This window comes from Streptomyces sp. CB01881 (genome assembly GCF_002953255.1).
GTDB lineage: Bacteria > Actinomycetota > Actinomycetes > Streptomycetales > Streptomycetaceae > Kitasatospora.
On sequence record NZ_CP026498.1, the window covers coordinates 8,708,325 to 8,763,258 of the forward strand.

54 protein-coding genes and 1 pseudogene (1 of these 55 running past the window's edge) are annotated in these 54,934 nt (G+C 73.4%); 44 read left to right on the plus strand and 11 right to left on the minus strand.

Annotated elements, in window-relative coordinates:
- On the plus strand, positions 1 to 1,100 hold the 3' portion of the coding sequence (locus C2142_RS28080) for a DivIVA domain-containing protein (RefSeq protein WP_148645521.1). Its footprint begins 238 nt before the window's first position; only the last 1,100 of its 1,338 coding nucleotides appear in the window; its start codon lies off the left edge, out of view; it ends in the stop codon at positions 1,098 to 1,100.
- A 136-nt stretch (positions 1,101 to 1,236) separates the two neighbouring features.
- Here the strand turns inward: C2142_RS28080 and ileS are convergent, their stop codons facing one another.
- Complete coding sequence (ileS, locus tag C2142_RS28085) at positions 1,237 to 4,365, minus strand: isoleucine--tRNA ligase (RefSeq protein WP_148645522.1); 3,129 nt, start codon at positions 4,363 to 4,365, stop codon at positions 1,237 to 1,239.
- A 700-nt stretch (positions 4,366 to 5,065) separates the two neighbouring features.
- On the opposite strand from ileS, the gene C2142_RS28090 reads away from it, so the two are divergent.
- From C2142_RS28090 to C2142_RS28115, 6 genes are all read left to right on the plus strand, one after another.
- Positions 5,066 to 5,575, plus strand: coding sequence for a TraR/DksA family transcriptional regulator (locus C2142_RS28090; RefSeq protein ID WP_241002821.1), 510 nt, complete (start codon positions 5,066 to 5,068; stop codon positions 5,573 to 5,575).
- Between the two features lie 208 nt (positions 5,576 to 5,783).
- Complete coding sequence (gene lspA, locus C2142_RS28095; RefSeq protein ID WP_241002822.1) at positions 5,784 to 6,359, plus strand: signal peptidase II; 576 nt, start codon at positions 5,784 to 5,786, stop codon at positions 6,357 to 6,359.
- A gap of 72 nt (positions 6,360 to 6,431) precedes the next feature.
- Positions 6,432 to 7,370, plus strand: coding sequence for an RluA family pseudouridine synthase (locus C2142_RS28100; RefSeq protein WP_148645524.1), 939 nt, complete (start codon positions 6,432 to 6,434; stop codon positions 7,368 to 7,370).
- Between the two features lie 27 nt (positions 7,371 to 7,397).
- On the plus strand, positions 7,398 to 7,859 hold the full coding sequence (locus C2142_RS28105) for a GNAT family N-acetyltransferase (RefSeq protein WP_148645525.1): 462 nt from the start codon (positions 7,398 to 7,400) through the stop codon (positions 7,857 to 7,859).
- 106 nt (positions 7,860 to 7,965) lie between these two features.
- Positions 7,966 to 10,821, plus strand: a complete 2,856-nt coding sequence (locus C2142_RS28110; RefSeq protein ID WP_148645526.1) for an alpha/beta fold hydrolase — start codon at positions 7,966 to 7,968, stop codon at positions 10,819 to 10,821.
- Positions 10,818 to 11,675: an ABC transporter permease gene (locus tag C2142_RS28115; RefSeq protein ID WP_148645527.1), complete on the plus strand. Its 858-nt coding sequence runs from the start codon at positions 10,818 to 10,820 to the stop codon at positions 11,673 to 11,675. The genes C2142_RS28110 and C2142_RS28115 overlap by 4 nt, the downstream gene beginning before the upstream one ends.
- Before the next feature lie 39 nt (positions 11,676 to 11,714).
- Here C2142_RS28115 and C2142_RS28120 read toward each other — a convergent pair whose 3' ends face one another.
- Entirely contained in the window at positions 11,715 to 13,349 is a 1,635-nt protein-coding gene (locus C2142_RS28120; RefSeq protein WP_148645973.1) for an alkaline phosphatase D family protein, read from the minus strand.
- 190 nt (positions 13,350 to 13,539) lie between these two features.
- On the opposite strand from C2142_RS28120, the gene C2142_RS28125 reads away from it, so the two are divergent.
- The 3 genes from C2142_RS28125 to C2142_RS28135 all read left to right on the plus strand — a co-directional run bounded on the left by C2142_RS28125 (position 13,540) and on the right by C2142_RS28135 (position 16,281).
- Positions 13,540 to 14,130 carry a dienelactone hydrolase family protein gene (locus C2142_RS28125; RefSeq protein WP_241002823.1) on the plus strand — a complete coding sequence of 197 codons (591 nt, stop codon included), beginning with the start codon at positions 13,540 to 13,542 and terminating at the stop codon, positions 14,128 to 14,130.
- A 193-nt stretch (positions 14,131 to 14,323) separates the two neighbouring features.
- Entirely contained in the window at positions 14,324 to 14,941 is a 618-nt protein-coding gene (locus C2142_RS28130; RefSeq protein WP_148645528.1) for a DUF6193 family natural product biosynthesis protein, read from the plus strand.
- 125 nt (positions 14,942 to 15,066) lie between these two features.
- The gene (locus C2142_RS28135; RefSeq protein ID WP_148645529.1) at positions 15,067 to 16,281 is read left to right on the plus strand and encodes a hypothetical protein; all 1,215 of its coding nucleotides are present in this window, start codon (positions 15,067 to 15,069) and stop codon (positions 16,279 to 16,281) included.
- 37 nt (positions 16,282 to 16,318) lie between these two features.
- Here the strand turns inward: C2142_RS28135 and C2142_RS28140 are convergent, their stop codons facing one another.
- Complete coding sequence (locus tag C2142_RS28140) at positions 16,319 to 17,647, minus strand: DUF2252 domain-containing protein (RefSeq protein WP_148645530.1); 1,329 nt, start codon at positions 17,645 to 17,647, stop codon at positions 16,319 to 16,321.
- A 201-nt stretch (positions 17,648 to 17,848) separates the two neighbouring features.
- On the opposite strand from C2142_RS28140, the gene dnaE reads away from it, so the two are divergent.
- Entirely contained in the window at positions 17,849 to 21,406 is a 3,558-nt protein-coding gene (gene dnaE / locus C2142_RS28145; protein ID WP_148645531.1) for a DNA polymerase III subunit alpha, read from the plus strand.
- 29 nt (positions 21,407 to 21,435) lie between these two features.
- Here the strand turns inward: dnaE and C2142_RS28150 are convergent, their stop codons facing one another.
- Positions 21,436 to 22,323, minus strand: coding sequence for a LysR family transcriptional regulator (locus tag C2142_RS28150; protein WP_148645532.1), 888 nt, complete (start codon positions 22,321 to 22,323; stop codon positions 21,436 to 21,438).
- 72 nt (positions 22,324 to 22,395) lie between these two features.
- On the opposite strand from C2142_RS28150, the gene C2142_RS28155 reads away from it, so the two are divergent.
- The 6 genes from C2142_RS28155 to C2142_RS28180 all read left to right on the plus strand — a co-directional run bounded on the left by C2142_RS28155 (position 22,396) and on the right by C2142_RS28180 (position 28,765).
- On the plus strand, positions 22,396 to 23,295 hold the full coding sequence (locus C2142_RS28155; protein ID WP_148645533.1) for a dihydrodipicolinate synthase family protein: 900 nt from the start codon (positions 22,396 to 22,398) through the stop codon (positions 23,293 to 23,295).
- Between the two features lie 109 nt (positions 23,296 to 23,404).
- Positions 23,405 to 24,451 carry an aspartate-semialdehyde dehydrogenase gene (locus C2142_RS28160; protein ID WP_148645534.1) on the plus strand — a complete coding sequence of 349 codons (1,047 nt, stop codon included), beginning with the start codon at positions 23,405 to 23,407 and terminating at the stop codon, positions 24,449 to 24,451.
- A gap of 266 nt (positions 24,452 to 24,717) precedes the next feature.
- On the plus strand, positions 24,718 to 25,941 hold the full coding sequence (locus C2142_RS28165; protein ID WP_148645535.1) for an NYN domain-containing protein: 1,224 nt from the start codon (positions 24,718 to 24,720) through the stop codon (positions 25,939 to 25,941).
- A 149-nt stretch (positions 25,942 to 26,090) separates the two neighbouring features.
- A complete protein-coding gene (locus C2142_RS28170) occupies positions 26,091 to 27,089 on the plus strand; it encodes an ABC transporter ATP-binding protein (RefSeq protein ID WP_148645536.1) in 999 nt (332 codons plus the stop codon).
- Positions 27,090 to 27,091: 2 nt separating this feature from the next.
- Positions 27,092 to 27,898, plus strand: a complete 807-nt coding sequence (locus tag C2142_RS28175; RefSeq protein ID WP_241003282.1) for an ABC transporter permease — start codon at positions 27,092 to 27,094, stop codon at positions 27,896 to 27,898.
- A gap of 72 nt (positions 27,899 to 27,970) precedes the next feature.
- Entirely contained in the window at positions 27,971 to 28,765 is a 795-nt protein-coding gene (locus C2142_RS28180; RefSeq protein ID WP_148645538.1) for a hypothetical protein, read from the plus strand.
- A 26-nt stretch (positions 28,766 to 28,791) separates the two neighbouring features.
- Here C2142_RS28180 and C2142_RS28185 read toward each other — a convergent pair whose 3' ends face one another.
- From C2142_RS28185 to C2142_RS28200, 4 genes are all read right to left on the minus strand, one after another.
- Positions 28,792 to 29,070 (minus strand): hypothetical protein, encoded by a 279-nt coding sequence (locus C2142_RS28185; RefSeq protein WP_148645539.1) that lies wholly within the window; start codon positions 29,068 to 29,070, stop codon positions 28,792 to 28,794.
- A gap of 590 nt (positions 29,071 to 29,660) precedes the next feature.
- A complete protein-coding gene (gene ybaK / locus C2142_RS28190; protein ID WP_148645540.1) occupies positions 29,661 to 30,155 on the minus strand; it encodes a Cys-tRNA(Pro) deacylase in 495 nt (164 codons plus the stop codon).
- A gap of 40 nt (positions 30,156 to 30,195) precedes the next feature.
- Positions 30,196 to 30,924: an LON peptidase substrate-binding domain-containing protein gene (locus C2142_RS28195; protein WP_148645541.1), complete on the minus strand. Its 729-nt coding sequence runs from the start codon at positions 30,922 to 30,924 to the stop codon at positions 30,196 to 30,198.
- 110 nt (positions 30,925 to 31,034) lie between these two features.
- Positions 31,035 to 32,615, minus strand: coding sequence for an oxidoreductase (locus C2142_RS28200; RefSeq protein WP_148645542.1), 1,581 nt, complete (start codon positions 32,613 to 32,615; stop codon positions 31,035 to 31,037).
- 92 nt (positions 32,616 to 32,707) lie between these two features.
- On the opposite strand from C2142_RS28200, the gene hisD reads away from it, so the two are divergent.
- From hisD to hisF, 8 genes are all read left to right on the plus strand, one after another.
- On the plus strand, positions 32,708 to 34,015 hold the full coding sequence (hisD, locus tag C2142_RS28205; protein WP_148645543.1) for a histidinol dehydrogenase: 1,308 nt from the start codon (positions 32,708 to 32,710) through the stop codon (positions 34,013 to 34,015).
- On the plus strand, positions 34,012 to 35,112 hold the full coding sequence (locus tag C2142_RS28210; RefSeq protein WP_148645544.1) for a histidinol-phosphate transaminase: 1,101 nt from the start codon (positions 34,012 to 34,014) through the stop codon (positions 35,110 to 35,112). Before hisD ends, C2142_RS28210 begins: the two co-directional genes overlap by 4 nt.
- A 6-nt stretch (positions 35,113 to 35,118) precedes the next feature.
- Positions 35,119 to 35,712 (plus strand): imidazoleglycerol-phosphate dehydratase HisB, encoded by a 594-nt coding sequence (gene hisB, locus C2142_RS28215; RefSeq protein WP_148645545.1) that lies wholly within the window; start codon positions 35,119 to 35,121, stop codon positions 35,710 to 35,712.
- Positions 35,709 to 35,861: a hypothetical protein gene (locus C2142_RS28220; protein WP_174315760.1), complete on the plus strand. Its 153-nt coding sequence runs from the start codon at positions 35,709 to 35,711 to the stop codon at positions 35,859 to 35,861. Before hisB ends, C2142_RS28220 begins: the two co-directional genes overlap by 4 nt.
- 125 nt (positions 35,862 to 35,986) lie before the next feature.
- Positions 35,987 to 36,622: an imidazole glycerol phosphate synthase subunit HisH gene (gene hisH, locus C2142_RS28225; RefSeq protein ID WP_148645546.1), complete on the plus strand. Its 636-nt coding sequence runs from the start codon at positions 35,987 to 35,989 to the stop codon at positions 36,620 to 36,622.
- Positions 36,623 to 36,660: 38 nt separating this feature from the next.
- On the plus strand, positions 36,661 to 37,386 hold the full coding sequence (gene priA / locus C2142_RS28230) for a bifunctional 1-(5-phosphoribosyl)-5-((5-phosphoribosylamino)methylideneamino)imidazole-4-carboxamide isomerase/phosphoribosylanthranilate isomerase PriA (RefSeq protein ID WP_148645547.1): 726 nt from the start codon (positions 36,661 to 36,663) through the stop codon (positions 37,384 to 37,386).
- Positions 37,383 to 37,814: a Rid family hydrolase gene (locus C2142_RS28235; protein WP_148645548.1), complete on the plus strand. Its 432-nt coding sequence runs from the start codon at positions 37,383 to 37,385 to the stop codon at positions 37,812 to 37,814. Before priA ends, C2142_RS28235 begins: the two co-directional genes overlap by 4 nt.
- Positions 37,811 to 38,581 (plus strand): imidazole glycerol phosphate synthase subunit HisF, encoded by a 771-nt coding sequence (gene hisF / locus C2142_RS28240; RefSeq protein ID WP_148645549.1) that lies wholly within the window; start codon positions 37,811 to 37,813, stop codon positions 38,579 to 38,581. The genes C2142_RS28235 and hisF overlap by 4 nt, the downstream gene beginning before the upstream one ends.
- A 57-nt stretch (positions 38,582 to 38,638) precedes the next feature.
- Here hisF and C2142_RS28245 read toward each other — a convergent pair whose 3' ends face one another.
- Positions 38,639 to 39,424, minus strand: a complete 786-nt coding sequence (locus C2142_RS28245) for a VOC family protein (protein WP_148645550.1) — start codon at positions 39,422 to 39,424, stop codon at positions 38,639 to 38,641.
- Between the two features lie 224 nt (positions 39,425 to 39,648).
- Between C2142_RS28245 and C2142_RS40465 the strand changes: the two are divergent.
- Together C2142_RS40465 and C2142_RS28250 are read left to right on the plus strand one after the other, a co-directional pair.
- Positions 39,649 to 39,978: pseudogene (locus C2142_RS40465) on the plus strand (tetratricopeptide repeat protein); the annotation flags it as partial.
- A gap of 30 nt (positions 39,979 to 40,008) precedes the next feature.
- The gene (locus C2142_RS28250) at positions 40,009 to 40,509 is read left to right on the plus strand and encodes an NUDIX domain-containing protein (RefSeq protein ID WP_148645551.1); all 501 of its coding nucleotides are present in this window, start codon (positions 40,009 to 40,011) and stop codon (positions 40,507 to 40,509) included.
- Between the two features lie 233 nt (positions 40,510 to 40,742).
- Here the strand turns inward: C2142_RS28250 and C2142_RS28255 are convergent, their stop codons facing one another.
- Complete coding sequence (locus C2142_RS28255) at positions 40,743 to 41,387, minus strand: TIGR03085 family metal-binding protein (protein WP_148645552.1); 645 nt, start codon at positions 41,385 to 41,387, stop codon at positions 40,743 to 40,745.
- 47 nt (positions 41,388 to 41,434) lie between these two features.
- On the minus strand, positions 41,435 to 42,040 hold the full coding sequence (locus C2142_RS28260; protein ID WP_153882825.1) for a hypothetical protein: 606 nt from the start codon (positions 42,038 to 42,040) through the stop codon (positions 41,435 to 41,437).
- A gap of 137 nt (positions 42,041 to 42,177) precedes the next feature.
- Between C2142_RS28260 and C2142_RS28265 the strand changes: the two genes are divergently transcribed.
- The 17 genes from C2142_RS28265 to C2142_RS40470 form a co-directional block, all read left to right on the plus strand.
- Positions 42,178 to 42,651: a hypothetical protein gene (locus C2142_RS28265; RefSeq protein ID WP_148645555.1), complete on the plus strand. Its 474-nt coding sequence runs from the start codon at positions 42,178 to 42,180 to the stop codon at positions 42,649 to 42,651.
- Positions 42,652 to 42,790: 139 nt separating this feature from the next.
- Positions 42,791 to 43,168 carry a phosphoribosyl-AMP cyclohydrolase gene (gene hisI, locus C2142_RS28270; protein WP_148645556.1) on the plus strand — a complete coding sequence of 126 codons (378 nt, stop codon included), beginning with the start codon at positions 42,791 to 42,793 and terminating at the stop codon, positions 43,166 to 43,168.
- Positions 43,169 to 43,199: 31 nt separating this feature from the next.
- Positions 43,200 to 44,720, plus strand: coding sequence for an anthranilate synthase component I (locus tag C2142_RS28275; protein ID WP_148645557.1), 1,521 nt, complete (start codon positions 43,200 to 43,202; stop codon positions 44,718 to 44,720).
- A gap of 19 nt (positions 44,721 to 44,739) precedes the next feature.
- Positions 44,740 to 45,348, plus strand: a complete 609-nt coding sequence (locus C2142_RS28280; RefSeq protein WP_148645558.1) for a Uma2 family endonuclease — start codon at positions 44,740 to 44,742, stop codon at positions 45,346 to 45,348.
- Positions 45,345 to 45,956 carry a TIGR02234 family membrane protein gene (locus C2142_RS28285; RefSeq protein ID WP_148645559.1) on the plus strand — a complete coding sequence of 204 codons (612 nt, stop codon included), beginning with the start codon at positions 45,345 to 45,347 and terminating at the stop codon, positions 45,954 to 45,956. The genes C2142_RS28280 and C2142_RS28285 overlap by 4 nt, the downstream gene beginning before the upstream one ends.
- Before the next feature lie 180 nt (positions 45,957 to 46,136).
- A complete protein-coding gene (locus tag C2142_RS28290; protein ID WP_148645560.1) occupies positions 46,137 to 46,379 on the plus strand; it encodes an HGxxPAAW family protein in 243 nt (80 codons plus the stop codon).
- A 122-nt stretch (positions 46,380 to 46,501) separates the two neighbouring features.
- Positions 46,502 to 46,942 carry a DUF2752 domain-containing protein gene (locus C2142_RS28295; protein WP_148645561.1) on the plus strand — a complete coding sequence of 147 codons (441 nt, stop codon included), beginning with the start codon at positions 46,502 to 46,504 and terminating at the stop codon, positions 46,940 to 46,942.
- Between the two features lie 191 nt (positions 46,943 to 47,133).
- The gene (gene trpC, locus C2142_RS28300; protein ID WP_148645562.1) at positions 47,134 to 47,940 is read left to right on the plus strand and encodes an indole-3-glycerol phosphate synthase TrpC; all 807 of its coding nucleotides are present in this window, start codon (positions 47,134 to 47,136) and stop codon (positions 47,938 to 47,940) included.
- A gap of 10 nt (positions 47,941 to 47,950) precedes the next feature.
- The gene (locus C2142_RS28305) at positions 47,951 to 48,100 is read left to right on the plus strand and encodes a hypothetical protein (protein ID WP_174315761.1); all 150 of its coding nucleotides are present in this window, start codon (positions 47,951 to 47,953) and stop codon (positions 48,098 to 48,100) included.
- Between the two features lie 49 nt (positions 48,101 to 48,149).
- A complete protein-coding gene (trpB, locus tag C2142_RS28310; RefSeq protein ID WP_148645563.1) occupies positions 48,150 to 49,412 on the plus strand; it encodes a tryptophan synthase subunit beta in 1,263 nt (420 codons plus the stop codon).
- 2 nt (positions 49,413 to 49,414) lie between these two features.
- Positions 49,415 to 50,224 carry a tryptophan synthase subunit alpha gene (trpA, locus tag C2142_RS28315; protein WP_148645564.1) on the plus strand — a complete coding sequence of 270 codons (810 nt, stop codon included), beginning with the start codon at positions 49,415 to 49,417 and terminating at the stop codon, positions 50,222 to 50,224.
- A 187-nt stretch (positions 50,225 to 50,411) separates the two neighbouring features.
- Positions 50,412 to 50,672, plus strand: coding sequence for a hypothetical protein (locus tag C2142_RS28320; RefSeq protein WP_148645565.1), 261 nt, complete (start codon positions 50,412 to 50,414; stop codon positions 50,670 to 50,672).
- Between the two features lie 125 nt (positions 50,673 to 50,797).
- The gene (locus C2142_RS28325; protein WP_148645566.1) at positions 50,798 to 51,283 is read left to right on the plus strand and encodes a MauE/DoxX family redox-associated membrane protein; all 486 of its coding nucleotides are present in this window, start codon (positions 50,798 to 50,800) and stop codon (positions 51,281 to 51,283) included.
- Positions 51,284 to 51,339: 56 nt separating this feature from the next.
- Positions 51,340 to 52,203 (plus strand): thioredoxin domain-containing protein, encoded by an 864-nt coding sequence (locus C2142_RS28330; RefSeq protein ID WP_148645567.1) that lies wholly within the window; start codon positions 51,340 to 51,342, stop codon positions 52,201 to 52,203.
- Positions 52,204 to 52,343: 140 nt separating this feature from the next.
- Positions 52,344 to 53,333 carry a prolipoprotein diacylglyceryl transferase gene (gene lgt, locus C2142_RS28335; RefSeq protein ID WP_148645568.1) on the plus strand — a complete coding sequence of 330 codons (990 nt, stop codon included), beginning with the start codon at positions 52,344 to 52,346 and terminating at the stop codon, positions 53,331 to 53,333.
- A 145-nt stretch (positions 53,334 to 53,478) separates the two neighbouring features.
- Positions 53,479 to 54,216 (plus strand): VIT1/CCC1 transporter family protein, encoded by a 738-nt coding sequence (locus C2142_RS28340; RefSeq protein ID WP_241002824.1) that lies wholly within the window; start codon positions 53,479 to 53,481, stop codon positions 54,214 to 54,216.
- A gap of 475 nt (positions 54,217 to 54,691) precedes the next feature.
- Positions 54,692 to 54,934, plus strand: a 243-nt coding sequence (locus tag C2142_RS40470; protein WP_241003283.1) for a hypothetical protein, incomplete at its 3' end; no start/stop codon positions are given.

A 54,934-nucleotide genomic window follows, 5' to 3' on the forward strand; every position in this document is an offset into this window, starting at 1 on the left:
TGCCGGCCGCCATATCCGGCCCGCCGGTCCCCGGGCAGCAGCAGGGCCCCGGCCCGCAGCAGATGGGCGGCCCCGGCGGCCCGCAGCAGATGGGCGGCCCGCAGCAGCAGATGGGCAACCAGCCCCTCGGCCTGCCGTCCGGCGCCCCGCAGCTCCCGGCCGGCCCCGGTGGTCCGCAGCAGATGGGCGGCCCGCAGCAGCAGATGAACCAGACCATGGGCGGCCAGCAGCAGCTGGTCCAGCCGATGGGCGGCCAGATGCTCCAGCCCATGGGCGGCCCCGGTGGTCCGCAGCAGATGGGCAACCCGATGGGCCAGGGCATGGGCCAGCAGCAGATGCAGCAGATGGGCGGCCCCATGGGCGGCCCGCAGCAGCAGATGGGCGGCCCGCTCGGCGGCCCGATGCAGCAGCAGCAGGGGCCCGGTGGCGACAGCGCCGCCCGCGTCCTGGCGCTCGCCCAGCAGACCGCCGACCAGGCGATCTCCGAGGCCCGTTCCGAGGCCAACAAGATCGTCGGCGAGGCGCGCAGCCGGGCCGAGGGCCTGGAGCGGGACGCCCGGGCCAAGGCCGACGCCCTGGAGCGGGACGCGCAGGAGAAGCACCGCGTCGCGATGGGCTCGCTGGAGTCCGCGCGCGCCACGCTGGAGCGCAAGGTCGAGGACCTGCGGGCGTTCGAGCGTGAGTACCGCACGCGTCTGAAGTCGTACCTGGAGACCCAGCTGCGCCAGCTGGAGTCGCAGGCGGACGACTCGCTCGCCCCGCCGCGCATCCCGGCCACCGCGTCGCTGCCGCCGGCCGCGTCGTCGATGGCTCCGGCCGGTGCGTCCGCGATGGGCAGCGGTGCGCCGAGCTTCGGCGGCAACCAGCCGTCCTTCGGTGGCAACCAGCCGTCGTTCGGCGGGCAGAGCTCCTTCGGCGGCAACTCCGGTGCGCCGAGCTTCGGCGGGCAGGCGTCGGGCGGCAACTCCGGTGCCCCGCAGATGCAGCCGGCCGGGATGACGCAGCCGATGGCCGCCGTCCGTCCGCAGCCTCCGCAGCCGATGCAGCAGGCGCCGGCGCCGATGCGCGGGTTCCTGATCGACGAGGACGGCGACAACTGAGGTTGTAGCCGGGCATTTCGAGGGCGCCCCCTCTGTGACCTCCGGGTCACGGTGGGGGCGCCCTCGTTCGTGCGTGCGGCGCAACGGCGAAGCCGCCGCCACCCCGGGCGGGGTGGCGGCGGCTTCGGTCGTCCGGTCAGGCCTTGCGGAGCTGGAAGGCGAGGCCGAGGCCCTCGTCGGTGAAGGTCTCGGACTCCCAGTCGGCGGCACCGGCGGCGAAGTCGGTGGCCAGGACCTCCTCGGCGACCAGGGGGCCGTGCTCGGCGATGGCCTCCGCGGTCTCCTCGCCGCTGGCGCGCCAGCGCAGGACGATCCGGTCGGCGACGTCCAGGCCGGAGTTCTTCCGGGCCTCCTGGATCTGGCGGATCGCGTCGCGGGCGATGCCCAGGCGCTTGAGCTCCGGGGTGATCGCCAGGTCGAGGGCGACGGTGGCACCGGACTCGTTGGCGACGGCCCAGCCCTCGCGCGGGGTCTCGGTGATGATCACCTCGTCGGGCGAGAGGGGGATCCGCTCGCCGTCCAGCTCCACCGAGGCGGAGCCGGTGGCCCGCAGGTCGGCGGCGAGGCGGGCGGCGTCTGCGGCGGCGACCGCCTTGGCGACGTCCTGCACGCCCTTGCCGAAGCGCTTGCCCAGCGCGCGGAAGTTGGCCTTGGCGGTGGTGTCGACCAGCGAGCCCCCGACCTCCGCCAGCGACTCCAGGGCGGAGACGTTGAGCTCCTCGGCGATCTGCGCGCGCAGGTCGGCCGGCAGCTCCTCCCAGCCCTGGGCCGCGACCAGCGCTCGGGAGAGCGGCTGACGGGTCTTCACGCCGGACTCGGCGCGGGTGGCCCGGCCCAGCTCGACCAGGCGGCGGACCAGCGCCATGTGGCGGGAGAGGTCCGCGTCGATCAGCGCCTCCTCCGCCTCCGGCCAGGTGGCCAGGTGGACCGAGGCCGGGGCGTCCGGGGCGACCGGGACGACCAGGTCCTGCCAGACCTGCTCGGTGATGAACGGGGTGAGCGGGGCCATCAGGCGGGTGACCGTCTCCAGCGCCTCGTGCAGCGTGGCGAGCGCGGCGGCGTCGCCCTGCCAGAAGCGGCGGCGGCCGCGGCGGACGTACCAGTTGGAGAGGTCGTCGACGAAGCCGGAGAGCAGCTTGCCGGCGCGCTGGGTGTCGTACGCCTCGAAGGCCGCGTCGACCTCGCGGACCAGGGTGTTCAGCTCGGAGAGCACCCAGCGGTCCAGCTGCGGGCGGTCGGCCGGGGCCGGGTCGTTCGCCGAGGGGGCCCAGTCGGAGGTGCGGGCGTACAGGGCCTGGAAGGCGACGGTGTTCCAGTAGGTGAGGAGGGTCTTGCGGACCACCTCCTGGATGGTGCCGTGGCCGACCCGGCGGGCCGACCAGGGCGAGCCGCCGGCCGCCATGAACCAGCGGACCGCGTCGGCGCCGTGCTGGTCCATGAGCGGGATCGGCTGCAGGATGTTGCCCAGGTGCTTGGACATCTTGCGGCCGTCCTCGGCCAGGATGTGGCCCAGGCAGACGACGTTCTCGTAGCTGTTCTTGTCGAACACCAGCGTGCCGACGGCCATCAGCGTGTAGAACCAGCCGCGGGTCTGGTCGATCGCCTCGGAGATGAACTGCGCCGGGTAGCGCTTCTCGAACAGCTCCTTGTTCTGGTACGGGTAGCCGTACTGGGCGAACGGCATCGAGCCCGAGTCGTACCAGGCGTCGATCACCTCGGGCACCCGGGTGGAGGTGCCGCCGCAGTCGCGGCAGGCGAAGGTGACGTCGTCGATGTACGGGCGGTGCGGGTCGAGGCCGCTCTGGTCGGTGCCGGTCAGCTCGGAGAGCTCGGCCAACGAGCCGACGCAGGTGAGGTGGCCCTCCTCGCAGCGCCAGATCGGCAGCGGCGTGCCCCAGTAGCGGTTGCGGCTCAGCGCCCAGTCGATGTTGTTGTTCAGCCAGTCGCCGAAGCGGCCGTGCTTGACCGTCTCCGGGAACCAGTTGGTGGCCTCGTTCTCGCGGATCAGCGCGTCCTTGACGGCGGTGGTCCGGATGTACCAGGACGGCTGCGCGTAGTAGAGGAGCGCGGTGTGGCAGCGCCAGCAGTGCGGGTAGCTGTGCTCGTACGGGAGGTGGCGGAAGAGCAGGCCGCGCTCCTTGAGGTCCGCGACCAGGGCCTCGTCGGCCTTCTTGAAGAACTGGCCGCCGACCAGTGGGACCTCGGGGGCGAAGGTGCCGTCGGCCAGCACCGGGTTGACCACCGGCAGGCCGTACTTGCGGCAGGTCGCGAGGTCGTCGGCGCCGAAGGCGGGCGACTGGTGGACGATGCCGGTGCCGTCCTCGGTGGTGACGTAGTCGGCGTTGAGGACGTAGTGCGCGTTCTCGATCTCGACCAGGTCGAACGGGCGGCGGTAGGCCCAGCGCTCCATCTCGGCGCCGGTGAAGGACTGGCCGGTGGCCTCCCAGCCCTCGCCGAGGGCCTTGGCCAGCAGCGGCTCGGCGACGACCAGCCGCTCGTCGCCGTCGGTGGCGACCACGTAGGTCACCTCGGGGTGGACGGCGGCGGCGGTGTTGGAGACCAGGGTCCACGGGGTGGTCGTCCAGACCAGCAGCGCGGCCTGGCCGGCCAGCGGGCCGCTGGTCAGCGGGAACCGGACGAAGACCGAGGGGTCGACCACGGTCTCGTAGCCCTGGGCCAGCTCGTGGTCGGAGAGGCCGGTGCCGCAGCGCGGGCACCAGGGGGCGACGCGGTGGTCCTGGACCAGCAGGCCCTTGTCGAAGATCTGCTTGAGCGACCACCACACGGACTGGACGTAGGACGGGTCCATCGTCCGGTAGGCCTCGTCGAGGTCGACCCAGTACCCCATGCGGGTGGTGAGCTCGGTGAAGGCGTCGGTGTGGCGGGTCACCGACTCGCGGCACTTGGCGTTGAACTCGGCGATGCCGTACGCCTCGATGTCCTGCTTGCCGGAGAAGCCGAGCTCCTTCTCGACGGCCAGCTCCACCGGGAGGCCGTGACAGTCCCAGCCGGCCTTGCGGGCGACGTGGTAGCCCTTCATCGTCCGGTAGCGGGGGAAGACGTCCTTGAAGACGCGGGCCTCGATGTGGTGGGCGCCGGGCATGCCGTTGGCGGTCGGCGGGCCCTCGTAGAAGACCCACTCGGGGCGGCCCTCGGACTGTTCGAGGCTGCGCTGGAAGACCTTGTTGTCCTGCCAGAACGACAGGATCCGGTGCTCCAGGGCGGGCAGGTCGACCTGCGCGGGAACGGGGTTGTAGGGGGTCATCGCGGGCGTCTACCTCCGGCGGATGCGTGGACTGGATCCGACGGAGGGACGAGACGGCGAGCCGCCCCGCGGTACCACCCTCCTTGGCCGCGATGCTGCCTGCGGCCCTCTTGTTTGGGCTTGCTGCCGGGTCTAGTGGGCCGCTGCGTGCTGCCTGGGCCGTTCTTCCGGCGGCTCCGGGGTGATCTTCCCGCCGTGCACGCCCCCGGGCTCACACCGTCCCCGGGTCGCTGGTGGCTGCGTACGTCGGTACTCGTCCCATCTGCGCCTTGCAGACCCAGTGTATCGGCCGCCGCAAGTCGGTTCTTCCCGTCGCGGGGCCCGCGTTCCGCCGGTGCCCCGCCCCTGGCCCGCCCGTGCCCCGTCGGCGTGCCGACCGTCCTGCGACCGGCACCGGAGCGGCTCGTCCGGGGTGGTCGGCGAGGTGGTTAGGAGGGGGTGATCTGGGCACAACTCTGGTCAGCGCGCGGGGCGGGGCGGCTGTGGCGGCTGCCTGGGTGGGATCATGGTGAGGCGTCGGTATGTCATGTTGTGACCGGTTTTGATGGGGATTATCGTTCCGGCACTGGAGGCCGCCGGGAACCGGCGGCTCAATTCGTTCGTAAATGGGGTCGAAGCCATGGCTGAGAAGGCAACCGGCGCGGGTACCGCCACCAAGCGGGCACGCAAGGCCGTGGCAGGCGAACCAGGGGAGGGGACCGTGACCACTACCGCACGGCACAAGACCAGCAACGACACCACGCTCGTGGCCCCCGGCCGCACCCGCACCCCGGCCGCCACCGCGGCCCGCGGCGGCGGCGCGGAATCGGTGGACCCGGCCGAGCTCCCGGTCCGCCCGGGAGAGGACCCGTGGACCTCCGAGGAGGTCCACGAGCTGCACGCCGAGCTGATCAGCGAACTGGAGCGGCTGCAGAACGAGATCGACGCCGCCGAGGCCGCCATCACCGGTCTGATGCGTGACTCCAACGACGGAGCCGGCGACGACCAGGTGGACGCCGGTACGAAGAACATCTCGCGGGAGAGCGAGCTGGCCCTCGCCAACAACGCCCGGGACAGCCTCGCCCAGACCGAGCACGCCCTGGTCAGGCTGGAGGGCGTCGGCTTCGGCATCTGCGAGTCCTGCGGCCAGGCGGTCGGCAAGGCCCGCCTCCAGGCCTTCCCCCGCGCGACGCTCTGCGTCCAGTGCAAGGCCAAGCAGGAACGCCGCTGACCGGGACGACGCGGGGGGTCGGGCTTGCCGTACGCTCGACCCCGTAACGTCGCCCGACCGGCCCGTCCCGGCGACCAGCGGCCCACTCTCCCCCCGCCTTCGACCGGGGGGACCCCCATCGGCAGCGGAGCGGATCATCAGTACGCAAGGTTCCCCCCAGACGCGGGACGAAGCCGTCCCCACCCCCGCCGGAGTCGTGGAGGAGGCCGTGGCCGAGCCCGGTGAGGTGACCGCCACCCCGGCGGAGCAGGAGACGCCCAGGGGCCGGCGCCGGATCGGCGTCCTGATGACCGTCGCGCTCGTCGCCTTCCTGATCGACCTGGGCACCAAGCTGCTGGTCGTCGCCAGGCTGGAGAACCACGCGGCGATCAAGGTGGTCGGCGACGTGGTGACCTTCCAGGTGATCCGCAACTCCGGGGCCGCCTTCGGCATGGGGCAGGCGCTGACCATCGTCTTCACGGTGATCGCCGCGTCCGTCATCGTGGTGATCTGGCGGATCGCCCGCCGGCTGTACAGCCTCCCGTGGGCGATCGCGCTCGGGCTGCTGCTCGGCGGCGCCCTGGGCAACCTCACCGACCGGCTGTTCCGCGCGCCGAGCGCCTTCCGCGGTCACGTGGTGGACTTCATCTCCGTCCAGCACTTCGCGGTCTTCAACCTCGCCGACTCGGCGATCGTCTGCGGCGGCATCCTCGTCGTCCTGCTCTCCTTCCGTGGTAGCAACCCGGACGGCACCGTCCACCAGCAGGCGGAGAAGGGCGGGAAGGCCGGCGGCCAGGGCGAGTAGGCCCGGCCGGGGGGAGCGCGGGCCGGGCGGCAGGGGCGAGGGGCGGCGTCCGCGTCCGGCATACTCGTACGGGTGAGTACCGCAGCGCAGATCCGCAGCCTCCCCGTTCCCGACGGCCTGGAGGGCGAGCGCCTCGACGCCGCCCTCGCCCGGATGTTCGGCTTCTCCCGGACGAAGGCCGCCGAACTGGCCGCCGACGGCAAGGTGGCGCTCGACGGCGCCGTGGCCGGCAAGTCGGACCGGGTGACCGCCGGCTCCTGGCTGGAGGTCGAGATCCCCGCCCCCGCCGCGCCCGTGCAGATCGTCGCCGAGCACGTCGAGGGCATGCGCATCGTCCACGACGACGAGGACATCGTGCTCGTCGACAAGCCGGTCGGCGTCGCCGCGCACCCCAGCCCCGGCTGGACCGGCCCCACCGTGATCGGCGGCCTGGCCGCGGCCGGCTACCGCATCTCCACCTCGGGCGCCGCCGAGCGCCAGGGCATCGTGCACCGGCTCGACGTCGGCACCTCCGGCCTGATGGTGGTGGCGAAGTCGGAGCGCGCGTACACCGACCTCAAGCGGCAGTTCCACGACCGGGTGACCGAGAAGAAGTACCACACCCTCGTGCAGGGCCACCCGGACCCGATGAGCGGCACCGTCGACGCGCCGATCGGGCGCCACCCCAGCTCGGACTGGAAGTGGGCGGTCACCCGCGACGGCAAGGCGTCCGTCACCCACTACGACCTGATCGAGGCCTACCGGGCCGCCTCGCTGCTGGACATCAAGCTGGAGACCGGCCGCACCCACCAGATCCGGGTCCACATGTCCGCGCTGCGCCACCCCTGCGTGGGCGACCTCACCTACGGCGCCGACCCGACGCTGGCCAAGCGGCTCGGCCTGACCCGGCAGTGGCTGCACGCGGTCTCGCTGGGCTTCGAGCACCCGTCGGACGGCGAGTGGGTGCAGTTCGCCAGCGAGTACCCGGCGGACCTGCGCAAGGCGCTCGACATCATCGCTTCCGAGAGCTGAGAGAACCGGGGACGGGGGAGGACTGGGATGGGCACGGTCATCAGGGTGGCCGGCGGCGAGGCGGACCTCGCGCTGGTGCACGGCGTCCGGCGCGAGGTGTTCATCGTCGAGCAGGGGATCGCCGAGGAGGAGGAGTGGGACGACCTCGACCCGACCTCGGAGCACCTGTTGGCGGTCGGACCGGCAGGTGAGCCGCTCGGCACCGCCCGGCTGATCCACGGCGAGCAGGCGCTGAAGCTGACCGGCGGGATCGAGGGGCGGGTGCTGCTCGGGCGGCTCGCGGTCGTGAAGGCGGCGCGCGGGACGGGGCTGGGCGCCGACCTGGTGCGGGCGGTCGAGGCGGCCGGCCGGGACCGCGGGGCGCGCGAGGTCGAGCTCCACGCGCAGGTGCAGGCACTCGGCTTCTACGAGCGGCTCGGGTACGCGGCGGAGGGGCCGGTCTACGACGACGCGGGGATCCCGCACCGGACGATGACGCGGGTGCTCTGACCGACGGCGGGGGCGGGTCCGCCGCTCCCGCCGTCGCCCGCGGGCCGCGGGTGTTCCGGGCGGCTTTATCGGACGCCTACCGGCCCGGCGGATACGATCACCGACCATGGAGCTCGGTGGGGCGTGGCGCCGGTGGCGCGGTCGCGGGACGGCGGCCGGACGGAGACTACTGGCCGGAGCGGTCGCCCTGGTGGCGGTGGCCGGGGTCGGTACGGCGGTGGCCGTCGCGGACGGCGGGCAGCAGGCGGTCCGGCAGGAGGACCGTTTCCTCGGCATGCCGGAGACCCCCGGCAGCGACCGGCAGGTCCAGCTGGACACCTCCTTCTTCACCACCGGGACGAGCCCGCGCCCGGCCGTCCTGCTCGGCCACGGCTTCGGCGGATCCAAGGAGGGCGAGCGCGACCGCGCCCGGGAGCTGGCCCGGCAGGGCTACGCGGTGCTGACCTGGTCGGCGCGCGGCTTCGGGCACTCCGGCGGCAGGATCGGCCTCAACGCGCCCGACCGCGAGGTGCAGGACGTCAAGCACCTGGTCGACTGGCTGGCCCAGCGGCCCGAGGTGCAGCTGGACGGGCCCGGCGACCCGCGGGTGGGCATCACCGGCGCCTCCTACGGCGGCGCGGTGGCACTGCTCGGCTCCGCGTACGACGGCCGGATCGACGCGGTGGCCAGCCAGATCACCTGGTGGAACCTGGCCGACGCGCTGTTCCCGCAGGGGGTGCAGGGCTCGGGCGCGGTGGACGGGGTGTTCAAGAAGCTCTGGGCCGGGATCTTCTTCACCACCGGGTCGGCAGCCCCTGGCCCGGCGGGCGGCCTTGGTCCGTCCGGCGGCGCGCCGCGCGCGACGGCGGGGGCCACCGCCGGGCCGGTGGACGGGACGGTCGGCTGCGGGCGGTTCCTGGACGAGCTCTGCCGGATGTACGACCGGGTCGCGACCGCCGGGCACGCCGATCCGGAGGCCGTCGCGCTGCTGGAGCGCTCCAGCCCGTCCTCGGTCGCGGACCGGCTCAAGGCGCCCACCCTGGTCGTCCAGGGCCAGCAGGACTCGCTGTTCCCGCTCGACCAGGGCGACGCGATCGCCCGCGCGGTCGCGGCCAACGGCGCTCCGGTGGCGGTCGACTGGTTCGCCGGCGGGCACGACGGCGGCACCGACACCAGCGCCCGGGTCGACGACCGGGTGGGCGCCTGGTTCGACCGCTACCTGAAGAACCCCGGCCCGAAGAACCCCGGCCCGGAGCGCTCGGGGAACGGCACCGGCCCGGCGTTCCGGGTCACCCGCACCGGCGGCGTCGACTCCACCGGCTTCCAGGCCGTGCTGCGCGGCGCCTCCGCCGATGCCTACCCAAGCCTCGGCGGCACCGGCTCGCACACCGTCGAGCTGAACGGCGGCACGGCCGGCGCCGAACAGACCTTCGCCAACCCGCCCGGCGGCGCCCCGCCGAACATCTCCGCCCTGCCCGGCATCGGCGCGCTCAGCCAGGCCGCCGCCCTGGGCGCCGGGCTCTCGCTGGACTTCCCCGGGCAGTACGCCACCTTCGACAGCGCGCCGCTGGACGGCCCGCTGCACCTGACCGGACAGCCCACCGTGCCGGTCCGGGTGCAGGCCGACAAGCCGGACGCGGTGCTCTTCGCCAAGCTCTACGACGTCGCCCCGGACGGCAAGCAGAGCCTGCCGCAGCAGCTCGCCGCCCCGCTCCGGGTGACCGGCGCCGACGCGGCCGGCGGCAGGACCGTCACGGTGGCGCTGCCCGTCGTCGACCACACCTTCTCCGCCGGGCACCGCCTGCGGCTGGTCCTCGCCTCGACCGACCTGGCGTACGCCTCGCCCGCCGAGCCCGCCACCTACCGCGCGGCCGTCGCCGGGGCGCTCACCGTGCCGACCGTCGACGGGCTGGTCACCGAGGCGGCGCCGCTGCCCGCCCGGACCTGGGTCCTGCCGCTGGTCGCCGTCGCGGTCGCGGCCGCACTGCTCCTGCTGCCGCGGCTGCGCCGACGCGGCCGGGTGGCCCGCGGACCGGCGTACGACCCGGCGCTGGCCGGGGTGCCGTTGCAGATCACCGGCCTGAGCAAGCGCTACAAGGGATCCGCCGACCGGTACGCCGTCCGGGAGCTGGGCTTCCGGGTGGAACAGGGCCAGGTGCTCGGCCTGCTCGGGCCCAACGGCGCGGGCAAGACCACCACGCTGCGGATGCTGATGGGCCTGATCCGGCCCGACGAGGGCGAGATCCGGATCTTCGGCCACCTGGTGCGCCCGGGCACGCCGGTGCTCTCCCGGGTCGGCGCCTTCGTCGAGGGGGCCGGGTTCCTGCCGCACCTCAGCGGCCGGGCCAACCTGCGGCTCTACTGGCAGGCCACCGGCCGCCCGGAGGCCGACGCCCACCTGGAGGAGGCGCTGGCCATCGCCGGGCTCGGCGAGGCGCTGGACCGGGCGGTGCGCACCTACTCGCAGGGCATGCGGCAGCGCCTCGCGATCGCCCAGGCCATGCTCGGGCTGCCGGACCTGCTGATCCTGGACGAGCCGACCAACGGGCTGGACCCGCCGCAGATCCGCGAGATGCGCGAGGTGATGATCCGGTACGCCGCCGCCGGGCGGACCGTCATCGTCTCCAGCCACCTGCTCTCGGAGGTGGAGCAGAGCTGCACCGACCTGGTGGTGATGGACCGCGGCCGGCTGGTCACCGCCGGCGCCGTCGCCGAGATCGTCGGCGCGGGCGAGCTGCTGCTGGTCGGCACCCCGGCCTCGTACGGGCCCCAGGAGCTGGCGGCGGCCGCCGACAAGGCGGCGGCGCTGGACGGGGTCGGCTCGGTCGAGCCGGTCGAGGGCGGGCTGCTGGTGAGGCTGGACGGCATGACGGCCAGCCGGCTGCTGGCCGAGCTGGTGCGCCTCGGCGTGCCGGTGGAACGGGCCGGTCCGCACCGCCGCCTGGAGGACGCGTTCCTGTCACTGATCGGAGGCCCGGCATGAGTGCCGTCGTTTCACCGGACCACGCCGCCGGCTACCGGGCGGGCCGGACGCTGCCGCTGCGGGTCGAGGCGATGCGCCAGCTGCGGCGCCGCCGGACCATGGTGATCGGCGGGGTGCTGGCGGCGCTGCCGTTCGTCATCCTGGCCGCGTTCCAGATCGGTGGCACGCCCGGCCGGACCGACCGGACCACCTTCATCGAGCTGGCCACCGCCTCGGGGCCCAACTTCGCGACCACCATGCTCTTCATGGGCACCGGCTTCCTGCTGGTGATCCCGGTCGCGCTGTTCTGCGGGGACACGGTGGCCTCGGAGGCGAGCTGGTCCTCGCTGCGCTACCTGCTGGCGGCGCCGGTGCCCCGGGCCCGGCTGCTGGCCCGCAAGTTCGCGGTGGGGCTGGCGTTCTCGGCCGCCGCCGTGGTGCTGCTGCCGGCGATCGGGCTGCTGGTGGGCACCGCCGCGTACGGCTGGGGGGACCTGAAGCTGCCGGCAGGGGTGAGCCTGTCGGCGGGGGAGGCGCTGCCGCGGCTGGCGATCGCGGTGGCGTACGTCCTCCTGAGCGAGGTGGTGATCGCGGCGCTGGCGTTCTGGCTCTCGACCGCCACCGACGCGCCGCTCGGCGCGGTCGGCGGGGCGGTGTTCGCCTCGATCGTCACCGGGGTGCTGGACGCCGTCACCGCACTCGGCGGCCTGCGCGAGTGGCTGCCCGCGCACTGGCAGTACGCCTGGGCGGACGCCCTGCAGCCGCAGCTGGAGTGGGGCGGCATGGTGCAGGGCGTCTCGCTGTCGCTCTCGTACGCGGTGGTGCTGCTGGCGCTGGCGTTCCGCGGGTTCGCCCGCAAGGACGTGGTGTCCTGAGGGGCGCGCCGCGCGGGCGCACCCCTCAGGACCGGCGGCTCACTTGACGGGGGAGTAGACCCGCTCGATCTGCTGGGTGCCGGACTTGGTGCGGTAGGAGCGCGTCCACGAGGCGGTGGCGTCCTTGCGGGTCCGGTCCGAGAGCACGTAGTAGTCCATCTGCGTCTGGCCCGGGGTGATGTCCAGGACGCCGTAGCCGTGCGAGTCCAGGTCGACCCACTTGATGTGGCGGTTGCCCGCCTTGATCGCGGCGGCGGCGGCCAGCGAGACGGTCTGCGGGGCCACCTTGAGGACGTCGTCGATGTTGTCCGAGGTGACCGAGGTGACCACGAACTCGGTGGCGGAACTACCGGAGAGCGGGTAGGTGGCGGCCTCGTTCGGGACGTCCGCGGCCCAGGCGGAGTGGATGTCGCCGGTGAGGAAGACGGTGTTGGTGATGCCGTTGGCCTTGAGGTGGCCGAGCAGCTCGCGGCGGTCGTGGGTGTAGCCGTCCCACTGGTCGGTGCTGACGGCCAGGCCCTCGCCGGGCAGGCCGAGCAGCTTGGCCAGCGGCCGCAGGATGTAGTCGGGCAGCGAGAAGAACGCGACCGGCGAGATCATCACCTCGTTGCCGATCAGCCGCCAGGTGGTGTCGGAGGTGCTGAGCCCGGCCTTCAGCCAGTCCATCTGGGCCCGGCCGGTGATGGTGCGGTCGGCCGAGTCGACGCCGCCGTTGCCGACCTTGACCTGCTGGGAGCGGAACGAGCGCTGGTCCATCAGGTACAGGTCGGCCAACTTGCCGTAGCGCAGGCGGCGGTAGGTGGTGCCGGCGATGGACGGGCGGACCGGCATCCACTCGAAGTAGGCCTGCTTGGCGGCGGCCACGCGGTCGGCCCAGTCGCCCTCGGTTCCCGGGGTGTGGTTCTCGGCGCCGCCGGACCAGGCGTCGTTGGCGAACTCGTGGTCGTCCCAGATCGCGATCGTCGGGACCTGCGCGTGCAGCGCCTGGAGGTCCTCGTCGGTCTTGCAACGGCCGTGCCGGGTACGGTAGTCGGCCAGGTTGATGATCTCGTGCGTCGGGGCGTGCGGGCGGACCACGGTGCCGCGGGCGCAGTACTCGCCGGTCTTGTACTCGTAGATGTAGTCGCCGAGGAAGAGGAAGGCGTCGAGGTCGCCGCGGGCCGCGAGGTGGCGGTAGGCGGAGAAGTAGCCGGCCTCCCAGTTGGCGCAGGAGGCCACGCCGAAGCGGAGGTGGTCGAGGGCGGCGTCGGCGGCCGGGGTGGTGTGGGTGCGGCCGACGGGGGAGACGGTGGCGCCGGCGGTGAAGCGGTACCAGAAGGTGGTGTCCGCGGTCAGGCCGCGGACGTCGGCCTTGACGGTGTGGTCGGAGGCGGCGGTGGCGGTCACCGTGCCGCTGGCCGCGATGCGGGTGAAGGCCTTGTCAGTGGCCAGCTCCCAGCGGACCTCGGTGTCGGGGCCGGTGGCGGAGCCGGGGACGGCCTCGGGGGTCGGGGTGACCCGGGTCCAGAGCAGGACGCCGTCGGGGAGCGGGTCGCCGGAGGCGACGCCGTGGAGGAACTGCGGGGCGGTCGCGGCCTCGGCCGCGGTGCCGAGGGCCAGCGGCACGGCGGCGGCACCGGCCACGATGGCGGTGGCCTTCAGCACCTGGCGGCGGCGCGGGCGGGCGGCGGTCATGTCATCGACAAGGTCAGTCACGGCCGACAGGCTACCGGTCGGTAATGGTCCGTTCCATATGCTGAACTGACTGTTTGTCGCCGATTCACCGCGACGTGACGTCCTGCCACCGGCTCGGCCGCACGCGGCCACCCGGCGGCCATGCGCGATGATGGTGAACGATCCGCCCTCTGTCGCAAGGAAGTTCCCCGTGGCCCAGATCCTGCTTCTGCACTCCGTGTACGGCCTGCGCCCCGCCGTCCACGCCGCCGCCGACCGGCTGCGCGCCGCCGGGCACACCGTGCACACCCCCGACCTGTTCGAGGGCCGCACCTTCGACGACGTCGAGGAGGGCATGGCGTACAAGGAGGAGCTCGGCAGCGACGAACTGCTGCGCCGGGCCGTGGGTGCGGCCGCCCCGCTGCTCGGCTCGGGCGACGCGCTCGTCTACGCGGGCCTCTCGCTCGGCGGCTCGCTCGCGCAGAACCTCGCCCTGGCCGACGAGAAGGCGCTCGGCCTGCTGCTCTTGCACGGCACCTCCGACATCCGCGAGGACGCGGCCACCTCCATCCCCGTCCAGCTGCACATCGCCGAGCCGGACCCGTTCGAGCCCGAGGACTGGCTGAACGCCTGGTACCTGGGGATGCGGCGGGCCGGCGCCGACGTCGAGATCCACCGCTACCGGGGCGCCGGGCACGTCTACACCGACCCGGGGCTGCCCGACTACGACGCCGAGGCGGCGGAGCAGACCTGGGCGGTGGCGCTGGACTTCCTGGCCGAGCTGGACGAGCAGGAGGGCTGACGGCCGCGGCGGCCGGACACCCGGGGACGCCGCCGGCCGGCGGCCCGCGCGGATCTTCGGGTTCCGGGCCGGTTGCCGCGGGGGTTGGGCAGGACGGGGGCATGGTGAACTCTTCGGTGGGCTTGGTGAGGACAAGGACGAGGACGAGGTGCCGCCGGCGGCGCTGCTGAGGCGCACGGCGGAGGAGCTCGGGGTGGGGCTGCCCGAGCCGGCGGGGGCGTGGGAGCGGATCGTCGAGTTCAAGGACGGCGAGACCGGCCGGCGGGTGGTCGTGAACCCGCCACGGTCGGGCCACCCCTACCAGGTGCGTTTCGACGGCCACGGCGCCCCGCTGGCCGGCGGGCTGACCGGGGACGTGGCCGAGGTGGTCGGCGCGACGGCGGCGTGGATGGGTGGTGCGGGCCTGGAGGCGACCGCGGCGGCCGCGCCGTTCGTGCGCTTCCGGGAGTGGGCCCTCGCCCAGGAGCGGGCGCCGCTCGACCCGGTCGAGCTGATGTGGATGATCAAGCTGGACCGCGTCCATCTGCCGCCCTACGACCGGCACCCCCGCCCCCACGCCTTGTTGGCGGCCGCGTACGCCCAGCCGGTGCTCCGGCGGCTGATGCCGGTCAACAGCCACTTCAACCTCTGGTTCTCCACCACCGTCGAGACGCCGTGGAGGGCGAAGGTCGGGGGCACTGTCGACCCGAACCACGAGGGCCGGTACGCCGTGTGGAACGACGGGGGGCCCGTCGCGTGCTTCGACACCGCGGAGGAGGCCGTCGCCCTCGTGGTGGCACGCCTGCCGGAGGGCGCCGGCCCCGCGCGCTGACCGGCGGCGGCGCTCACGCAGGCCGGCTCGGTGCGGTACCGGACGCCGCCCCCGGATGCCGCCCCCGAACCTGGCCCCCAGCCCCCGGCGCCCGCGCGCGCCCGGGGCTGGGGGACGATGGAGGCGTGGCAGAGCGGAGATACGAGCACGCGCCGGCGCACACACTGCCCGGGCTGTTGCAGCGGGGGCGCGGGCTCGGGGCGCGGATGGCGGCGGAGGACCCGGCGGCGGCCGCCGGGCTGGTGTACGGGTGCCTGCGGTGGGACTGGCGGTGGGACCGGCAGACGGACGACCGGCACCTGTACCTGGCCAGGCTGCTGCGGGACCTGGAGCTGCCGCTGGGGCCCGTGATCGAGGTGCTGGCCGGCGGCGAGGACGCCTGCGAGCGGGCCGCCCGGGTGCTGGAGCTGCTGGCCCTCGACGGCTCGGTGGAGGCCCGGGAGGCTCTGCGGGCCTACGTCCGGGAGGGTGAGCACTGGGTGGACGTGCTGGAGTCCGTGGCCGGGGCATGGCCGGTGGAGTGGTGGGACGACCTCGCGGGCCCGGCGCGGGAGCGGTCGAAGGGGCACACCGAGGACCTGCGGGGTGAACCGTGGGACCACTGGGGGCTGGCCGTGCCGCGGCCCGGGCGCGCGGTCGGCGGGCGGGACCCGATGCCGGAGGTGGCGAGCGCGCGACTGCTGGAGCTGCTCGCCGATCCGGCCGAGCCGCAGAGCCGTAAGGTGACCGCGCTCTGCGCACTGGCCGCCCGGGCGCCGGAGCCGGGCCTCGTCCCACTGGTGCCGTCGCTGGGGACGGCGGACGGTGGGCTCGCACTGCCGCGGCTGCCCGCCGTGGTCCGCGGGCTCGGGGCGCCGGCCGTGCCCGCCGCCCGGGAGTGGGCGGGCACCGGGGAGCCGTGGCTGGTCGCGCTCGGGTGCCGGGTGCTGGCCGAGCACGGGGAGGCCGAGGACATTCCCGTGCTGGTGGCCGACCTGGAGCGGGACTGGGTGGCGCGCAGCTGGGGCGGGCCGATGTACACGGCGCGCGGGCTGGCCCGGTTCGGGCCCGGGGCGGCGGACGCGGTGTCGCTGCTGCGGCGGTTCTGGCTGTGGACGCCGCACTCCTACGAGCGGGCGGCCTACCTGGAGGCGTTGGCGCAGATCGGCCCGGCGGGGCTGGAGTCGGTCCACGTGGAGTGCCTCTGGGACTGCGAGGAGGACGCCCGGCTGCTCGGGGTGGCGCACGCTCCGGACCGGCCCGAGGTGCGGGAGCGGCTGGCCTGCCTGCGGGACGACCCGATGGAGGAGGCCGGGGTCAGGGACGCCGCCGGGGAGCGGCTGGCGACCCTGACCCCCTGAGCCCGTCAGGCCGGTGAGCCCGTCGGGCCGGTGAGCCCTACAGGCCGGGGATCCGGCCGTTGCGGTAGAGGTCCACGAACAGCTGGTGGTCGGCGCGGGCCCGGGCCCCGTACGCGTGCGCGAAGTCGACCAGCATCCCGGTGAACCCGGCCTCGTCGCGCGCGATCGCCTCGTGGATGGCGTGCTCGGTGGAGAACGGCACCAGGGTGTGGCCGCTGGAGGACTCGTCGGCCGCCGCGTGCATGGTGGCGGTGGCCCGGCCGAGGTACTCGGTGACGGCGAGCAGGTCGGACAGCTCGTTGAGGTCCGTCCAGTCGAGGTCGGTGGCGTACGGGGAGACCTCGGCGACCAGCTGGCCGCGGCCGTGCAGGGTGGTGTACCCGAGCCACGGGTCGCTGTGCGCCTGGAGGGCGCGCTGGGAGATGACCGTGCGGTGGCCCTCGTGCTCGAAGTAGCCGGCGATCGCCGGGTCCGTGACGTGGCGCGACACGGCAGGGATCTGGCCCTGCTTCATGTAGATGATCACGTCGTTCTCAAGGGCGTCGGTGTGGCCCTCCAGCAGCAGGTTGTACGAGGGCAGACCCGCCGAGCCGATGCCGATGCCCTGGCGGCCGACCACGTCCTTGACCTTGAGCGACTCCGGGCGGGTCCGGGAGGCCGGCGGCAGGGTGGCCAGGTAGGCGTCGAAGGCGGCCAGCACCTCGGCCTTGGTGGGCTCGTCGAGCTCGATCGCGCCGCCGCCGAGGCGGAAGCGGCGGTCGTAGCCCTCGACGACGGTGTCGCCGTCGAGGAGCGCGACCCGGGTCTGGAGGCGGGCCTCGCGCAGGGTCTCCAGGACCGGGCCGGTGGCGGTGTCCAGGGTGTACGGGTCGGCGTCGCCGGAGGTGACGTGGGCGGCGATGCGGGACCGGTACGCGTCGGCGAAGGCGGTGACCAGCTGGGTGATCGTCCCGTCGGAGAGCGCCTTGGCGTAGCCGATCAGGGCGAGCGAGGCGGCCAGGCGCTGGACGTCCCAGGTGAAGGCGCCGACGTAGGCCTCGTCGAAGTCGTTGACGTTGAAGACCAGGCGGCCCTCGGAGTTCAGGTAGGTGCCGAAGTTCTCCGCGTGCAGGTCGCCGTGGATCCAGACCCGGCTGGTGCGCTCGTCCAGGAACGGCGTCCCGTAGGCGTCGAAGGGGGAGGAGGTGAGGTCCGCGTAGTAGAGCCCGGCGGTGCCCCGGTAGAAGGCGAAGGCGGAGGCGGCCATCTTCCGGAACTTGACCCGGAAGGCCGCCGGGTCCTTGGCGAGCAGGTCGCCGAAGGCCGTGTCGAAGACGCCGAGTATGGTCTCGGCGCGGTCGGTGGCGGTGGGCTGCGGGTGCGGCATGAAGGGCGTCCTCTTAGAGCGGGTGAAAGGCCTGGCTCGAAGCGATCCGGGCTTGGGCGAAGGCTAGAGTAGGACCGTGAACGTGTGAGAGCTGGTCCGGGCCCCTGGTGAAGCGGCTCGGGCCTCATATGTTTCCAGGACCCTTCGTGACCTGCGCGTTCGCCGGCCAGCCAGACAGCACGAGCCTCCGGAGGCCCCGCCTTGAGCGACCAGCCGTACGCGCACCTGCACGTCCACACCGAGTACTCGATGCTGGACGGGGCCGCCCGGCTGAAGCAGCTGTTCAAGGAGGTCGAACGGCTGGGCCAGACCCATGTCGCGATGACCGACCACGGCAACATGTACGGCGCCGCCGAGTTCCACAAGCAGGCCACCGCCGCGGGCATCACCCCGGTGATCGGCATCGAGGCGTACGTCGCGCCGGAGTCCCGCTCCAACACCAAGCGCATCCTCTGGGGACAGCCGCACCAGAAGAAGGACGACGTCTCCGCGTCCGGCGCCTACACCCACAAGACCATCTGGGCCCGGAACAAGGAGGGCCTGCACAACCTCTTCAAGCTGACCTCGCGCTCCTACGCCGAGGGCTGGCTGGTGAAGTGGCCCCGGATGGACAAGGAGATCATCTCCGAGCACGCGGCCGGCCTGATGGCCACCACCGGCTGTCCCTCCGGCGAGGTGCAGACCCGGCTCCGGCTCGGCCAGTTCGACGAGGCGCTGAGGTCCGCCGCCGACTACCAGGAGATCTTCGGCAAGGAGAACTACTTCCTGGAGCTGATGGACCACGGCCTCGACATCGAGAAGCGGGTCCGCGACGGGCTGATCGAGATCGGCCGGAAGCTGGACATCCCGCCGGTGGTCACCAACGACTCGCACTACACCACCGAGTCCGACGCCGGCGCCCACGACCTGCTGCTCTGCGTGCAGACCGGCAAGAACCTCTCCGACCCGGACCGCTTCCGCTTCGACGGCACCGGCTACTACATCAAGTCGGCCGCCGAGATGTACGCGCTGGACTCCTCGGACGCCTGGCAGGAGGGCTGCCGCAACAGCCAGCTGCTGGTGGCGCAGCGGGTCGACACCACCGGCATGTTCGAGTTCAGGAACCTGATGCCGCGCTTCCCGATCCCGGAGGGCTACGAGTCCGAGGCGGACTTCTTCAAGGCCCAGGTGTGGAAGGGCATGGACTGGCGCTTCCCGAACGGGTACGACGACGAGCACAGGAAGCTCGCCGAGTACGAGATGGACACCATCATCCAGATGGGGTTCCCGGCGTACTTCCTCGTGGTCGCCGACTTCATCATGTGGGCGAAGAGCCAGGGCATCGCGGTGGGCCCCGGCCGTGGTTCGGCGGCCGGCTCGCTGGTCGCGTACGCGATGGGCATCACCGACCTCGACCCGATCCCGCACGGCCTGATCTTCGAGCGCTTCCTCAACCCCGAGCGCATCTCCATGCCCGACGTCGACATCGACTTCGACGAGCGCCGGCGCGGTGACGTGATCCGGTACGTGACGGAGAAGTGGGGCTCCGACAAGGTCGCCATGATCGTCACGTACGGCACCATCAAGGCGAAGGCCGCCATCAAGGACTCCTCCCGCGTCCTCGGCTACCCGTACGCGATGGGCGACCGGATCACCAAGGCGATGCCGCCGGACGTCATGGGCAAGGGCATCCCGCTCTCCGGCATCACCGACTCCTCGCACCCGCGCTACGGCGAGGCCGGCGAGATCCGCGGGCTCTACGAGAACGACCCGGACGTCCGCAAGGTGATCGACACCGCCCGCGGCATCGAGGGCCTGATCCGCCAGCCCGGCGTGCACGCGGCCGGCGTCATCATGTCCGCCGAACCGCTGACCGACCACATCCCGGTGTGGACCCGGCACACCGACGGCGTCACCATCACGCAGTTCGACTACCCCACCTGCGAGGGCCTCGGCCTTCTCAAGATGGACTTCCTCGGTCTGCGCAACCTGACGATCATGGACGACGCCGTCAAGGCGATCGAGCGGAACAAGGGCGTCAAGATCAACCTGCTTGATCTGCCCCTCGACGACAAGCCCACCTACGAACTGCTCGCCCGCGGCGACACGCTCGGTGTCTTCCAGCTCGACGGCGGGCCGATGCGCTCGCTGCTGCGCCTGATGAAGCCCGACAACTTCGAGGACATCTCCGCCGTCCTCGCGCTGTACCGGCCGGGCCCGATGGGCGTCAACTCGCACACCAACTACGCGCTGCGCAAGAACGGCCAGCAGGAGATCACCCCGATCCACCCGGAGCTGGAGAAGCCCCTGGAGGAGATCCTCAAGCCGACCTACGGCCTGATCGTCTACCAGGAGCAGGTGCAGAAGGCCGCGCAGATCCTGGCCGGCTACTCGCTCGGCCAGGCCGACCTGCTGCGCCGGGCCATGGGCAAGAAGAAGAAGGAGATCCTGGAGGCCGAGTTCGTCCCGTTCCAGAGGGGCTGCCGGGAGCACGGCTACTCGGACGCGGCGATCCAGGCGGTGTGGGACGTGCTCGTCCCCTTCTCCGGCTACGCGTTCAACAAGGCGCACACCGCCGGGTACGGGCTGGTCTCGTACTGGACGGCCTACCTCAAGGCCAACTACCCGGCCGAGTACATGTCCGGTCTGCTCACCTCCGTGAAGGACGACAAGGACAAGTCGGCGGTCTACCTCAACGAGTGCCGCAAGATGGGCATCCAGGTGCTGCCGCCGGACGTCAACGAGTCGGACTCCGACTTCACCCCGCACGGTGACGAGCTGGTGCGGTTCGGCCTCACCGCCATCCGCAACGTCGGCGGGCCGGTGGTGGAGTCGATGATCCGCACCCGGAAGGCCAAGGGGAAGTTCGGCTCCTTCCCGGACTTCCTGGAGAAGGTGGAGTCGGTGGTCTGCAACAAGCGGACCGTCGAATCCCTCATCAAGGCGGGCGCGTTCGACTCGCTCGGGCACACCCGCAAGGGCCTCACCGCGCAGTTCGAGCCGATGATCGACAACGTCGTCGGGGTCAAGCGCAAGCAGGCCGAGGGCCAGTTCGACCTGTTCAGCTCCGCTGAGATTCGGCAGAGCGGGGGCGACGCGGTCAGCGACGAGCCGAGCTTCGGGCTTGACGTCGTCTTCTCCGAGGAGGAGTGGGACAAGTCCTTCCTGCTCACCCAGGAACGGGAGATGCTCGGCCTCTACGTCTCCTCGCACCCGCTGCACGGCATCGAGCACCTCCTCGCCGACAAGGCGGACTGCGCGGTGGCCGACCTCGCGGAGCGGCCGGACGGCTCGATCGTCACCATCGGCGGCATCATCTCGGGCCTCCAGCGGAAGATGACCAAGCAGGGCAACGCCTGGGCGATCGCCACCGTCGAGGACCTGGCCGGTTCGATCGACTGCATGTTCTTCCCGGCCAGCTACCAGCTCGTCTCCTCCCAACTCGTCGAGGACTCGGTGGTGTTCGTCCGCGGCAAGCTGGACAAGCGGGAGGACGTGCCGCGGCTGATGGGCATGGAGCTGGCCATCCCGGACCTGACCAACGTCGCCGCCCAGCTGCCGATCACCCTCACCATCGCCGAGAGCCGGCTCAACCCGGCAGTGGTGACCCGGCTCGGCGAGGTGCTGGCCCACCACAAGGGGACCACCGAGGTGCACGTCCACCTCCGGCGCGGTGACAGCACCACGGTGCTGCGGCTGGACCGGCACCGGGTGAAGTCCGACCCGGCGCTGTTCGGGGACCTCAAGCAGCTGCTCGGGCCGAGCTGCCTGGCGGGCTGAGACCGCCTGCGGCGGAGGGTCGTCGACGGCTACGACTCACCGCCGAGGCCCGGCGGCACCGCGGTGTGGAGGGCCGAGACGAAGGCCGAGATCGCCGGGTGGGAGCCCGCGCCCGCGCGGAAGGCGGCCCGGGTGCGGCGGTACATCGGCAGGCGGGTGAGGACGACGCCGGACGGCGGCTGCGCGGTGCCCAGATGGGGGACCAGCGCCACGCCCTGGCCGGCCGCGACCAGGGCGAGCACGGTGGCGAAGTCGTCGATCTGGTGCCGGATGCGCGGTGCGAACCCGGCGCTCTCACAGGCCCGGACGGCCATGCTGTGGCAGAGCGTGCCCGGCGGCGCCATGATCCACGGCGCCGAGCGCTGCCCGGCGATCGTGCCCGGGCCGAGCGCCGCCAGGTACATCGGCTCGGTGAAGACCGGGCGGGTCACCGCCAGGCCGGGCTCCGGGTCGGCCGGCACCAGGTCGTACTCGTGCACCAGCGCCACGTCCAGCTCGCCCGCGCGCAGCGCCGCGGCGACCGCGGCCGGGTCCACCTCCGTCACCATCGGCTCCAGGCCGGGGTGCCAGCCGGCCAGTTCGGCGAGGAGGGCGGGGAGGATCGCCCGGGCCGCCGAGGGGTAGGTGCCGATCCGCAGCGGCCCGGCCAACCCCTGCCGCGCATGGGCGAGTTCGGCGTCCGCCTGCTCCAGGCGCTCCAGCACGGCCTCGGCGTGCCGGACCAGGCCCAGCCCGGCCGGCGTCAGCGCGACCCGCCGGCCGGTGCGCTCCAGCAGCGGGACGCCGGCCTCCTTCTCCAGGACGGACAGCTGCTGGGAGACCGCCGAAGGGCTGAACGAGAGCGCCTCGGCGACGGCGGCGATGGTGCCGAGGTGGGCGAGTTCGCGCAGCAGGCGCAGGCGTCGGACGTCGAGCATCGGCCCAGCTTACGAGAAGCCTCGGAAATGTGAACTGGACCTGCGGGATCGGCGGCCCGCAGGATCGGAGCCATGGAACACACCACTCTCAAGGGCATCTACGTCCCGCTGGTCACCCCCTTCGCCGCCGACGGCTCGGTGGCGCTGGACGCGCTGGAGAAGCTGGCCGCCTCACTGCTGGACGACGGCGCGGCCGGACTGGTGGCGCTCGGCACCACCGGCGAGCCGGCCACGCTGAGCGCGGACGAGCGGCGTGCGGTGACCGAGGTCTGCGCGGCCGTCTGCGCCGAGCGCGGCGGGCGGCTGGTCGTCGGCGCGGGCGGGCCGGGCACCCGGGCGGCCGCCGAGGAGCTCGCCGGGCTGCGCGAGCGGGTACCGGGGGTGGCGGCCGCACTGGTCACCGTGCCCTCCTTCGTGCGGCCGGGCGAGGCCGGCACGGTCGCGCACTTCCGGGCGCTGGCCGAGGCGAGCCCGGTGCCGCTGATCGTCTACCACATCCCGTACCGCACCGGGCAGCCGCTCTCCGCCGCCGCGATGCTGGAACTGGCCGCCGTCCCCGGCGTGGCGGGCGTCAAGTACGCGACCGGCGGGCTGGACCAGGACGCGGTGGAGCTGCTCGCCGCCCGGCCCGAGGGCTTCGCCGTCCTGACCGGCGAGGACGTCTTCCTCGCACCGATGCTGGCGCTGGGCGCCGCCGGCGGCATCCTGGCCTCCGCCCACCTGGCCACCGCGCGGTTCGTGGAGCTGGCCGACGCCTGGGAGGCCGGGGACGCCGTGCGGGCCCGCGCGCTGGGCCACCGGCTCGCCGCCCTGGCGGCCGCCGCCTTCGCCGCGCCGAACCCCGCCGTGGTCAAGGGCGTGCTGCACGCCCAGGGCCGGATCCCCACCCCGGACGTCCGGCTGCCGCTGCTGCCGGCCGGCCCGGCGGAGGTGGCCGCGGCGCTGGAACTGGCGAGTGGTCTCGACCGGTAGACGAGGCACGGCCTCTCACACCCTGGAATGCCAGGCCGCCCCTCCCGCGTGACAAGGCATGATGGGCAGAGTGCGGCTGTGACCAGCAACATCAAGAGGAGTAGTCGGAATGAAGATCGGCATTGTGGGGGCCACCGGCCAGGTCGGCGGCGTGGTCCGCGAGATCCTGGCGGAGCGCGCAGACCTCCCCGGTGGAGTGGGCCCGGTCGAGCAGCTGCGGCTGTTCGCCTCGGCCCGTTCGGCCGGGCGCACGCTGCCCTGGCAGGGCACCGAGATCACCGTCGAGGACGCCGCCACGGCCGACTACACCGGCCTGGACATCGTGATCTTCTCGGCCGGCGGCGCCACCTCCAAGGCCCTCGCCCCGAAGGCCGCCGCGGCCGGCGCCGTGGTGATCGACAACTCCTCCGCCTGGCGCCGCGACCCCGAGGTCCCGCTGGTCGTCTCCGAGGTCAACCCGCAGGCGATCGCCGACCGTCCCAAGGGCATCATCGCCAACCCGAACTGCACCACCATGGCCGCCATGCCGGTGCTGCGCCCGCTGCACGACGAGGCCGGCCTCGCCGCGCTGGTCGTCTCCACCTACCAGGCCGTCTCCGGCAGCGGCGTCGCCGGCGTGGCCGAGCTCCAGGACCAGGCCGCCAAGGTCGTGGACGGCGCCTCCGCGCTCGCCCACGACGGCTCCGCGGTGGAGTTCCCCGAGCCCAAGGTCTACAAGCGCCCGATCGCCTTCAACGTGCTGCCGCTGGCCGGCTCCATCGTCGAGGACGGCTCCAACGAGACCGACGAGGAGCAGAAGCTCCGCCACGAGAGCCGCAAGATCCTCGGCATCCCCGGGCTGAAGGTGGCCGGCACCTGCGTGCGCGTCCCGGTCTTCTCCGGCCACTCGCTCCAGATCAACGCCCGCTTCGAGCGCCCGATCAGCCCCGAGCGCGCGGTCGAGCTGCTCGCCGGCGCCCCCGGCGTCGAGCTGAGCGACATCCCCACCCCGCTCCAGGCCGCCGGCCGGGACCCGAGCTACGTCGGCCGCATCCGGGCGGACGAGACGGTCGAGCACGGCCTGTCGCTGTTCGTCTCCAACGACAACCTGCGCAAGGGCGCCGCGCTCAACGCCGTCCAGCTGGCCGAGCTGGTCGCCGCGGAGCTCAAGGGCTGACACCCCGGCCGCACCCGGCGGGACCCCGTCCGCGGACGGGGTCCCGCCGTGCGTTCGCGGGGCGCCGCGCCCCGGCCGCCCGTTGCCGGACCGCGACATCCGCCGAGGTTCGGCGCGCGAACCAGGGGTAAAGGTGACCCAACGATCGGGCGGCCACGGGCTCCCCCTCACCCCACGCGGGCCCGAACGCCGGGCGGACCGCGCCCATCCGGTACCGCCGGCCGTGGCGGCGCCTGACCCCGAGGGCGAGCGAAAAGAGGTGCGCGATGGACCGCTGCGTCGTCCTGGTGGACGCCGGATACCTGCTGGGCGCCGCCGCCAGCCTGCTCGCCGGGGACCCGTCCCGCTCCAAGGTCACCGTCGACCACACCGCGCTGATCACCGCCCTGCGTGAGCGCGCCGAGGCCGAGACCGGCCTGCCGCTGCTGCGGATCTACTGGTTCGACGCGGCGCCCGACCGCCGCCCGATGCCCGAGCACCGCCGCCTGCGGGTCCTGCCGCGGGTGACCGTCCGGCTCGGCGCCCTCACCCGGGCCGAGGGCCGCTGGGTGCAGAAGGGCGTGGACGCCGCGATGCACGCCGAGCTCTCCGAACTCGCCCGCAACCGGGCCTGCGCCGACGTCGTGCTGATCACCGGCGACGGCGACCTGCTGCCCGGCATGATGTCCGCCAAGGAGCACGGCGTGGTCGTCCACCTCTGGGCGCTCCAGGCCGCCGACGGCGACTTCAACCAGTCCGAGGACCTGGTCGGCGAGGCCGACGAGCGCCGGGTCCTGGACCGGGAGTGGATCGAGGGCTCGTTCAGCCTGCGCGAGACCTCCGTGGTCTTCCCCGCCCCCGGGCCGCGCCACGAGATCGCCAAGATCCTCGCCGCCCCGCCCGCGGCCCCGCACAGCGTCGTCCCGGTGGCCGGCCCGGTGACCGCCGCCGGTCCGCTGCCCGCCGACGGGCCGGGGACCAACGGGCGCCCGGCGGCGGCCGCCACCGCGCTCAAGGTCGTCCCCACCCCCAAGGACATCGCCGGGCGGGCCACCGCCCCGCAGTCCGCCGTCGCCCACCACCCGACCGGCCCGGTGCTGCGCTGGTCCTCCGACCGGGGCTGGGTCGAGCGGCCGACCGCCGAGCAGGCCGTCACCGCCGGCGACAGCCTGCCCACCCTGGCCCAGCTCACCACCGCCGAACAGCGCTGGGCCGACCGGGAGGAGGACATCACCACCATCGGCGGCGACGCCCACGAGGTCGGCCAGGTCTTCGCCCGCCGCTGGACCGAGCGGCTCGGCGACGTCGAACGGCTCACCGCGCTCTGGCCCGACTACCCGCGCATCCCGCACCGGGTCGACGGCGAACTGCTCCGTTACGCCGCCCGGTTCGGCCTGCTCGCGCACAAGGACGACCAGATCGACGAGCACGACCGGTACGCGATCCGGGCCGGCTTCTGGAAGGAGCTGGCCGGCCGGGTCCCCGGCGGAGACCTGGTGGTGGAGGACTAGGGTCCGACGGACCTGGTGGTGGAGGACCGGGGCCCGACGGGCCTGGTGGTGGAGGACCGGGCCCTGGCGGACGACGCGGGCCGTACCGGTTGCGGGGGATCGGGCCCCCTTGTCCGGTTCGCGGGCTCCACGGCGTAAAGTCTTCGCTCGTGGACGAGACGGCCGGGCGGGCGCCCCAGGAGACCTCGCCGTGCTGTGCCGTACGCGACCTGGTCAAGACGTACCGCTCCGGGCGCGGCGGCCCCATCGCCCCGATCCGGGCGAACGACGGCATCACGCTGACCGTCCGGCAGGGCGAGATCTTCGGGCTGCTCGGACCCAACGGGGCCGGCAAGTCCACCCTGGTCCGCCAGCTCACCGGACTGCTGCGGCCCGACTCCGGCTCCGTCGAGATCCTCGGCCACGACGTCGTCCGCCACCCCGAGCGGGCCGCCCGGCTGCTCGGCTACCTCGGCCAGGAGTCGACCGCGCTGGACGAGCTGACCGTCGCGCTCGCCGCCGAGACCACCGGCCGGCTGCGCGGCCTCGGCCGGGCGCAGGCCCGGGCCGCCGCCGACGAGGTGCTCACCGAGCTGGCCCTGGAGCCGCTCGCCCACCGGCCGCTCGCCAAGCTCTCCGGCGGCCAGCGCCGGCTCGCCTGCTTCGCCGCCACCCTGGTCGGGGACCGGCCGCTGCTCGTCCTGGACGAGCCGACCACCGGCATGGACCCGGTCGCCCGGCGCGCCGTCTGGACCGCCGTCGAGCGGCGCCGGGCCGAGCGGCGGGCCACCGTCCTGCTGGTCACCCACAACGTGATCGAGGCGGAGACCGTGCTGGACCGCGTCGCGGTGATCGACGAGGGCCGGGTGATCGCCTGCGACACGCCCGGCGGGCTCAAGGCGCTGGTCGACGGCGACGTCCGGCTCGACCTGGTCTGGCGGGACGAGGCGCCGCTGGCGGTGCCCGCCGTCGCGGCCCTGGCCGAACGGGCCGAGCGCACAGGCCGCCGCTGGACCGTGCGCACCACCCCCGAGCAGGCCCGCGAACTGGTCGCCGCCGTCACCACCGGCCCGGCCTTCGCCGCCCTGGACGACTTCACCCTGGCCACCCCGAGCCTTGAGGACGCCTACCTCAAGCTGGGTGGCCGCCATGGAGGACTGGCCAAGTGACGCTGCTCTCCGCGCCGCCGCAGACCGTTCCGGCCGAGGACGCCGGGCCCGCCCCGCTGGCCCCGGCCGCCCGGCTGCTGCCCGCGCTGGCCGCCGTCTACCGGGCGCAGCTGGCCCGCGCCAAGGTGGCCCGCATCCCGCTGCTGTTCGTGGCCACCTTCCAGTCGCTCGGCATCCTGGTGATGATGCGCGGCGTCGTGGACGCCGGGCAGACCCCGGCCGCGCGCTCGGTGGTGGCCGGCTCCAGCGTGCTGGTGGTCGCCTTCGTCGCGCTCAACCTGCTCGCCCAGTACTTCGGCCGGCTGCGGGCCACCGGCGGCCTCGACCACTACGCCACGCTGCCCGTCCCCGCCGCCTCCGTGGTGCTCGGTGCGGCCGCCGCGTACGCCTCGTTCACGCTGCCCGGCGCGCTGGTGACGGCCGCCGTGGGGGCCGTGATGTTCGGGCTGCCACTGGGGCAGCTCTGGGTGCTGCTCGCCGTGGTGCCGCTGGCCGGTGCGGCGCTCTCCGGGATCGGCGCGGCCTTCGGGCTGCTCGCGCCCAAGCAGGAGATCGCCACCATGCTGGGGCAGCTCGGCATGTCCGCGGCGCTGCTGCTGGGCGTGCTCCCGGTGGACCACCTGCCGCAGCCGGTGCTTTGGCTGCGTGACCTGCTGCCCTCCACGTACGGCGTCGAGGCCTTCGCCCGGAGCTTCGCGGCCGACCCGGACTGGGCGGCGGTGGCGGGCGACCTCGCGGTCTGCGCCGGGGTGGGCGTGGCGTCGCTGGCCGTCGCCACCTGGGCGTACCGGCGGGCCACCACCCGGTAGGGCGCCGCGGGGCGGGCGTCCGCGGTGCGGGTGGCGGGTCCGTTCGGGCGGCCGTCGTGAAACGATGGGCCCGTGACCGTACCGAACACACCTCCGGATCCTCTGCGCGCGGCCGCGGGCGCCGACGCGGACACCACCGGCCGGGGCCCGGCCGCCGCCCCGGACCCGTACGCGCCGCCGCCGGCGCCGGACTCCGCGGGCGTCCCGCCCCTGCCGGGCGGCGTGCTCGCCGGGCCGCCGCGCCGGCCCGCGCTGGAGCGGCTGCGGCCGGAGCTGAAGGTCGGTGCGATCACGCTGCTGGTCTGCCTGGTGCTGGGCGTGGTGATGGCCGGGCTCTGGGCCTGGCTGGCGCCCAAGGTGCCGCTGGTGGTCGACGGCAACAAGATCCTCTACGCCGACCCGGAGGGCGAGCAGCGGGCCGGCGCCGACAGCGTCTTCGTGCTGATCGGGCTGGGCATGGGTGTCCTGACCGCGCTCGGGGCCTTCCTGCTCACCCGCCGCCGCGGTGGCGGCATCGCGGTCGCGGTCGGCCTCGCCGTCGGCGGCCTGCTGGCCTCGCTGGGCGCGTGGTCGCTGGGCCGCCGGCTCGGCCCCGGCAGCGACCTGGTCGCGGAGGCCCGGCGGGTCGGCAACGGCGGGCACTTCAACGCCGACATCGACCTCGGGGCGTACGGGGCGCTGCTGGCCTGGCCGATGGCGGCGATGGTGCTGCTGCTGGCGCTCTCGGCGGCGTTCGGAAAGCGCGAGGAGGACCCGCCGCCGTACTGGGCCGGGCCCTACGGCGCGCCGCAGCCGCTGGACGAGGCGCAGCCGCAGGACGAGGCGGCCCCGCGCCACGACGAGGCGGCCCCGCGCCAGGAGGGCTGAGGTCCCGGCGGCCGGGCGGCGGGCCCTCAGCCCGGCGCCGTCGCCTGGGCGGCGACCAGTTCGCGGTAGGGCGGGCAGCGGCCGGCCAGGAGACGGCCCAGGCCGTCGAGACATCGTTCCAGTTCCCCGTCGCCGACGGGGTGGAGGGTGCAGAACTTCCCGCTGGAGCCGCGCGGCGCGTACTTGGAGTTCTGGACCTGGAGAATCGGCAGACCGCGCAGGAACTTGAAGGTGAGGCGGGCGTCCAGGCAGAAGCCGTGGACGAGTTCCAGCACCTCCTCGGCGTCCTTGACCCGGGCCGACACGTGGATCTTCCAGCCCTGCTCCGGGAGCCGGACGCCGCTCGGGCGGACGGCGGACCGGATCTCCAGGTCGCCGCGCTCCCAGCCCTCGGGCAGCGGCCGGGTGACGGCCGCGAACTCGGTGACCGGGTGGTGTGGGGGGGAGAGGTCCCCGGCCGGCCCGGTGGAGGACCGGGGCCGATGCAGCGATCCGAAGTATTGAGGTCCGACGAGCTTACCGACGATGGCGCGAAATCCAACGGATCGACGGAGTTCAGGCGGGGGTCGCGCGGTGGGGGCGGTTGTCCGGGAAATGTGCGCTCCGCGCGAGTAGGGAGCGAAATGGAGGAACGTTTCCTCTCCTGGTGCCGGTGTTTCACTTGGACGATTCCTGGATTCCGCACCGCCGGGCAGCGGAATCCGCCCCGCCGTTCGGGAATTTCTCATGCGGGAGTATGGCGGGGCGGGGCGGAAGTGTCACCCGTGTCGAACAGGGAAAGTGCGGTCGCGCAGGATTCGACATGAACGCAAAGACGGACGCCGACGCCGACGCGGGCCGGGCCGGCGGTCGCACGTGCCGCACAGGCACGCACCCGGGCGCGGGCTCGCGCCGGTCAGCGGCCGATGGGGGCGGTGCGGGCGCCGGTCAGCGCGACCAGGTCGGCGGGGGCGAGTTCGACCTCCAGGCCGCGGCGGCCGGCCGAGACGTACACCGTGGCGTGGGCGAGGGCGCTGTCGTCCACCACGGTGCGCAGCGGGCGCCGCTGGCCGAGCGGGGAGATGCCCCCGAGGACGTAGCCGCTGCTGCGCTCGGCCGCGGCGGGGTCGGCCATCGCGGCCCGCTTGCCGCCGACCGCCGCGGCGAGCGCCTTGAGGTCGAGCTGGCCGGCCACCGGGACGACGCCCACGGTGAGGACGCCGTCGACGTCGGCGACCAGGGTCTTGAACACCCGGTCGGCGGGGACGCCGAGCGCCTCGGCGGCCTCGCCGCCGTAGGACGCGGCGGCCGGGTCGTGCTCGTAGGCGTGCACGGTGAACGCGACGGCGGCGCTCTCCAGGGCGACCGTGGCGGGCGTGCCCTGGCCGCCCTTCTTCGCTTTCCTGGCCATGGTGGAGGTCTCCGGGACGGGGCTTCGGCGCGCGGCCGGGTCAGTTCGGGCTGAAGGACTGGCGGGTGAGGTCCACGGCCGGGAGCGAGGGCAGCCAGCTGAGCACGGCCGTCTCGCGGCGCAGCAGCTCCAGCTCGGTGCGCAGCCGCTGCGCGGTGTCGGGGCAGGCGAGCAGCTGCTGCTTCACCGGGGTCTCGAACACCGAGGCCGCGGCCACCAGGTAGGAGAGCACCTGCGGGTCGTCCGGCAGCTCCTGGCGGCCGACCGTGGTGGCCTCCCGGGCGCCGGCCAGCCGCTTCTGGTAGGCGCGGAAGGCCCGTTCGACGCCGGAGGCGAGCACGCCCGCGCCCTCGCCGGGCTCCTCGTCGATCGGCTCGATCTCACCGGTCAGGTACGGGCCCGCGGTGTCCACCGAGCGGAGCCGGAACCGGGTGGTACCGGTGACCAGCAGCTCGTACCGGCCGTCGGGCTGCTCCTGGGCGGAGGCGACGTCGGCCACGCAGCCGACGTGGTGCAGGGCCTCCAGCGGGTCGCCGGTGGCGGTGCCGAGGCCGTCGAGCGGGCCGGCCGGGCCGTCGTCGGCGCGGACCGGCGAGACCTCGCGGCCGTCCTTGATGGCGAGGACGCCGAACCGGCGCGGCTCGTCCTCGGGGAGGGCGAGCAGGTCGGCCAGCAGACGGCGGTAGCGCTCCTCGAAGACGTTCAGGGGCAGCACCAGGCCCGGGTAGAGCACGGTGTTCAGCGGGAAGAGCGGCAGCCGTTCTGTCACGGCGGACAGCGTAGTTCCCCGGGTGCCCGCCGTGCGCCCGGGTTTGTGCACGGGTTTGCGCCCGGGTTCGTGCCCGGGGGAGTCCGGGCGGCCCGGGCCGGAGGCCGCGGCTATCCGCGCTGGAGCATCCGGCTGGCCCCGGCGGCGACGGTGGTGGCGAGGACCCAGCCGACGACGACCAGGCCGGAGGTGACCCACTGGTCGGCCCCGCCGGGGTTCCAGCCCTGCTGGCCGAGGTCGATGACGGGCAGCAGCTGGCCGAGCGCGTACAGCACCGGGTTCCAGTGCGGCCGCTCGTCGGCCTTGAGCGGCTGGAGCTCGTGCGTGGCGAAGTAGACGCTGCCGAGCGCCCAGGCGAGCAGCAGCCAGAGCGCCGCCCGGCCGGGGCGGAAGCCGTAGCCGACGGTGACGTCCTGGATCCGGCCCCAGACCCGGGCGGGCAGCGGCAGGGTCTGCCGGCGGCGGCGCTGCTTGGCGTAGAGCACCTCGCGGGCGTCGTCGTCGGCGCCGTCGCGGCGCAGGGCGGCGGCCAGCTGCTCGTAGGACTCGGGCTGGAACTCCACCGACGAGCCCTCCAGCCACGCGATCCGCTGCTGGACGGTGAACGGGGCGGCCGGGCGCAGGCACTCGTAGGTGAAGCCGGTGAGGCCCAGGTGCTTGCCCTGCGGCCACGAGCCGGGGGCGTCGACGAGGTTGCCGACCTTGGCGCGGGAGAGCGAGACGGTGCCGCCCCCCGGGAAGCGGCAGGTGAACCGCAGCTCCGGGGTGTGGACGCGGCGCAGCGAGAGCTCCTGCTCCTGGCCGAGGTGGAACTCGGCGTCGGAGAGCAGGCAGGCGGCCTCGAACCGGGCGTCGGAGAGCCGGACCTCGCCGTGGGACCGGAACGGCGTGCTGGGGGCGCCGGCCGGCGGGATCTCGCCGTAGCCGGAGCCGTAGTACGTCTGCGAGCCGTACCAGCCGCCGTCCACCGAGCCGCTCAGGTAGAGGGTGTGGCCGACGGTGATCCGGACCAGGTTGAGGGCGCAGCGGTTGGCGGGGACGGCGTGCAGCTGGGCGCCGCGCAGCGAGAGCCGGCCGCCTATCCGGGCGGTGCGCAGGCTGACCTCGCCGCGGGACTCCAGCCGGTCGGCCTCGAAGTCCTGGTTGACGGCCATGCCGTCGGCGGACAGCGCCCGGCCGAACCGGTCGCCGCCCAGCACGGTCTGGTTGAGCAGCAGGTCGGTGCCGATCCGGGCGTCGGTGAGCCGGACGCCCTCGGGTATCCGGCAGCGGGCCAGGTGCAGGTCGCCCGAGGTGGCGAGGCGCGAGGCCTCCAGGCGCGGGATCAGGCAGCCGACGAAGCGCAGCGTGCCCGCCTCGGCCTCGGACATCAGGATCTTCTGTTCGAAGCGGCAGTCGTGCATCTCGACGTAGTGGTCGATGGTGCCGCCGGCCAGCCGCAGCGGGCCGGTGACCCGGACGCCGCTCAGCTTGAGCGAGGAGACCCGGCCGGGGGCGGCGGCCGGCCCGGCCAGCAGCAGACGGGAGAGCACCTCGGCGCGGACGGTGCGCTCCGGGCCCCAGACGGCACCGCCGAACGGGTCGTCCTGTTCGGCGTCGCCCGTCCGCAGGTCGTGCACCCCGCCCTGCCGGAACGCCTCCCACAGGCCCTGCTCCACCGCGGTCCAGCCGTCCGGTGCCCGTTCCGCCATCGTTCCCCCGTCTCCCCCGGTCGTCTCGCCTTTCGTATCACGGACTGAAATGCCGGGGCGGCCAGTTCCGGCCACTCCTTACACTGGGCTGCGTGATCTCACGAATCGACCTGCGCGGATCCCTCGACGACCCGCGCGACCTGCTGCCCCGTGCCGACTTCGACGTCGCGGCCGCCCTGGAGAAGGTGCGGCCGATCGCCGAGGACGTACGCCATCGCGGGGTCGCGGCGCTGATCGAGATCACCGAGCGGTTCGACGGCGTGCGGCTGGAGTCCACCCGGGTGCCCGCCGAGCAGCTCGCCGAGGCCCTGGAGACGCTGGACCCGAAGGTCCGCGCCGCGCTGGAGGAGTCGATCCGCCGCGCCCGCATCGTCCACGCCGACCAGCGCCGCACCGGCCACACCACCCAGGTGGTGCCGGGCGGCACGGTCACCCAGCGCTGGGTGCCGGTGGACCGGGTCGGCCTGTACGTGCCGGGCGGCCTGGCCGTCTACCCGTCCTCCGTCGTGATGAACGTGGTGCCGGCCCAGGAGGCGGGCGTCCGGGGCATCGCCGTGACCTCGCCCCCGCAGAAGGCCTTCGGCGGCCGGGTGCACCCGACCATCCTGGCGGCCTGCGCGCTGCTTGGCGTCACAGAGGTGTACGCGGTCGGCGGCGCCCAGGCGGTCGCCATGTTCGCGCTCGGCACCGAGGAGTGCGAGCCGGTCACCATGGTCACCGGCCCGGGCAACATCTACGTCGCCGCGGCCAAGCGCTACTTCGCCGGCCGGATCGGCATCGACTCCGAGGCCGGCCCGACCGAGATCGCCGTCCTCGCCGACGACAGCGCCGACCCGGTGGACGTCGCCGCCGACCTCATCAGCCAGGCCGAGCACGGCCCGACGTCCGGCTCGGTGCTGGTCACCGACTCGGCCGCGCTGGCCGACGCGGTGGAGGCCGAGCTGAAGACGCAGGTCGCCCGGACGAAGCACGCCCAGCGGGTGGCCGAGGCGCTGGGCGGCCGCCAGTCCGGCATCATCCTGGTCGACGACCTCGACCAGGGCCTGGTCGTCGTCAACGCGTACGCCGCCGAGCACCTGGAGATCCAGACCCGGGACGCGCACGCCGTCGCCGCCAGGGTCCGCAACGCGGGCGCGATCTTCATCGGCCGGTGGACCCCGGTCTCGCTGGGCGACTACGCGGCCGGCTCCAACCACGTGCTGCCGACCGGCGGCTGCGCCTGCCACTCCTCGGGGCTCTCCGTGCAGACCTTCCTGCGCGGCGTCCAGGTCGTCGAGTACGACCGCGAGGCACTGGCCGGCATCGCCGCGCACGTCGTCAACCTCGCCGACGCCGAGGACCTGCCCGGTCACGGTGACGCGATCAAGGCCCGCTTCGACTGGACGGTACCCGGCACGTGACGAAGATCGACGACCTCCCCATCCGCGACGAGCTGCGCGGACAGTCCCCGTACGGTGCCCCGCAGCTGGACGTCCCCGTCCAGCTGAACACCAACGAGAACCCGTACCAGCTCCCCGAGGAGCTGGTGGCCCGGATCGCCGAGCGCGTCGCCGAGGCCGCCCGCAACCTCAACCGCTACCCCGACCGGGACGCGGTCGAGCTGCGCACCGGCCTGGCCGCCTACCTGACCAGGACCACCGGCTTCGCCCGCACCCGCGAGCAGGTCTGGGCCGCCAACGGCTCCAACGAGATCCTCCAGCAGCTGCTCCAGACCTTCGGCGGCCCCGGCCGCACCGCGATCGGCTTCGAGCCCTCGTACTCGATGCACGCCCTGATCTCCCGGGGCACCGGCACCGACTGGATCTCCGGTCCGCGCAACGAGGACTTCACCATCGACGTGGAGGCCGCCGTCGAGGCCATCGCCGAGCACCGGCCGAACGTCGTCTTCGTCTGCTCGCCGAACAACCCGACCGGCACCGCCGTCGCCGCCGACACCGTGCTGCGGCTGTACGAGGCGGCGCAGGCGGCCCGGCCCAGCCTGGTCGTCGTCGACGAGGCGTACGTCGAGTTCTCGCACCGCGCCTCGCTGCTGCCGCTGCTGGAGGGCCGCCCCAACCTGGTGGTCACCCGCACCATGTCCAAGGCCTTCGGCGCGGCCGGCCTGCGCCTGGGCTACCTGGCCGCCGACGCCGCCGTGGTGGACGCGGTGCAGCTGGTCCGGCTGCCCTACCACCTGTCGGCCGTCACCCAGGCCACCGCGCTGGCCTGCCTGGAGCACACCGACACCCTGCTCGGCTACGTCGGCCGGCTCAAGGACGAGCGCGACCGGCTGGTCGCCGCGCTGCGCGCACTGGGCCTGGAGGTGACCGACTCGGACGCCAACTTCGTCCAGTTCGGCCGCTTCGCCGACACCCACGCCGTCTGGCAGGCCATCCTCGACCGCGGCGTCCTCGTCCGGGACAACGGTGTCCCCGGGTGGCTGCGCGTCACCGCCGGCACCCCCGCCGAGAACGACGCCTTCCTGGACGCCGTCGCCACCGTGATCAAGGAGCTGTAACCCCGTATGTCCCGCATCGGACGCGTTGAGCGCACCACCAAGGAGACCTCGGTCCTGGTCGAGATAGACCTCGACGGCACCGGCAGGACCGACATCTCCACGGGCGTCGGGTTCTACGACCACATGCTCGACCAGCTCGGCCGCCACGGCCTCTTCGACCTCACCGTGAAGACCGACGGCGACCTGCACATCGACACCCACCACACCATCGAGGACACCGCCCTCGCGCTGGGCGCCGCCTTCAAGCAGGCCCTCGGCGACAAGGTCGGCATCTACCGCTTCGGCAACTGCACCGTGCCGCTGGACGAGTCGCTCGCCCAGGTCACCGTGGACCTCTCCGGCCGCCCCTACCTGGTGCACACCGAGCCGGAGAACATGGCGCCGATGATCGGCGCCTACGACACCACCATGACCCGGCACATCCTGGAGTCGTTCGTGGCCCAGGCGCAGATCGCCCTGCACGTCCACGTACCCTACGGACGCAACGCCCACCACATCGTGGAGTGCCAGTTCAAGGCTCTGGCCCGGGCGCTGCGCTACGCCGCCGAGCGCGACCCGCGCGCGGCCGGCATCCTCCCCTCGACCAAGGGTGCGCTGTGAGCAAGGCCGCGATCGTCCTCATCTTCGTCGGACTCTTCCTGGCGGGCGGGGTGATCTCCTTCTGGAAGCAGAAGATCCCGAAGGGCGTCATCGCCGTGCTCGCCATAGGCTCGGTGCTCTGCCTGGCCTCCGGCGTCATGCGTCTCTGACGCCGCGCCTTTGACGCCGCCGCGCCTCTGACGCCCGTGCCCCTGCCGCCGCCGCGGCGCAACGCCGCCGTACAGAGCCGCTCCGGAAACCGCCGAGCAGCCACCGAGAAAGTGGACACCTGAACATGGGCAAGAACGTCGTCGTACTCGACTACGGGTCGGGCAACCTCCGCTCGGCCCAGCGCGCCCTGGAGCGCACCGGCGCGAACGTCACCGTCACCTCCGACTTCCAGACCGCCATGGACGCGGACGGCCTGCTCGTCCCCGGCGTCGGCGCCTTCGAGGCCTGCATGCGCGGGCTGAAGGCCGTCCGCGGCGACTGGATCATCGGCCGCCGCCTCGCCGGGGGCCGCCCGGTCATGGGCATCTGCGTCGGCATGCAGATCCTCTTCGAGAAGGGGGTCGAACACGGCGTCGAGACCGCCGGCTGCGACGAGTGGCCCGGCACCGTCGAGCCGCTGAACGCGCCGGTCGTGCCGCACATGGGCTGGAACACCGTGGACGCCCCCGAGGGCGGCCGGATGTTCGCCGGCATGGACGCCGACACCCGCTTCTACTTCGTGCACTCCTACGCGGTGCGCAGCTGGGAGCTGGAGGTGCACAGCGCGCGGATCAACCCCCCGCTCGTCACCTGGTCCACCCACGGGGAGCCGTTCGTCGCGGCCGTCGAGAACGGTCCGCTGTGGGCCACCCAGTTCCACCCCGAGAAGTCCGGCGACGCCGGCGCCGCCCTGCTGACCAACTGGGTCGACACCCTCTGACCGGGTCGACCCCCTCTGACGATCTGAGAGTTGCAACGATGAGCCGCCTCGAACTGCTCCCCGCCGTCGACGTCCGGGACGGCCAGGCCGTCCGCCTGGTCAAGGGCGCCTCCGGCACCGAGACCTCCTTCGGCGAGCCGCTCGCCGCAGCCCTCGCCTGGCAGAACGCCGGCGCCGAGTGGCTCCACCTGGTCGACCTCGACGCCGCCTTCGGGACGGGCTCCAACCGCGACCTGCTCCGCGAGGTCACCGGCGCGCTGGACATCAAGGTCGAGCTGTCCGGCGGCATCCGCGACGACGAGTCGCTGGCCGCCGCCCTCGCCACCGGCTGCACCCGGGTCAACCTGGGCACCGCCGCCCTGGAGAGCCCCGAGTGGGTCGCCAAGGTCATCGCCGAGCACGGCGACAAGATCGCGGTCGGCCTGGACGTGGTCGGCACCACCCTGCGCGGCCGCGGCTGGACCCGCGACGGCGGCCAGCTCTTCGACGTGCTGGCCCGCCTGGACGCCGAGGGCTGCGCCCGTTACGTCGTCACCGACGTCAACCGCGACGGCACCCTGACCGGCCCCAACCTCCAGCTGCTGCGCGACGTCTGCGCCGCCACCGACAAGCCGGTCGTCGCCTCCGGCGGCGTCTCCTCGCTGGACGATCTGCGGGCGATCGCCACGCTGGTCGGCGAGGGAGTCGAGGGCGCCATCGTCGGCAAGGCACTCTACGAGCAGAAGTTCACCCTCGAAGAGGCCCTGGAGGCGGTTTCAGGATGACGGAACGTCAGGTCGTGCGCGGTCGGGTCGGCGGGTTCTCCCCGTACGAGGACATCTTCGGCTCGGTGCAGGCGGTCGTCGCGGGCGACCACGTGCACGTGGCCGGTGCCAGGCCCCTGGAGGGCGAAACGCTCCAGGGCGAGGGCGACCCGTACGAGCAGGCCCTCGCGTCGTTCCGGGTCGCGCTGGAGGCCCTGGCCGCGTACGGCCTGACGGCGGACGACGTGGTCCGCACCCGGATGTACCTGACCCACGCCCGCGACGTCGACGCGGTGGGCCGTGCCCACCACGAGCTCTTCGACGCCGTACGCCCGGTGGCCGCCATGGTGGTGGTCCAGGGCCTGATCGACGCCCGGATGCTCGTCGAGGTCGAACTCGACGCCTACCGTCCCGGGCTCGCAAGCACTCTGGAAGGCGGACAGCCATGACCCTCGCCGTACGTGTCATCCCCTGCCTGGACGTCGACGCCGGCCGGGTGGTCAAGGGCGTCAACTTCCAGAACCTGCGCGACGCCGGCGACCCGGTCGAGATGGCCAAGCTCTACGACGCCGAGGGCGCCGACGAGCTGACCTTCCTCGACATCACCGCCTCCTCGGGGGACCGCGAGACCACCTACGACGTGGTGCGCCGCACCGCCGAGCAGGTCTTCATCCCGCTCACCGTCGGCGGCGGCATCCGGGCCGTCGAGGACGTCGACAAGCTGCTGCGGGCCGGCGCCGACAAGGTCGGCGTCAACACCGCGGCGATCGCCCGCCCGGAGCTGATCCGCGAGATCGCGCAGCGCTTCGGCCGCCAGGTGCTGGTGCTCTCGGTGGACGCCCGGCGCTGCCCGGAGGGCACCGAGACGCCGTCCGGCTTCGAGGTCACCACCCACGGGGGGCGCCAGGGCACCGGCCTGGACGCCGTCGAGTGGGCCGGCCGGGCGGCCGAGCTGGGCGCGGGCGAGATCCTGCTCAACTCGATGGACGCGGACGGCACCAAGGACGGCTACGACCTGGACATGATCCGGGCGGTCCGCAAGACCGTCTCCGTCCCGGTGATCGCCTCCGGCGGCGCCGGCAAGCTGGGCGACTTCGCCCCGGCGGTGGAGGCCGGCGCGGACGCCGTGCTGGCCGCCAGCGTCTTCCACTTCGGCGACCTGCGGATCGGCGAGGTCAAGAACGCGCTGCGCGAGGCCGGGCAGCTCGTCCGCTGAGCCTGCGCCGGTGCCGTCCACGTCCTCACCGGATGCGGACGGCACCGGCGGACGCGCTCAGGACTCCTTCGGCGGCTCGCCCTTGATCAGGGCGAACGGCGCGCCGAACGGGTCCGCCAGCCAGGCGATCCGGCCGACGTCCGGGACCTGCTCCGGGCCCATCAGTACCGTGCCCCCGGCCGCCTGGCCCCGGCCGACCAGCTCGTCCACCTGCTCGGTGGCGAAGTACGGCGTCCAGGACGGCGGCTGGCCCTCGCCCATGATCGGTGCGATGCCGCCGAAGCTCGTCGCCCGCTGGTCGCCGTCGGCGGTGGAGACCACCAGGTACTCCATCCCCGGGGCCGGGAACTTCTCCGAGCGCCACCCGAACAGCGTCCGGTAGAAGCCGAAGCCGGCCTGCTGGTCACTGGTGTGCAGCTCGGCCCAGACCAGCGCGTTGTCGGTGGACACCGCGTCCAGGCCCTTGGTCGTGCCGGCCTGCCAGAGCGCGAACTGCGCCCCCTGCGGGTCGGTGATCTGGGCCATCCGCCCGGCCTCCATGACGTCGAACGGCGCGACCCGGACGGTGCCGCCGGCCTGCTCGACGGCCTTGGCGGTGGCATCCGCGTCGGGCGTCCCGAAGTACGTCGTCCAGCTGGACCGCGCGCCCTCCTCGGTGAGCGGCCCGATCGCGGCCACGGTTTTGCCGTCGGCCTGCAGGAATCCGTAGCCGCCGGCCTCCGGGCCGAGACCCTGGTACGTCCAGCCGAACACCGCGCCGTAGAACGCGGCGGCCGCGGCCGGGTCCGGGCTGCCGAGGTCGATCCAGCAGGGCGCGCCGGTGGGGAAGTCGGTAGTGAGCATGGGGGTGGTGCTCCTTCGACGGGAAAGGGCGGCCGGGCGGTTTCGCGGGGGCGTGCACGCACCCCACCCCGGCCATCTGCGAGTCTGCACCCCGCCACCCGCATCCGCAGCCGGACACAGCCGAGCTGCGGGTTCCGTGTCGCCCGGCGCGGGGGCGGCGGGCCAGGGCGGCCGGTCCGGCGGATCAGGGGCTTCAGACGCCGGAGACGGAGACGAAACCGAGGAGCCACACGGCCCGTACTCTCACTGACCTCGGAGACCACGCAGGAACCGAGCAACAGCACCGGGTCGCGTTGATCCGTTGGGACGCTGAGAAGTACCGGCGCGTTCACGCCCTCACCTACGCGGATCTGGGGGACAGCCTGGCCGCTCAAGCCCGAGCGGATGAGGCGGTGGCAGCCTGGGGGTGCGCCCTCGACCTCATGGACGGCGTGACCTCGGATCGGACGAGAAAGGCGATCTCCTCCATCCGCCCTCGTTTGGCGATCTACCGTAGACGCGCTGTTCCGGGAACCGCCGAACTGGAACGCCGTGCACGCGAGGCACTGACATGACAGCCCTGCCGTAGGAAGGATCCGACCGAGGTGGCTCAGCCGACTGCTGATCAGACCGGCGCTCTCAAGCCTGCTACGGGGTCGATGACGCTGCTGGTCGCCGCCGTCATCGTTCACGACCTCGAAGGCCGGCGGGTGGTTCTCCTCCGACGAGGACCCAAGGCCAAGTTCGCCCAAGGCCTGTGGGACCTGCCGGTGGGTAAGAACGAACCCGGCGAACCGATCACGGAGACGGCGGTTCGCGAACTGAAGGAGGAGACCGGGCTCGTCGTCACTCCCGAGGACTTGCGACTGGTTCACGTCATCCACGGGGCCCGGGGCGTCGAGGCCCCCCATGGCTTCCTGACCGTTGTTTTCGCCGCTCACCGCTGGTCGGGCGAACTCGTGAACGGGGAACCCGGCAAACACTCGGAAGTCGCGTGGGCCGGCATCGACGCCCTGCCGGAGAAATTCGTCTCCACTACCAAAGAGGCCCTGGTCAGCCACCTCGACAACGGTCCGAGTGTCTCCCTCGACTCGTGGCATGACTAGTCCCAGGCCGGATTGGCCGCCGCCGGCTGGTGCTTTCGGCCCTTGCCCGCCACCGGCCTCCTCGATGGAAGAGGCCGGTGGATTCTCCGGCCTCCCCCTGTGACCGCCCGTCCCGCCGCTCGGGCGGGGCGGGCGGTCGAACTCGCGGCCGTTCTTCTCCGTTCGACCTTTGAGCGACGCGTTGAGTTTCGCTCTTCTCGTGCCTGAGTCTCTTCTGTTCTTGATGTGTCAGGTCAGGCCGGCGGCAGTGGGAGGACGTGCCGCAGGGCGGTGACGGCGTCCGGCGGGCCGTCGACCGACAGCTCCGTCCGCTCGCCGCGGCCGTAGACGAAGAGCAGCAGCTCGCCCGGCTCGCCGGTGATCCGGACGGTCGGTGCGCCCGCCGGGCCGACGGTCAGGCTCCGTCCGTCGGGGTGGCGCAGCTCCAGCCGGGCGGGGGAGCGGCGGCCCGCCTCCAGCCGGGCGAGCAGCGGCAGCCGGCGCCAGAGCGCCTCGGCCCGCCCCGGTGGCACCGGCTGCGGCCGCCACTGCGGGCCCGCCCGGCGGACGTCCTCGGCGTGCACGAAGTACTCGACGGTGTTGCCGGCCTCGTCGGCGCCGGGCAGTGCGAACAGCGAGAGCAGCGGCGGGCCGGAGCGGAAGCGCCGCACCAGCTCCTCGTAGGGGCGTTCGGCGTACCCGCCCTGCACCCGGTGGGTCCAGCCGGCCAGCGGGCCGAGCCGGATGCCCGCCGCGGCGTCCGGCCGGCTCTCCCGGATCACCAGGTGGGCGGCGAGGTCGCGGGTGGACCACCCGGCACAGAGGGTGGGGGCGTCCGGCCCGGCGGCGGCCAGCAGTTCGGCCAGCCGGTGGCGCTCGGCGAGGGCGTGGTTCGACATGGTCAGAAGCGTAGGGCCCGGGTGCCCCGGGGGTGTGCGGACGGGGGCTACTTCAGGTGCCCGGTGAGCCTGGTGCCGCCCGGGTGGTTGCTGGCCGTCAGGGTGCAGGTGTAGTCCCGCCAGCCCTGCTGGTAGAAGGTCATCGACGGGCCGATCGGGTACCCGTAGTACGGCCCGCCGCCGACCTGGCGGGTTTCCGCCGCGGCCTGCGGGTCCTTGCACCCGTCCCGCATCGCCTTGCTGATCTGGCTGTCACCGGTCAGCCCGTCCGGCAGCAGCAGGGTGCCGATCGCCTCGCCGTCGTGCGCGCCCTCGCAGGGGCGCGCCTCCGGCTTGGTGACCGACTTGTTCAGCTGCGGGTGGTCGAAGCAGGAGCCGGCCGTGAAGAAGGTGTACGGCACCGCCTTGGTGGGCGTCGGCGTGGGCGTCGGGGTGGGCGTGGGGGTCGGGCTCGGGGCGGTGACGGCGGGGGTGGGCGGGGGAGGCAGCGCGGCCGGCTTCTTCTCCGGCCAGAGCAGCACGGTGGCCACCACCGCGAGCAGTACGGCCAGCACGGCCGAGACGGCGAGGACCAGGCCCCGCGACGGGCGGGCGGCGGCTTCGTCCGGCCGCGCGGGGACCGGCGGCTCGGGGGACGGCTGCTCGGAGGTCATGGCCACGAGGATGGCCCAAGCCGGGGCCGCCCGGCAGGCGGTTGGCACAACTCGTACGAACAGACCGGCGCGCCGGGGCGGGCAGCCGGCGTTCGGATAGGCTCGCCCCGGCACGACACGATCCCAGGAGCATGCGGATGCGCGTCGGAATCACCGGTCACCGGGGCCTGTCGGGTGGCATCACCGAGATGCTGGTCCGCGGGGACCTCTGGAAGCTGGTCACCACCTTCGGCCCGTACGAACTGGTCGGCGTCACCTGTGCCGACGAGGGCCCGGAGACCTGGTTCGCCAGGTCGGTACTGGAGCACGGCGGCAAGCTGGAGGTCGTCGTCCCCGCGGGGGCGCCCGTCGTGGGCCGCGCCGACGACGCGCACCGGGGCACCCGGATGCGGCTGATGAACGAGGCCAACGCCGTCCACCGGCTGGCCGCGCCCGAGCACGGCGGCCTCGGTGACGACACCGGGCGGGCCGTGGTCGGCATGATCGACGAACTGATCGCGGTCTGGGACGGCGGGCCCGGCAGCGAGCCCGCCCGGGTCGCCGGACTGGCGCAGCAGGCCGGGCTGTTCGTCCACCGGATCTGGCCGGCCGGCTGCGAACGGCCGCTCTGAGCGCCCGGGCCCCCGACGGGGGGTCCGCCCGTCCGCCCGTCTGCCCGCCCGCGCGCCCGCCCGTCCACGCGGGCCCGCCGGCCCGGCCGCGATCCGGACGGGGGCCCGGCGGGCGGGGCCGGGCTGACACAATGGCCCCATGTCCACCCCCACCACGCCCGCCGCCCCCGGCTCCACCGCCCTGGACCCCGCGATCGCCGCCCGGCTCAAGCGCACCGACGACGGCCTGCTCCCGGCCGTCGCGCAGCAGTACGACACCGGTGAGGTCCTGATGCTGGGCTGGATGGACGACGAGGCGCTGCACCGCACCCTCACCACCGGCCGCTGCACCTACTGGAGCCGCAGCCGCCGCGAGTACTGGGTCAAGGGCGACACCTCCGGCCACGTCCAGCAGGTCAAGTCGGTCGCGCTGGACTGCGACGGCGACACCCTGCTGGTCCGGGTGGACCAGACCGGTGCCGCCTGCCACACCGGCGACCGCACCTGCTTCGACGCCGACGTGCTCCCGCTCTCCTGACCCGTTCCTACCCCTTAAGGTGCCGCCCGCCATGGACCTCGAAGCCTTCCGCAAGCTCGCCGTCGACACCCGGGTCATCCCGGTCACCCGCAGGCTCCTCGCGGACGGCCTCACCCCGATCGGCCTCTACCGCAGCCTCGGCGGCGAGCGCCCCGGCACCTTCCTGCTGGAGTCCGCCGAGCAGGGCCGCAGCTGGTCCCGGTACTCCTTCGTCGGCGTCCGCAGCGCGGCCGTGCTCACCGCCGGCGAGGACGGCGAGGCCCGCTGGCACGGCGCCCCGCCGGTCGGCATCCCCACCACCGGCGACCCGCTGGAGGTGCTGCGCGCCACCCTGGTGGCGCTGCACACCCCGCGCCACACCGACGACGGCCTGCCCCCGCTCACCGGCGGCCTGGTCGGCTACCTCGGGTACGACGTCGTCCGCCGGCTGGAGAAGCTGCCCGACCTCAACCCGGACGACCTGAAGCTCCCCGAGCTGACCATGCTGCTGGCCACCGACCTCGCGGTCCTGGACCACGCCGACGGCACGGTGCTGCTGATCGCCAACGCGGTCAACCACAACGACCTGGCCAGCGGCGTCGACGAGGCCTACGCGGACGCGGTGGCCCGGCTCGACGCGATGGAGGCCGACCTGCTGAAGCCGGTCGACCCGGGCCTGGCCACCTTCACCCCGTCCGGCCCCGGCGAGGTCCGCTCGCCGTTCGGCGGCGAGCCGTACCGGGCCGCCGTCGAGGAGGTCAAGGAGCGGATCAGGGCGGGCGAGGCGTTCCAGGTGGTGCCCTCGCAGCGGTTCGAGGCCCCCTGCCCCGCCTCCGCGCTGGACGTCTACCGCGTGCTGCGCACCACCAACCCCAGCCCGTACATGTACCTGTTCCGGTTCCCCGGCCCGGACGGCGGGGCCGAGGGCGGCTTCGACGTGGTCGGCTCCAGCCCGGAGGCGCTGGTCAAGGTCACCGAGGGCGAGGCGATGCTGCACCCGATCGCCGGCACCCGCCACCGCGGCGCCACCCCGCACGAGGACGCCGGGCTGGCCGCCGAGCTGCTCGCCGACCCCAAGGAGCGGGCCGAGCACCTGATGCTGGTCGACCTCGGCCGCAACGACCTCGGGCGGGTCTGCGAGCCGGGCAGCGTCGAGGTGGTCGACTTCATGCAGATCGAGCGGTACAGCCACGTCATGCACATCGTCTCCACGGTCACCGGCAGGGTCGCCGAGGGGCGGACCGCCTTCGACGTGCTGACCGCCTGCTTCCCGGCGGGCACCCTCTCCGGCGCGCCGAAGCCGCGCGCGATGCGCATCATCGAGGAGCTGGAGCCCACCCGCCGGGGCCTGTACGGCGGCTGCGTCGGCTACCTGGACTTCGCCGGGGACTCCGACACCGCGATCGCCATCCGCACCGCCGTCCTGCGCGACGGCACCGCGTACGTGCAGGCGGGCGCGGGCGTGGTCGCCGACTCGGACCCGCACGGCGAGGACACCGAGTGCCGCAACAAGGCCGCGGCCGTCCTGCGGGCGGTGGCCACCGCGAATACGCTGCGCACGCCGACGCTGTGAGCCGCGGCAAGGAGGCGGGATGTCGGAGGAGCAGGACGCCGGATCGGCCTGGGACGCCCTGGAGGGTGTGAGGATCCCGCGCGGGTACCAGGTGGAGATCACCGCGGGGAAGATCATCATGACGCCGCGGACGGCGGAGCAGCCGGGCGTCGTCCGGGGTGCCGAACAGCAGGTCCGGGAGCAGCTCGCCGGGCACGGCACCGTACTCTCCGGCGTCGTCGTGGACTTCGCGTCCCCGCAGTACGGCTACGCGCCGGACCTCGCCCTGGTCGCGCCCGGCGCGCGGCGCAACGCCCGGCAGCGGTTCGAGGCACGTGACCTGGAGGCGGTGCTGGAGGTCGTCCCGCGCTCGCGCCAGGACGACGACTTCGTCCGCAAACAGCGGTACCTCGCCGCCTCCGGGATCCCGCTGTACGTGGTGGTCGACCCGGCCGCGGCGGTCTGCACGGTACACAGCCACCCGCTGCAGGGCGGGACGTACCGGGAGGCGGAGCGGGTGCCGTTCGGCAACGACCTGTTCCTGCCGCTGCCGGGGCGGACGCTGGTGCTGCGCACCGACGACTTTCCCGCCGGGCCGCCGACCCCGGGTGCGGGCCCGGGTGCCGGGCGGGGGATAGTGGACGGGTGAGCGTTCCTACCCAGGCCCGTGCCGAAGCCGATCCCGCCGCCCCCGCCAAGGCCGGGCGGCGCACGCTCGGCCTGATGCTGCTGCTGACCGTGCTGGGCGCGGTGCTGGTGCTGACCGCCGTCGGCCGGGTCTGGGCCGAGGGCGTGGCCGGCACCCTGAAGGTGTCCGTCACCGGCGGGAGGATCTCCGAGTTGCCCGGCGGGCTGGCGCTGGTGGCGCTGGCGGCGGCCGTCGCGGTGTTCGCGGTGCGCGGCGCCGGCCGGGTCGCGGTCGGGGCGCTGACGCTCCTCGCCGGTCTCGGGGCGGCGGCCGCCGCCGCGGCCGGGGCGGGCGACACCGCCGCGCTGGACGGCGAGGCGGCCCGCAAGCTCGCCCTCTCCGGCACCACGGCGGCCGGGATCACCCACACCGCCTGGCCCTGGGTGGCCCTGCTCGGCGGGCTGCTGCTGGCGCTGGCCGGGCTGCTCACCACCTGGTACGGGCGCGGCTGGCCGGCCATGGGCAGCCGCTACGAGGCACCCACCCGCAAGGCACCGGCGAAGGCCGCGGAGTCCCCGGCCGACCTCTGGAAGGCGCTGGACCGCGGCGAGGACCCGACCGCGCTCTGAGGCTCCGCGCCGCGGTGCGACGGCGCCCGCCGCCCGGTGGCCGCGGTGCGGGCGCAGTGTGACCCGATAGACGAGCACCCGCCTTGGGGCGCCGGTGTGTGGCCCGGCACAATGGGACACGTCAACCCGCCAGGGGCCGGCAGGCCCGGCCGGGCCCCGGAGAACCAAGGAGACCATCAGATGGCAGCAGCAGCACACGGCCACAACCCCGCCGCCTGGACCGGCGTGACCATCTCCTTCGTCGGTTTTGCGATCGCGGGTGTCGCGATGATCCTGCCGTCGGTGCTGCTGGTCTGTGCCGGCCTGGCGGTCGTCCTGATCGGTGGCGTGGTCGGCAAGGCCATGTCGATGGCGGGCATGGGCAAGCAGCCCAGCACCATGGTGTACACCCCGGAGGAGCAGGCCGCGCTCGCCGCCGCCTGACCTCCCGGAACCCTGTGAACGGCGGGCGCCTGCCCGCCGTTTTCGTTTCCCGCCCGGGCACGGGGTGCCGCCCCGCTGTGTCACGTGCCCGCCGGCCGCACCGGGCGGGCAGAATCAGGGGCGTGACCGCCTCCTCCGCCGCCCCCGCCCGGCCGCCCGTCCTGCGCCGGCTGGGTGCGCCGCTGACCGCCCTGGCCGCGGTGGCCGCCCCCACCGTGTACGTCGCCGCGGTGGACCCGAACGCCCCCGGCCACTACCCGACCTGCCCGTTCCTGACACTCACCGGCTGGTGGTGCCCGGGCTGCGGCGGGCTGCGCTGCGTCCACGCGCTCACCCACGGGGACCTCAGCGGCGCACTGCACGACAACGCGCCCGCGGTGCTGCTCTTCGCGGTGCTGGCGGTGCTCTGGCTGCGCTGGGTGTGGGCGGCGGTGCGCGGCGGGCCGGCGCCGCGGCTCGCGCTCGGTGCGCGGCGCTGGGTACTGGTGGCGCTGCTCCTGCTGGTCTTCACGGTGGTGCGCAACCTGCCGGTCGGGGCGGGGCTGGCGCCACCGTTGGTCTGAGCCGGACACTCGGTGTGAATACGGTGAAACCGCAGTTCGGAGCAGCCGTGGGGGGCGTCCGTTCCGCGAGACGCGCGCCGGGCGGATGCGCCCCGCGCCCCCGGGTGCCGATACCATCGAAGGGCCGGTGGCCTCATGGCCCTCCGGCTCATCGCTAGATCGACTAGCAGATTAATGATGGGGGCGCTCGCGTGAGTGTGCTCGACACGATCATCGACGGGGTCCGCGAGGACCTCGCCGAACGGCAGGCCCGGGTCTCCCTGGACGAGCTCAAGGAGCTCGCCGCCAAGGCCCCGGACGCCAAGGACGGCGTCGCCGCCCTCAAGGGCGACGGCGTGCGGGTGATCTGCGAGGTCAAGCGCTCCAGCCCGTCCAAGGGTGCACTGGCCGCGATCGCCGATCCGGCCGCCCTGGCGGCCGACTACGCGGCCGGCGGTGCCGCCGCGATCAGCGTCCTGACCGAGCAGCGCCGCTTCGGCGGGTCGCTCGCCGACCTGGATGCCGTCCGCGCAGCGGTGGACACCCCGCTGCTGCGCAAGGACTTCATCGTCACCGCCTACCAGCTGTGGGAGGCCCGCGCCCACGGCGCCGACCTCGCGCTGCTGATCGTCGCCGCCCTCGACCAGTCGGCCCTCGTGTCGCTGATCGAGCGCGCCGAGTCGATCGGCCTCACCCCGCTGGTCGAGGTGCACGACGAGGAGGAGATCGCCCGCGCGGTGGACGCCGGCGCGAGGATCATCGGCGTCAACGCCCGCAACCTGAAGACCCTCGAAGTGGACCGCAACACCTTCGGCAACGTCGTCCACGCGATCCCGGACGGCATCGTCAAGGTCGCCGAGTCCGGCGTGCGGGGCCCGCTGGACGTGATCTCCTACGCCAACCTCGGCGCCGACGCGGTGCTGGTCGGCGAGTCGCTGGTGACCGGCAAGGACCCGCGTGCCGCCGTGGCCGACCTGGTCGCGGCCGGTGCCCACCCCGCCCTGCGGCACAAGGACTGACCCCGCCGCCATGAAACTCGCCTCCCGTCTCGCCCCCGGCTGCCGCCCGCGCGGCTGCCGCGCGCCCGCGCGCCGGGTGCTGGGCAGGCGGGTGCGCTACGTGATCGGCTGCGAGCCCGGGCAGGTGCAGGGCCGGCGATGGCGCAGGACGCGCGGCTGAACCAGCCGTTCCGACGTCACTGCCGTCATCTTCCAGAAGGACTTTCACCATGTCCGAGAAGGACTACCTGCCCGGCGCCGAGGTGCCGGACGCCCGCGGCTACTTCGGCGCCTACGGGGGCCGCTTCATCCCGGAGGCGCTGGTCGCCGCCGTGGAGCAGGTCGCCGAGGAGTACGAGAAGGCCAAGTCCGATCCGGCCTTCGCCGCCGAACTGGACGCGCTGCTCAAGGACTACACCGGCCGCCCCAGCCCGCTCACCGACGTGCACCGCTTCTCCGCGGAGGCGGGCGGCGCGCGCGTCCTGCTCAAGCGCGAGGACCTCAACCACACCGGCTCGCACAAGATCAACAACGTGCTGGGCCAGGCGCTGCTCACCCGGCGGATGGGCAAGACCCGGATCATCGCCGAGACCGGCGCCGGCCAGCACGGCGTGGCCACCGCCACCGCCTGCGCGCTGTTCGGCTTCGACTGCACCATCTACATGGGCGAGGTCGACACCCGGCGCCAGGCGCTGAACGTCGCCCGGATGCGGATGCTCGGCGCCGAGGTGGTGGCCGTCACGTCCGGCAGCCGCACCCTCAAGGACGCCATCAACGAGGCGTTCCGCGACTGGGTCGCCAACGTGGACTCCACCCACTACCTGTTCGGCACGGTGGCCGGCCCGCACCCGTTCCCGATGATGGTCCGGGACTTCCACCGGGTCATCGGCGTCGAGGCCAGGCAGCAGGTCCTCGACCGGACCGGCAGGCTGCCGGACGCCGTCGTCGCCTGCGTCGGCGGCGGCTCCAACGCGATGGGCATCTTCCACGAGTTCATCCCGGACGCGGACGTGCGCCTGATCGGCTGCGAGGCGGCCGGCGAGGGCGCCGAGACCCCGAAGCACGCCGCTACCCTGACCAAGGGCGACCCGGGCGTGCTGCACGGCTCCCGCACCTACGTCCTCCAGGACGAGGACGGCCAGACCATCGAGTCGCACTCCATCTCGGCCGGCCTCGACTACCCGGGCGTCGGCCCGGAGCACGCCTGGCTGAAGGACACCGGCCGGGCCGAGTACCGCCCGGTCACCGACGACGCCGCCATGCAGGCGCTGCGGCTGCTGTCCCGCACCGAGGGCATCATCCCGGCCATCGAGAGCGCCCACGCGCTGGCCGGCGCCCTGGAGCTGGGCCGCGAGCTCGGGCCCGGGGCCACCATCCTGGTCTCGCTCTCCGGACGCGGCGACAAGGACATGCACACCGCGGCCGAGTACTTCGGCCTGTACGACGAGGCCGGCGACAAGCCGGCCGGCGGCGCCGGCAACGGGGGTAAGTGACCATGGCTTCGAAGCTCAGCGGCATCCTGGCCGCCGCCAAGGCGGAGAACCGCGCCGCGCTGATCGGCTACCTGCCGGCCGGGTTCCCGAGCGTGGACGGCGGCGTGCGCGCCGTCAACGCGCTGGTCGAGGGCGGCTGCGACGTCGTCGAGGTCGGCCTGCCGCACTCCGACCCGGTGCTGGACGGCCCGACCATCCAGACCGCCGACGACATCGCGCTGCGGGCCGGCGTGCGGATCAAGGACGTGCTGCGCACCGTCCAGGAGGTGGCCGGCGCCCACCCCGGGGCGGCGGTACTGGTCATGACCTACTGGAACCCGGTGGAGCGCTACGGCACCGCGCGGTTCGCGGCCGACCTGGCCGCCGCCGGCGGCGCCGGCTGCATCCTGCCGGACCTGCCGGTGGAGGAGTCCGAGGAGTGGCGCAAGGCGGCGGACGAGCACGGTCTCGACACCGTCTTCGTGGTCGCCCCGAGCAGCAAGGACAAGCGCCTCGCCGAGGTCACCGCGGCGGGCTCCGGCTTCGTCTACGCGGCCGCGGTGATGGGCGTGACCGGCTCCCGGGCCCAGGTCGGCGACCTCGCCGAGGACCTGGTCGCCCGTACCCGGGCCACCACCGACCTGCCGGTCTGCGTCGGCCTCGGCGTCTCGACGGCCGACCAGGCCGCCCAGGTGGCCGGCTTCGCCGACGGCGTCATCGTCGGCTCCGCCTTCGTCCAGCGGATCCTGGACGCCGACGGTGACGAGCAGGCCGCGCTGGCGGCCGTCCGCACCCTGGCCGGCGAGCTGGCGGAGGGCGTCCGCCGCCGGTAGGCACCGCTCCACGACGGCCCGTCGCCCCCGTTCGCCGGGGGCGGCGGGCCGTCGTCGTGCCCGGGGGAACCCGAACGGGTGAACAGTGGCGCTCCGACGCATCAGCGGGGGTTGACGGGCGTTGAGTGGAGGGACGAGTGCACGAACGACGTGCGCGGCACGTGGAGCGAACGGAAGGGGTCCGCCGGTGCCTGGTCTCCAGCGAGCAGTCCTGCTGCGGGCGGCCGCGGCCGTGCTGGTGCTGGGGGCCGCGGTCGGGGCGGACCACACCGTGGTGGGGGAGGCGCTGGCCAAGCGTGGTGCGGAGCGGGCTGAGCGGCACGCGTACGTGTGCGCGCAGGCAGCCCGCGCGGACGCGGTGGCCAGGGCCGCCAGATCGCATCTGCAGGGGCGGCCGGGGCTGGGCGACCCGGGGCGGCCGCCCGGCTGCGGTACGAACGGCCGCTAGCCGGGAATCGGACAGAACCTCCTGAGGTGTCACTCATTCGGCTTAATTCCTGAATATGGAGGAACCACCCTTCATCCCTGACGGTTCACCAGGGCGTGATGGTGTTTTCCGAGGGGGTTACCTCTATGGCGGCCGGACCGGCGTCGCGCAGCGGTGCGGTGTGGACGGAATGGATCGGTACGGCGGCGCGGCTGGGCCTCGCGGTGGTCTGGGGCTGGGCCGGGCTGGCCAAGATCTCCGACCCGGCGGAGGCCGCCCAGGCCGTGCGGGCGTACGAGATCCTGCCCGAGTCGCTGGTCAAACCGGTGGGGCACGCCCTGCCCTTCCTGGAGTTGGCGCTCGCGCTGCTGCTGCTGATCGGCCTGGGGGTGCGGCTGGTGGCCGCGGTCTCCGCGCTGCTGCTGCTCGCGTTCATCGGGGGGATCGCCTCCGCCTGGGCGCGCGGCATCTCGATCGACTGCGGCTGCTTCGGCGGCGGCGGGGCGGTGGACGCCTCGCAGACCGAGTACCTCCAGGAGATCGTGCGCGACACCGGCTTCCTGGTGCTGGCCGGCTGGCTGATCTGGCGGCCCCGCACCAAGTTCTCCGTGGACGGCTGGCTGGCGAGCTGACCGGCGGGCACCCCGCACCCACCCCCACCAGTCCCCGATTGTGGATGTCAAGGCAGATGAGTGAGAAGAACCGAGAAGGCAAGCGCACCGCCCGCGAGCGGATGCTGGCGGAGCGGGTGGCCGACGAGGCCCGCGGCCGGCGGAAGAAGAAGCTGGTGGTCGGCGGGGTGGTGCTGGCGGTGATCACCGCCGCCGTGGTCACCGGCGTGGTGGTGCAGAACGAGCGGTCCAAGCCGGAGACCCCGACCGCGGCCCCGACCGGCACGATCGGCGACAAGAACCTGGTCATCCCGGTCGGCGCGGCCAACGCCCCGTCCGTCCTCACCGTCTACGAGGACCCGCGCTGCCCCGCCTGCGGCGGCTTCGAGCGCGAGTTCTCGGCGACGATCGACCAGCTCGAGGACGCCGGCAAGATCTACACCAACTACCACATCGTGTCGTTCATCGACCGGGCTGTGCCGGGCAAGGGGTCCAAGAACGGGGCCAACGCGCTGGCCTGCGCCCAGGACGCCGGGCACTTCCGTGACTACCACGACGTGCTCTACCGCAACCAGCCGGACGAGACCAACGACGCCTTCGGCAACAAGGCCGTGCTGATCAACCTGGCCAAGCAGGTCGAGGGCCTGGACACCCCCGCCTTCGAGGCGTGCGTCAACGACAACAAGTACGGCGGGTGGGTCTCCGCCGTCCAGCAGGACTTCGACAAGTCCGGCTACAAGTCGACGCCGACGGTGCTGCTCAACGGCCAGCCGGTCTACCCGAAGAACGGCACCGAGGAGATCACCCCGCAGAACCTGGTGAAGTGGGTGGACGCCGCCAACCAGGGCAAGCAGCCCGGCACGACCGGCTCGCACGGCCAGTCCCCGGCGCCGACGAGCACCGCCTCGGAGAGCAACAACCCCTCGCCGTCCGCCGGCTGAGAACCGCCCGCCGGGCCGCCCGCCGCCGCCCCCTCCCGTCCGGAGGGGGCGGCGCGCCGCTGCGGGTACCGCGTTGTTCGGGATCTGTGACCCCGGGGGTGCCCGGGGCGGGCCGCCGACCCTGTAGCGTCGGAGCTGCCATGGATATCGCCTACATTCCCAGCCCGTCGCGGGGCGTCCTGCAACTCGGACCGATCCCGCTGCGCGCCTACGCCTTCTGCATCATCCTCGGTGTCGTCGTGGCCGTCTGGCTCGGCAGCAAGCGCTGGGTCGCCCGGGGCGGTGGCAAGCACACGGTCGGCGACATCGCCGTCTGGGCTGTGCCGTTCGGCCTGGTCGGCGGCCGGCTCTACCACGTGATCACCGACAACCAGCTGTACTTCGGCGAGGGCCGCAACCCCTGGAACGCCTTCAAGATCTGGGAGGGCGGCCTCGGGATCTGGGGCGCGATCGCGCTGGGCGCGGTCGGCGCCTGGATCGGCGCCCGCCGCCGGGGCGTGCCGCTGCCCGCGTACGCCGACGCGATCGCGCCGGGCATCGCGCTGGCCCAGGCGCTCGGCCGCTGGGGCAACTGGTTCAACCAGGAGCTGTACGGCCGGGAGACCACGCTGCCGTGGGGCCTGGAGATCGACAAGACGCTGCCGAACGGCCAGGTCGTCACGGGGATCTACCACCCGACCTTCCTCTACGAGTCGATCTGGTGCGTCGGGGTCGCGCTGCTGGTGATCTGGGCGGACCGCCGGTTCACCCTCGGCCACGGCCGGGCCTTCGCGCTGTACGTGGCCGCGTACACGGTGGGCCGGTTCTGGACCGAGTGGCTGCGCATCGACGAGGCGCACACCTTCTTCGGGCTGCGGCTCAACGACTGGGTGGCGATCGTGGTCTTCCTGGGCGCCGTCGCGTACCTCGTGATCGTGGGGAAGAAGCGGCCCGGCCGTGAGGATCCGGCGAGCATCGACCCGATGGCGCACGAGCCGGAGGAGGCCGGCGACGCGGGCCCGGAGGGCCCCGCCGAGGAGGAGGCCCCCGCGGAGGGGAAGCCGTCCCGGCCCGTGGACAAAAAGACGGACGCGGAACCCGCCGCGGTGGCCGCCGACAAGACCGGCAAGGACGCCGAGAACCTGACCTGACCTGGGACTTTCCCGTTCCTCCGGCCGCCCCCGCGATCCTCGCGAAGGGCGGCCGGAGCGCTGTTCGGACAGCCTTACTTTGCTGGAAATGCCCAGGTCAGGAGGGCTACGTTCGAGGCAGACCAATCGAACGGAGGGGACCCCCGTGAGCGTGACCACCCTGGAACCCGAGGCCGTGAGCCACCCCCGCATACCCGCGGCCGGGCACCACCGCGACGTGAACGGCGGGTGGCTGCGGCCGGCCGTGTTCGGCGCGATGGACGGCCTGGTCTCCAACTTCGCGCTGATGACCGGCGTGGTCGGCGGCGCGGTCTCCAGCGGCACGGTGGTGCTCACCGGCCTCGCCGGGCTGGCGGCCGGCGCCTGCTCGATGGCGGCGGGGGAGTACACCTCGGTGGCCTCGCAGCGCGAGCTGGTCCAGGCCGAGATCGAGGCCGAGCGGCTGGAGCTGAGCCGCAACCCGCAGGGCGAGCTGGCCGAGCTGGCCCAGCTCTACGTGGCGCGCGGGGTGGAGCCCGAGCTGGCGCACGAGGTGGCCCGACAGCTGTCCGCCGACCCGAACCGGACGCTGGAGGTCCACGTCCGGGAGGAGCTGGGCGTCGACCCCCACGACCTGCCCTCGCCGTGGGTCGCGGCCGGCTCATCGTTCGTCTGCTTCGCGGTCGGCGCGCTGCTGCCGCTGCTGCCGTACCTGCTGGGCGCGACCTCGCTGCTGCCGGCGCTGCTGCTCTCCGTGGCCGGCCTCTTCGCCTGCGGTGCGGTGGTGGCCAGGGTGACGGCCCGTTCCTGGTGGTTCAGCGGGCTGCGGCAGCTGGTGCTGGGCGGCGCGGCGGCCGGGGTGACGTTCCTGCTGGGGTGGCTGATCGGCGGACAGGTCGGCTGACCGGCGGGCAGGCCGCCGGGCGGCGGGAAGCCGGCCGGGCGGCCCGCCGGCGGGGTCGTGGGATGGTACAGCGCGGTGCATGATTATGCGGCGGAACGCGTGACGTTCCGCACATGGTGGGCGGAGGTTGCCTGGCCTAGTCTCATCATCCGGGCTCCGGAGCCGCGGATTCGCATCCCGGGGCCGACTCCGGGAATGGATTCGCAGGAGACCTTGATCGGCTTCTGTGGCCGGGGGATTTCGCCCCTGTTTCGAACGGCCCCACGCCGGGCACAATCGTCGGGACGTGCACTGTGGCACGTCCTCTCACTGCGCCCTTGACCTGCGCATCCGTCCGCGATGTGGACGCGATATTCCGCTCCCCGGGATCTTGGGCATCATGTAACTTGCACGAAATCGCATCAGGGCCAACGTCGTCCCTACTGCACAAGCACCTCGAATGACGACGACGGGAGAGCCGATGCTGTCTGCATCCATGCACTCCGCCAACGAGCCCCAGGCCGGCGCAGCGCGCCCGCCGTACGCGCTCGTTCCGGATGCGCGACCTGCTGCTCAGGGCCTGTACGACCCGCGAAACGAGCACGACGCCTGCGGCGTCGGTTTCGTCGCCACGCTGACCGGCATCGCCGACCACAAGATCGTCGAGCAGGCGCTGACCGTCCTGCGCAACCTGGAGCACCGCGGCGCCACCGGCGCCGAGCCGGACTCCGGTGACGGC

Excerpts from the sequence above, each read along its gene's own strand:
- ileS (WP_148645522.1), bottom strand. The coding sequence starts at position 4,365 with ATGACCCCCTACAACCCCGTTCCCGCGCAGGTCGACCTGCCCGCCCTG.
- C2142_RS28105 (WP_148645525.1), top strand. The coding sequence starts at position 7,398 with ATGGGCACGGTCATCAGGGTGGCCGGCGGCGAGGCGGACCTCGCGCTG.
- C2142_RS28110 (WP_148645526.1), top strand. The coding sequence starts at position 7,966 with ATGGAGCTCGGTGGGGCGTGGCGCCGGTGGCGCGGTCGCGGGACGGCG.
- C2142_RS28115 (WP_148645527.1), top strand. The coding sequence starts at position 10,818 with ATGAGTGCCGTCGTTTCACCGGACCACGCCGCCGGCTACCGGGCGGGC.
- C2142_RS28120 (WP_148645973.1), bottom strand. The coding sequence starts at position 13,349 with ATGACCGCCGCCCGCCCGCGCCGCCGCCAGGTGCTGAAGGCCACCGCC.
- C2142_RS28140 (WP_148645530.1), bottom strand. The coding sequence starts at position 17,647 with ATGCCGCACCCGCAGCCCACCGCCACCGACCGCGCCGAGACCATACTC.
- C2142_RS28150 (WP_148645532.1), bottom strand. The coding sequence starts at position 22,323 with ATGCTCGACGTCCGACGCCTGCGCCTGCTGCGCGAACTCGCCCACCTC.
- C2142_RS28155 (WP_148645533.1), top strand. The coding sequence starts at position 22,396 with ATGGAACACACCACTCTCAAGGGCATCTACGTCCCGCTGGTCACCCCC.
- C2142_RS28160 (WP_148645534.1), top strand. The coding sequence starts at position 23,405 with ATGAAGATCGGCATTGTGGGGGCCACCGGCCAGGTCGGCGGCGTGGTC.
- C2142_RS28165 (WP_148645535.1), top strand. The coding sequence starts at position 24,718 with ATGGACCGCTGCGTCGTCCTGGTGGACGCCGGATACCTGCTGGGCGCC.
- ybaK (WP_148645540.1), bottom strand. The coding sequence starts at position 30,155 with ATGGCCAGGAAAGCGAAGAAGGGCGGCCAGGGCACGCCCGCCACGGTC.
- C2142_RS28200 (WP_148645542.1), bottom strand. The coding sequence starts at position 32,615 with ATGGCGGAACGGGCACCGGACGGCTGGACCGCGGTGGAGCAGGGCCTG.
- hisB (WP_148645545.1), top strand. The coding sequence starts at position 35,119 with ATGTCCCGCATCGGACGCGTTGAGCGCACCACCAAGGAGACCTCGGTC.
- hisH (WP_148645546.1), top strand. The coding sequence starts at position 35,987 with ATGGGCAAGAACGTCGTCGTACTCGACTACGGGTCGGGCAACCTCCGC.
- priA (WP_148645547.1), top strand. The coding sequence starts at position 36,661 with ATGAGCCGCCTCGAACTGCTCCCCGCCGTCGACGTCCGGGACGGCCAG.
- C2142_RS28235 (WP_148645548.1), top strand. The coding sequence starts at position 37,383 with ATGACGGAACGTCAGGTCGTGCGCGGTCGGGTCGGCGGGTTCTCCCCG.
- hisF (WP_148645549.1), top strand. The coding sequence starts at position 37,811 with ATGACCCTCGCCGTACGTGTCATCCCCTGCCTGGACGTCGACGCCGGC.
- C2142_RS28245 (WP_148645550.1), bottom strand. The coding sequence starts at position 39,424 with ATGCTCACTACCGACTTCCCCACCGGCGCGCCCTGCTGGATCGACCTC.
- C2142_RS28255 (WP_148645552.1), bottom strand. The coding sequence starts at position 41,387 with ATGTCGAACCACGCCCTCGCCGAGCGCCACCGGCTGGCCGAACTGCTG.
- C2142_RS28260 (WP_153882825.1), bottom strand. The coding sequence starts at position 42,040 with ATGACCTCCGAGCAGCCGTCCCCCGAGCCGCCGGTCCCCGCGCGGCCG.
- C2142_RS28265 (WP_148645555.1), top strand. The coding sequence starts at position 42,178 with ATGCGCGTCGGAATCACCGGTCACCGGGGCCTGTCGGGTGGCATCACC.
- hisI (WP_148645556.1), top strand. The coding sequence starts at position 42,791 with ATGTCCACCCCCACCACGCCCGCCGCCCCCGGCTCCACCGCCCTGGAC.
- C2142_RS28275 (WP_148645557.1), top strand. The coding sequence starts at position 43,200 with ATGGACCTCGAAGCCTTCCGCAAGCTCGCCGTCGACACCCGGGTCATC.
- C2142_RS28280 (WP_148645558.1), top strand. The coding sequence starts at position 44,740 with ATGTCGGAGGAGCAGGACGCCGGATCGGCCTGGGACGCCCTGGAGGGT.
- C2142_RS28290 (WP_148645560.1), top strand. The coding sequence starts at position 46,137 with ATGGCAGCAGCAGCACACGGCCACAACCCCGCCGCCTGGACCGGCGTG.
- C2142_RS28305 (WP_174315761.1), top strand. The coding sequence starts at position 47,951 with ATGAAACTCGCCTCCCGTCTCGCCCCCGGCTGCCGCCCGCGCGGCTGC.
- trpB (WP_148645563.1), top strand. The coding sequence starts at position 48,150 with ATGTCCGAGAAGGACTACCTGCCCGGCGCCGAGGTGCCGGACGCCCGC.
- trpA (WP_148645564.1), top strand. The coding sequence starts at position 49,415 with ATGGCTTCGAAGCTCAGCGGCATCCTGGCCGCCGCCAAGGCGGAGAAC.
- C2142_RS28325 (WP_148645566.1), top strand. The coding sequence starts at position 50,798 with ATGGCGGCCGGACCGGCGTCGCGCAGCGGTGCGGTGTGGACGGAATGG.
- C2142_RS28330 (WP_148645567.1), top strand. The coding sequence starts at position 51,340 with ATGAGTGAGAAGAACCGAGAAGGCAAGCGCACCGCCCGCGAGCGGATG.
- lgt (WP_148645568.1), top strand. The coding sequence starts at position 52,344 with ATGGATATCGCCTACATTCCCAGCCCGTCGCGGGGCGTCCTGCAACTC.